General features: G+C 67.7%; 52 protein-coding genes and 1 tRNA gene (1 of these 53 running past the window's edge). 34 read left to right on the plus strand and 19 right to left on the minus strand.

Annotated elements, in window-relative coordinates:
• Together ACO1X9_RS08300 and ACO1X9_RS08305 are read left to right on the plus strand one after the other, a co-directional pair.
• The coding region (locus ACO1X9_RS08300; protein WP_486350353.1) for a UPF0182 family protein at positions 1-1,058 on the plus strand (1,058 nt) is incomplete at its 5' end.
• A 42-nt stretch (positions 1,059-1,100) separates the two neighbouring features.
• Positions 1,101-1,177, plus strand: a tRNA-Met gene (locus ACO1X9_RS08305).
• A gap of 35 nt (positions 1,178-1,212) precedes the next feature.
• On the opposite strand, the gene ACO1X9_RS08310 is transcribed toward ACO1X9_RS08305, so the two are convergent.
• Both ACO1X9_RS08310 and ACO1X9_RS08315 read right to left on the minus strand, forming a co-directional pair.
• Positions 1,213-2,403: an IS481 family transposase gene (locus ACO1X9_RS08310; protein WP_486350354.1), complete on the minus strand. Its 1,191-nt coding sequence runs from the start codon at positions 2,401-2,403 to the stop codon at positions 1,213-1,215.
• Between the two features lie 190 nt (positions 2,404-2,593).
• Positions 2,594-3,877: an enolase C-terminal domain-like protein gene (locus ACO1X9_RS08315; RefSeq protein ID WP_486350355.1), complete on the minus strand. Its 1,284-nt coding sequence runs from the start codon at positions 3,875-3,877 to the stop codon at positions 2,594-2,596.
• A gap of 86 nt (positions 3,878-3,963) precedes the next feature.
• Here ACO1X9_RS08315 and ACO1X9_RS08320 point away from each other — a divergent pair, with 86 nt between their 5' ends.
• Genes ACO1X9_RS08320 through ACO1X9_RS08340 form a run of 5 tightly spaced genes read left to right on the plus strand, consistent with a single transcriptional unit; the run spans position 3,964 to position 8,219 of the window.
• On the plus strand, positions 3,964-4,815 hold the full coding sequence (locus ACO1X9_RS08320) for a fumarylacetoacetate hydrolase family protein (RefSeq protein WP_486350356.1): 852 nt from the start codon (positions 3,964-3,966) through the stop codon (positions 4,813-4,815).
• A 1-nt stretch (position 4,816) separates the two neighbouring features.
• Positions 4,817-5,599 (plus strand): SDR family NAD(P)-dependent oxidoreductase, encoded by a 783-nt coding sequence (locus ACO1X9_RS08325; RefSeq protein WP_486350357.1) that lies wholly within the window; start codon positions 4,817-4,819, stop codon positions 5,597-5,599.
• A 13-nt stretch (positions 5,600-5,612) separates the two neighbouring features.
• On the plus strand, positions 5,613-6,446 hold the full coding sequence (locus ACO1X9_RS08330) for an amidohydrolase family protein (RefSeq protein WP_486350358.1): 834 nt from the start codon (positions 5,613-5,615) through the stop codon (positions 6,444-6,446).
• On the plus strand, positions 6,446-7,390 hold the full coding sequence (locus ACO1X9_RS08335; protein WP_486350359.1) for an aldo/keto reductase: 945 nt from the start codon (positions 6,446-6,448) through the stop codon (positions 7,388-7,390). Before ACO1X9_RS08330 ends, ACO1X9_RS08335 begins: the two co-directional genes overlap by 1 nt.
• 40 nt (positions 7,391-7,430) lie before the next feature.
• The gene (locus tag ACO1X9_RS08340; RefSeq protein ID WP_486350360.1) at positions 7,431-8,219 is read left to right on the plus strand and encodes a FadR/GntR family transcriptional regulator; all 789 of its coding nucleotides are present in this window, start codon (positions 7,431-7,433) and stop codon (positions 8,217-8,219) included.
• Here the strand turns inward: ACO1X9_RS08340 and ACO1X9_RS08345 are convergent.
• The gene (locus tag ACO1X9_RS08345) at positions 8,161-8,931 is read right to left on the minus strand and encodes a FadR/GntR family transcriptional regulator (protein WP_486350361.1); all 771 of its coding nucleotides are present in this window, start codon (positions 8,929-8,931) and stop codon (positions 8,161-8,163) included. The two genes, ACO1X9_RS08340 and ACO1X9_RS08345, sit on opposite strands and share 59 nt — an antisense overlap.
• A gap of 284 nt (positions 8,932-9,215) precedes the next feature.
• On the opposite strand from ACO1X9_RS08345, the gene ACO1X9_RS08350 reads away from it, so the two are divergent.
• The 12 genes from ACO1X9_RS08350 to ACO1X9_RS08405 all read left to right on the plus strand — a co-directional run bounded on the left by ACO1X9_RS08350 (position 9,216) and on the right by ACO1X9_RS08405 (position 26,517).
• Entirely contained in the window at positions 9,216-10,553 is a 1,338-nt protein-coding gene (locus tag ACO1X9_RS08350) for an ABC transporter substrate-binding protein (RefSeq protein WP_486350362.1), read from the plus strand.
• Positions 10,554-10,640: 87 nt separating this feature from the next.
• Positions 10,641-11,579 carry a carbohydrate ABC transporter permease gene (locus ACO1X9_RS08355; RefSeq protein ID WP_486350363.1) on the plus strand — a complete coding sequence of 313 codons (939 nt, stop codon included), beginning with the start codon at positions 10,641-10,643 and terminating at the stop codon, positions 11,577-11,579.
• A complete protein-coding gene (locus ACO1X9_RS08360) occupies positions 11,579-12,463 on the plus strand; it encodes a carbohydrate ABC transporter permease (protein WP_486350364.1) in 885 nt (294 codons plus the stop codon). The genes ACO1X9_RS08355 and ACO1X9_RS08360 overlap by 1 nt, the downstream gene beginning before the upstream one ends.
• Complete coding sequence (locus ACO1X9_RS08365) at positions 12,460-14,220, plus strand: glycoside hydrolase family 36 protein (RefSeq protein ID WP_486350365.1); 1,761 nt, start codon at positions 12,460-12,462, stop codon at positions 14,218-14,220. The genes ACO1X9_RS08360 and ACO1X9_RS08365 overlap by 4 nt, the downstream gene beginning before the upstream one ends.
• Before the next feature lie 18 nt (positions 14,221-14,238).
• Complete coding sequence (locus tag ACO1X9_RS08370) at positions 14,239-15,315, plus strand: enolase C-terminal domain-like protein (protein ID WP_486350366.1); 1,077 nt, start codon at positions 14,239-14,241, stop codon at positions 15,313-15,315.
• On the plus strand, positions 15,315-16,571 hold the full coding sequence (locus ACO1X9_RS08375; RefSeq protein WP_486350367.1) for an alpha-L-fucosidase: 1,257 nt from the start codon (positions 15,315-15,317) through the stop codon (positions 16,569-16,571). Before ACO1X9_RS08370 ends, ACO1X9_RS08375 begins: the two co-directional genes overlap by 1 nt.
• Positions 16,568-18,343 (plus strand): glycoside hydrolase family 36 protein, encoded by a 1,776-nt coding sequence (locus ACO1X9_RS08380; protein WP_486350368.1) that lies wholly within the window; start codon positions 16,568-16,570, stop codon positions 18,341-18,343. Before ACO1X9_RS08375 ends, ACO1X9_RS08380 begins: the two co-directional genes overlap by 4 nt.
• Before the next feature lie 2 nt (positions 18,344-18,345).
• Entirely contained in the window at positions 18,346-18,699 is a 354-nt protein-coding gene (locus tag ACO1X9_RS08385; protein ID WP_486350369.1) for an L-rhamnose mutarotase, read from the plus strand.
• A gap of 259 nt (positions 18,700-18,958) precedes the next feature.
• Positions 18,959-24,463: a discoidin domain-containing protein gene (locus ACO1X9_RS08390; protein WP_486350370.1), complete on the plus strand. Its 5,505-nt coding sequence runs from the start codon at positions 18,959-18,961 to the stop codon at positions 24,461-24,463.
• Between the two features lie 125 nt (positions 24,464-24,588).
• Positions 24,589-24,762, plus strand: a complete 174-nt coding sequence (locus tag ACO1X9_RS08395; protein WP_486350371.1) for a hypothetical protein — start codon at positions 24,589-24,591, stop codon at positions 24,760-24,762.
• Between the two features lie 269 nt (positions 24,763-25,031).
• On the plus strand, positions 25,032-25,298 hold the full coding sequence (locus tag ACO1X9_RS08400) for a hypothetical protein (protein WP_486350372.1): 267 nt from the start codon (positions 25,032-25,034) through the stop codon (positions 25,296-25,298).
• A gap of 139 nt (positions 25,299-25,437) precedes the next feature.
• The gene (locus tag ACO1X9_RS08405) at positions 25,438-26,517 is read left to right on the plus strand and encodes a Shedu immune nuclease family protein (RefSeq protein ID WP_486350373.1); all 1,080 of its coding nucleotides are present in this window, start codon (positions 25,438-25,440) and stop codon (positions 26,515-26,517) included.
• A 4-nt stretch (positions 26,518-26,521) separates the two neighbouring features.
• On the opposite strand, the gene ACO1X9_RS08410 is transcribed toward ACO1X9_RS08405, so the two are convergent.
• A complete protein-coding gene (locus ACO1X9_RS08410; RefSeq protein WP_486350374.1) occupies positions 26,522-27,697 on the minus strand; it encodes a helix-turn-helix domain-containing protein in 1,176 nt (391 codons plus the stop codon).
• A 208-nt stretch (positions 27,698-27,905) separates the two neighbouring features.
• Between ACO1X9_RS08410 and ACO1X9_RS08415 the strand changes: the two genes are divergently transcribed.
• The 3 genes from ACO1X9_RS08415 (at position 27,906) to ACO1X9_RS08425 (ending at position 30,064) form a co-directional block, all read left to right on the plus strand.
• Entirely contained in the window at positions 27,906-28,340 is a 435-nt protein-coding gene (locus ACO1X9_RS08415; protein WP_486350375.1) for a DUF6153 family protein, read from the plus strand.
• An 86-nt stretch (positions 28,341-28,426) separates the two neighbouring features.
• A complete protein-coding gene (locus ACO1X9_RS08420; RefSeq protein ID WP_486350376.1) occupies positions 28,427-29,044 on the plus strand; it encodes a DUF305 domain-containing protein in 618 nt (205 codons plus the stop codon).
• A gap of 153 nt (positions 29,045-29,197) precedes the next feature.
• Positions 29,198-30,064 carry a F510_1955 family glycosylhydrolase gene (locus tag ACO1X9_RS08425; RefSeq protein WP_486350377.1) on the plus strand — a complete coding sequence of 289 codons (867 nt, stop codon included), beginning with the start codon at positions 29,198-29,200 and terminating at the stop codon, positions 30,062-30,064.
• Between the two features lie 20 nt (positions 30,065-30,084).
• Here the strand turns inward: ACO1X9_RS08425 and ACO1X9_RS08430 are convergent, their stop codons facing one another.
• From ACO1X9_RS08430 to ACO1X9_RS08440, 3 genes are all read right to left on the minus strand, one after another.
• Entirely contained in the window at positions 30,085-30,636 is a 552-nt protein-coding gene (locus tag ACO1X9_RS08430) for a DUF305 domain-containing protein (RefSeq protein WP_486350378.1), read from the minus strand.
• A gap of 96 nt (positions 30,637-30,732) precedes the next feature.
• Positions 30,733-31,032, minus strand: a complete 300-nt coding sequence (locus ACO1X9_RS08435) for a metal-sensitive transcriptional regulator (RefSeq protein ID WP_486350379.1) — start codon at positions 31,030-31,032, stop codon at positions 30,733-30,735.
• Complete coding sequence (locus tag ACO1X9_RS08440) at positions 31,022-33,106, minus strand: heavy metal translocating P-type ATPase (RefSeq protein ID WP_486350407.1); 2,085 nt, start codon at positions 33,104-33,106, stop codon at positions 31,022-31,024. The genes ACO1X9_RS08435 and ACO1X9_RS08440 overlap by 11 nt, the downstream gene beginning before the upstream one ends.
• A gap of 612 nt (positions 33,107-33,718) precedes the next feature.
• Between ACO1X9_RS08440 and ACO1X9_RS08445 the strand changes: the two genes are divergently transcribed.
• Positions 33,719-34,105 (plus strand): four-helix bundle copper-binding protein, encoded by a 387-nt coding sequence (locus tag ACO1X9_RS08445; RefSeq protein ID WP_486350408.1) that lies wholly within the window; start codon positions 33,719-33,721, stop codon positions 34,103-34,105.
• Positions 34,106-34,253: 148 nt separating this feature from the next.
• On the plus strand, positions 34,254-34,874 hold the full coding sequence (locus ACO1X9_RS08450) for a DUF305 domain-containing protein (protein WP_486350380.1): 621 nt from the start codon (positions 34,254-34,256) through the stop codon (positions 34,872-34,874).
• Positions 34,875-34,897: 23 nt separating this feature from the next.
• Here ACO1X9_RS08450 and ACO1X9_RS08455 read toward each other — a convergent pair whose 3' ends face one another.
• From ACO1X9_RS08455 to ACO1X9_RS08480, 6 genes are all read right to left on the minus strand, one after another.
• A complete protein-coding gene (locus ACO1X9_RS08455; protein ID WP_486350381.1) occupies positions 34,898-35,104 on the minus strand; it encodes a helix-turn-helix domain-containing protein in 207 nt (68 codons plus the stop codon).
• A gap of 87 nt (positions 35,105-35,191) precedes the next feature.
• Positions 35,192-36,343, minus strand: coding sequence for a sensor histidine kinase (locus ACO1X9_RS08460; protein ID WP_486350382.1), 1,152 nt, complete (start codon positions 36,341-36,343; stop codon positions 35,192-35,194).
• Between the two features lie 104 nt (positions 36,344-36,447).
• Positions 36,448-37,968 carry an L-arabinose isomerase gene (gene araA / locus ACO1X9_RS08465; protein WP_486350383.1) on the minus strand — a complete coding sequence of 507 codons (1,521 nt, stop codon included), beginning with the start codon at positions 37,966-37,968 and terminating at the stop codon, positions 36,448-36,450.
• Between the two features lie 15 nt (positions 37,969-37,983).
• Positions 37,984-39,528 carry a xylulokinase gene (locus ACO1X9_RS08470; RefSeq protein ID WP_486350384.1) on the minus strand — a complete coding sequence of 515 codons (1,545 nt, stop codon included), beginning with the start codon at positions 39,526-39,528 and terminating at the stop codon, positions 37,984-37,986.
• A complete protein-coding gene (locus tag ACO1X9_RS08475; RefSeq protein ID WP_486350385.1) occupies positions 39,525-40,238 on the minus strand; it encodes an L-ribulose-5-phosphate 4-epimerase in 714 nt (237 codons plus the stop codon). The genes ACO1X9_RS08470 and ACO1X9_RS08475 overlap by 4 nt, the downstream gene beginning before the upstream one ends.
• Positions 40,239-40,327: 89 nt before the next feature.
• On the minus strand, positions 40,328-41,323 hold the full coding sequence (locus tag ACO1X9_RS08480) for a LacI family DNA-binding transcriptional regulator (protein ID WP_486350386.1): 996 nt from the start codon (positions 41,321-41,323) through the stop codon (positions 40,328-40,330).
• A 279-nt stretch (positions 41,324-41,602) separates the two neighbouring features.
• On the opposite strand from ACO1X9_RS08480, the gene ACO1X9_RS08485 reads away from it, so the two are divergent.
• The 7 genes from ACO1X9_RS08485 (at position 41,603) to ACO1X9_RS08515 (ending at position 49,620) form a co-directional block, all read left to right on the plus strand.
• A complete protein-coding gene (locus ACO1X9_RS08485; RefSeq protein ID WP_486350387.1) occupies positions 41,603-42,565 on the plus strand; it encodes an ABC transporter substrate-binding protein in 963 nt (320 codons plus the stop codon).
• Between the two features lie 85 nt (positions 42,566-42,650).
• Positions 42,651-44,186 carry a sugar ABC transporter ATP-binding protein gene (locus ACO1X9_RS08490; RefSeq protein ID WP_486350388.1) on the plus strand — a complete coding sequence of 512 codons (1,536 nt, stop codon included), beginning with the start codon at positions 42,651-42,653 and terminating at the stop codon, positions 44,184-44,186.
• Positions 44,183-45,214, plus strand: coding sequence for an ABC transporter permease (locus ACO1X9_RS08495; RefSeq protein WP_486350389.1), 1,032 nt, complete (start codon positions 44,183-44,185; stop codon positions 45,212-45,214). The genes ACO1X9_RS08490 and ACO1X9_RS08495 overlap by 4 nt, the downstream gene beginning before the upstream one ends.
• The gene (locus ACO1X9_RS08500) at positions 45,211-46,227 is read left to right on the plus strand and encodes an ABC transporter permease subunit (protein WP_486350390.1); all 1,017 of its coding nucleotides are present in this window, start codon (positions 45,211-45,213) and stop codon (positions 46,225-46,227) included. Before ACO1X9_RS08495 ends, ACO1X9_RS08500 begins: the two co-directional genes overlap by 4 nt.
• A 31-nt stretch (positions 46,228-46,258) precedes the next feature.
• Positions 46,259-47,776, plus strand: coding sequence for a sugar ABC transporter ATP-binding protein (locus tag ACO1X9_RS08505; protein WP_486350391.1), 1,518 nt, complete (start codon positions 46,259-46,261; stop codon positions 47,774-47,776).
• A complete protein-coding gene (locus ACO1X9_RS08510; protein WP_486350392.1) occupies positions 47,763-48,827 on the plus strand; it encodes a LacI family DNA-binding transcriptional regulator in 1,065 nt (354 codons plus the stop codon). Before ACO1X9_RS08505 ends, ACO1X9_RS08510 begins: the two co-directional genes overlap by 14 nt.
• A gap of 46 nt (positions 48,828-48,873) precedes the next feature.
• Entirely contained in the window at positions 48,874-49,620 is a 747-nt protein-coding gene (locus tag ACO1X9_RS08515) for an SDR family NAD(P)-dependent oxidoreductase (protein WP_486350393.1), read from the plus strand.
• Here ACO1X9_RS08515 and ACO1X9_RS08520 read toward each other — a convergent pair.
• Entirely contained in the window at positions 49,617-50,039 is a 423-nt protein-coding gene (locus tag ACO1X9_RS08520) for an acyl-CoA thioesterase (RefSeq protein ID WP_486350394.1), read from the minus strand. The two genes, ACO1X9_RS08515 and ACO1X9_RS08520, sit on opposite strands and share 4 nt — an antisense overlap.
• 34 nt (positions 50,040-50,073) lie before the next feature.
• Here ACO1X9_RS08520 and ACO1X9_RS08525 point away from each other — a divergent pair, with 34 nt between their 5' ends.
• Entirely contained in the window at positions 50,074-50,982 is a 909-nt protein-coding gene (locus tag ACO1X9_RS08525; protein WP_486350395.1) for a DMT family transporter, read from the plus strand.
• On the opposite strand, the gene ACO1X9_RS08530 is transcribed toward ACO1X9_RS08525, so the two are convergent.
• Both ACO1X9_RS08530 and ACO1X9_RS08535 read right to left on the minus strand, forming a co-directional pair.
• Positions 50,927-51,307: a DUF2200 domain-containing protein gene (locus ACO1X9_RS08530; protein ID WP_486350396.1), complete on the minus strand. Its 381-nt coding sequence runs from the start codon at positions 51,305-51,307 to the stop codon at positions 50,927-50,929. The genes ACO1X9_RS08525 and ACO1X9_RS08530 overlap by 56 nt on opposite strands.
• Complete coding sequence (locus tag ACO1X9_RS08535; RefSeq protein ID WP_486350397.1) at positions 51,304-52,200, minus strand: AraC family transcriptional regulator; 897 nt, start codon at positions 52,198-52,200, stop codon at positions 51,304-51,306. The genes ACO1X9_RS08530 and ACO1X9_RS08535 overlap by 4 nt, the downstream gene beginning before the upstream one ends.
• Before the next feature lie 112 nt (positions 52,201-52,312).
• Here ACO1X9_RS08535 and ACO1X9_RS08540 point away from each other — a divergent pair, with 112 nt between their 5' ends.
• Positions 52,313-53,812, plus strand: a complete 1,500-nt coding sequence (locus ACO1X9_RS08540) for an aldehyde dehydrogenase family protein (RefSeq protein WP_486350398.1) — start codon at positions 52,313-52,315, stop codon at positions 53,810-53,812.
• A gap of 33 nt (positions 53,813-53,845) precedes the next feature.
• Here ACO1X9_RS08540 and ACO1X9_RS08545 read toward each other — a convergent pair whose 3' ends face one another.
• Complete coding sequence (locus ACO1X9_RS08545) at positions 53,846-55,114, minus strand: MFS transporter (RefSeq protein ID WP_486350399.1); 1,269 nt, start codon at positions 55,112-55,114, stop codon at positions 53,846-53,848.
• A 138-nt stretch (positions 55,115-55,252) separates the two neighbouring features.
• On the opposite strand from ACO1X9_RS08545, the gene ACO1X9_RS08550 reads away from it, so the two are divergent.
• Entirely contained in the window at positions 55,253-55,885 is a 633-nt protein-coding gene (locus ACO1X9_RS08550; protein ID WP_486350400.1) for a TetR/AcrR family transcriptional regulator, read from the plus strand.
• Positions 55,886-55,889: 4 nt separating this feature from the next.
• On the opposite strand, the gene ACO1X9_RS08555 is transcribed toward ACO1X9_RS08550, so the two are convergent.
• The gene (locus ACO1X9_RS08555; RefSeq protein ID WP_486350401.1) at positions 55,890-57,137 is read right to left on the minus strand and encodes a glutamyl-tRNA reductase; all 1,248 of its coding nucleotides are present in this window, start codon (positions 57,135-57,137) and stop codon (positions 55,890-55,892) included.
• Positions 57,138-57,421: 284 nt separating this feature from the next.
• Positions 57,422-57,671 carry the end of an SIR2 family protein gene (locus tag ACO1X9_RS08560; RefSeq protein WP_486350402.1) on the minus strand. Its footprint extends 1,145 nt past the window's final position, so only the last 250 of its 1,395 coding nucleotides appear in the window; its start codon lies beyond the right edge, outside the window; its stop codon occupies positions 57,422-57,424.

Below are 57,671 nucleotides of genomic sequence, written 5' to 3' on the forward strand. Positions count from 1 at the left end.
CCGCCGCCCGCGTCGCGCTCGACGACATCAACTACATCCGCAACTCGGTGAAGGCGACGGTCGACGCGTACGACGGCAGCGTGACGCTCTACGCGTGGGACGAGGAGGATCCGCTTCTCAAGACCTACCAGGCGATCTACCCGGGCACGATCGAGCCGCGCAGCGAGATGAGCGACGACCTGCTCGCCCACGTGCGCTACCCGGCCGACCTGTTCAAGGTGCAGCGCTCGATTCTGGCGACCTACCACGTGACCGACGCGAACGAGTTCTACTCGGGCACCGACGCGTGGACCACGCCGGACGAGCCGACCGAGGACACCGAGACCGCGCAGCCGCCGTACTACCTGACGATGCAGCTGCCCGGGTCGGAGGAGCCGGCGTTCACGCTGTACTCGACCTTCATCCCGCAGACGAACGCGGCGGGCAGCCAGAACATCCTCACCGGGTATCTCGCGGTCAACGCGGATGCCGGCGACGACTACGGCAAGCTCACGCTGCTGACCCTGCCGAAGGACGACACCGTCCCGGCGCCGGGTCAGGTGCAGGCGCAGTTCAACTCGGACGACGTCGTCGCCGAGACGCTCAACATCCTCGAGCGCGGCGGATCGACGGAGGTCATCCGCGGCAACCTGCTGACCCTCCCGGTCGGCGGCGGGCTGCTCTACGTGCAGCCGGTCTACGTGCAGGCGACGGGTGGCACGAGCTACCCGCTGCTGCGCAAGGTGCTCGTCTTCTTCGGCGAGGAGATCGCCTTCGAGGACACGCTGGATGCGGCGCTCGACAAGTTGTTCGGCGGCGACTCGGGAGCGGATGCCGGCGACGGCGACGTGCCGACCGACCCGACCGATCCGGTCGATCCGGGTACGGACCCCGACCCGGGCACCGAGGAGCCGGGCGACCCGAACCTCAGCGAGCTGCAGCAGGCGCTCGCCGACTACCGGGAGGCGCTCGCCGACCGTCAGGCGGCCTACGCGAGCAACGACCTCGTCGCGGCGGCGGAAGCCGATCAGCGGATGCAGGACGCCATCGAGCGCGCCATCGCGGCGTCGGAGGGGTAGGCGGCGAGCGGGCTCACCGTCTGCTAAGCTCGATCCTTGTGACGCGGGGTGGAGCAGTTCGGTAGCTCGCTGGGCTCATAACCCAGAGGTCGCAGGTTCAAATCCTGTCCCCGCAACCATGTCCTGTCTCAGGACATAGGAAACCCTCGAACCCTCAGGTTCGGGGGTTTCTTGTTGTGCGGGGTTGGTAGTCGCGGTTGATGTCGATGGTGAGCTCGCGCAGGAGTTCGCCGGTGGTGGCGTTGATGATGGTGATGTCGAGGTCGTTGGCGAGGATCAGGACGTGGGTTCGGGCGTGGGTTCGACCGACGCCGATGTGGCGGAGTTTGCCGTGGATGCGGAGGGTGACGGTTCCGGTCTTGTCGATCCGGTCGCGGCGTAGCCGGGCGTGGTTGTCGTGGTCTCGCCCGCCGGGCGTCGGGGTGGCCTTCGGCAGGGCGTGGTAGCGGGTCGCCGGTGTGGCTTGGTGGGGCAGGGATCGGTGCGGTCGTCGGTGGTTGTATTCGTCGGCGAAGTCATCGAGCAGTCGTTGGAGGTCGGCGATGGTGGCGGGCTGGGGGTGTTGGGCGCGCAGCCAGGTCTTCATCGTCTGCTGAAATCTCTCGACCTTGCCTTGGGTTTGTGGGTGTGAGGGGGAGCCGTTCTTCTGGACGATTCCGCGGTCGCGCAGCTCGGCTTCGAAGGCGTTGCGGCCGCCGCGGCGTCCCCATCCGGAGTGCTTGACGGTGAAGACCATGCCGTTGTCGGTGAGTGTCGAGGCAGGGTTTCCATGGGTTTCCACGGCGGTTCGGAAGGTGGCGACGACGATCGGGGTGGTCACCGCTGGGTGCGCGGTGACGCTGACGGCGTAGCGGGTGCAGTCGTCGAGGAAGGTCAGGATCTCGGTGCCCCTGCCGTCGGCGAGGCGGTAGTGGGTGAAGTCGGATTGCCAGCACTCGTTGGGCAGGTCGGCCTCGAACCGGAGGTAGGAGGACTTCGGACGCTTCTTCGGCTCGGGCTCGATCAGGCCGGCGCGTTTCAGGGTGCGCCAGATGGTCGACGCGGAGACTGCGATGTGGTGCTGCTGCTGCAGGTGCCAGGCGATGGTGTGGGCGCCGGCGTCGAGCCCTTTCGCGGTGAGCCGGTCCCGCAGCTCGAGGATCAGCTCGACGCGCTCGGCATCGAGCGCGTTCGGGCTTGCCCGCGGTCGTCGCGAGTGTGGTTGGAACGCCGCCTCACCCTCTCGACGCCACCTCGCCAGCAGCTTCGACACCCACCCCTTCGAGACGCCGTAGGTGCGTGCAGCCTCAGCCTGCGAGAGCCCCTGGACGGTGACGGCAGTGATGATCAGGCGAGCCTTCGACACCCCTCAGAGCGTGGCCGAGGGTTTCCTATGTCTTGAGACATGGGTTTCCTATGTCCTGCAACCAGACACTGTCCCCGCAACCAAGAGAAGGCCCCGGTCGAAGACCGGGGCCTTCTGTCGTCTTGCGAGCCCGTTGGTTCCCCTTCGGGTCGGTAGTTCGGAAACGATCGTGACGTCGCGGACGCCGTCGTCACGGGCCGTCGAGCGAGTACTCCTCGAGTGACGCATCCCACATCTCCGCGCCCGACCCCGGGCGTGACGGAACACGGTAACGCCCGTGGTCGATGACGACGGGGTCGCGGAAGTGTTCGTGAAGATGATCGACGTACTCGATCATCCGCCCCTCCTGCGAACCACTCACGGCGACGTAGTCGAAGAACGACAAGTGCTGCACGAGCTCGCACAGTCCCACGCCGCCGGCGTGTGGGCAGACGCGCACGCCGAATTTGGCGGCGAGCAGCAGGACCGCGATGTTCTCGTTGATGCCCGCGACCCGGGTGGCGTCGATCTGCAGCACCCCGAGCGCCTCGGCCTGCAGGAATTGCTTGAACATGACCCGATTCGCGCCGTGCTCGCCGGTCGCTACGGGGATAGGCGCGATCGCGCGGGCGATCGCGGCGTGACTCAACACGTCATCCGGATTCGTCGGCTCTTCAACCCAGGCGAGGTCGAAGGGTGCGAGCTCCGCGATCCAGTCGATCGCCTCGCCTCGCTCCCAACGCTGATTCGCGTCGACTGCGATGCCGACGGAGGGCCCTACGGCCTCGCGGGCCAATCGCAACCGCCGCACGTCGTCGTGGAGGTCGGCCCCGACCTTGAGCTTGATCTGACCGAAGCCACTCGTCACGGCTTCTCGACTCAAGCGCACGAGCTTCTCGTCGGAGTAGCCCAGCCATCCGGGGGTCGTCGTGTAGGCGGGGTAGCCTTCGCTCAGCAGGTGTTCCACCCGCGCCGCGCGGGCCGGCTGCTGAGCGATGAGGATGCCGAGCGCCTCCTCGCGCGTCAGCGCGTCGGAGAGGTACCGGAAGTCGACGAGATCTACGATCTCTTCCGGATCGAGTTCGCTCAGAAGGTGCCACACGGGTAGCCCTACGCGCTTGGCGCGAAGATCCCACATGGCGTTCACGGCCGCGCCGATGGCCATGTGCATGACGCCCTTTTCGGGCCCGAGCCAGCGCAACTGGGAGTCGTAGACGAGGCTCTTCCACAACCCGCCCATGTCGGCGAGCATCGGCTCCACGTCTCGGCCGAGGAACCACGGTGCGAGTGCTCGAATCGCGCTGCGCTGCACATCGTTGCCGCGGCCGATCGTGAACACAAAACCATGGCCCTCGAGGCCGTCGGAGGCGTCGGTACGAATGCGTAGGTAGGCCGCCGAATAGTCCGGGTCAGGGTTCATCGCGTCCGATCCATCCAATGTCTGGGAGGTCGGGAAACGCACGTCGTAGGTTTCGAAGGCAGTGATATTGCTCAAGAGGTTCCTCACAGGTAGTGTGCTGCGAGAATAGACATCGGATGTTTAGGGTGTCAATCTGCGATCAGGCGTTGAAGGAGTCGATGATGAGGTTGGCAAGGCTGGGCGCTCCCGGGAGCGAGATTCCCGTGCTGCTCCACGAGGGTCGATTTCTCGATCTCCGCTCGGTCGTGACCGACATCGACCACGTCGCTCTCTCGACCGAGGGTCGTCGCCGTATCGCGGACAGCATCGACTCTCTGCCGGAACTCCCGGGGGCCGCCGAGCTGAGGACGGGGCCGCCGCTTGCGAGGCCCGGCGCGATCATCTGCATCGGAATGAACTATGCGGCTCATGCCGCCGAGTCGGGTGCCCAGCCTCCCCAATGGCCGATCGTCTTCCTCAAGACGCCGAACACGGTCGGAGGGCCGAACGACCGCGTGACGATCCCGCGCGGCAGTTCGAAGACGGATTGGGAGGTCGAGCTCGGGGTCGTCGTCGGCCAACGCGCGCTCTATCTCGACTCGCCCGACGACGCTCCGCGGCACATCGCCGGGTATCTCGCCGCCGACGACGTTTCCGAGCGAGCCTTTCAACTCGAGGTGTCGGGCGGTCAATGGAGCAAGGGGAAGTGCGCACCGGGCTTCAGCCCCCTCGGGCCCTGGTTGGCGACCTCGGATGAATTCGACCCGGCCGGTGTGCGACTGCGTAGTTGGGTCAACGGCGAACCGCGGCAGGATTCCTCGACGTCGGACATGGTCTTCAGCGTCAACGAACTCATTCATCATCTCAGCCAGTATCTGGCGCTCGAGGTCGGGGATGTCGTCTTGACCGGCACGCCCGAGGGGGTCGCCTTGTCGGGCCGGTTCCCGTATCTCGGTGACGGCGACGTGGTCGAGATCGAAATCGACGGGCTCGGTCGGCAGCGTCACGAGTTCGTCGCCGCCGAGGGAGCTTGAGGTGGAGTCGAACGGAGTGGAGCTCACGAACAACGAGTTCACCGGCAGGGTCGCCCTCGTCACCGGGGGAGCGTCCGGGATCGGTGCCGCCGTCGTAGAGCGTCTGCTGCGAGGCGGTGCGTCGGTCGCCGTGCTCGATCTTGCGACCGACGGCTCGAATCCCGCCGCGCTGGCGGTGGAGGCGAATGTCTCCAACTCGGCCTCGGTGCGGGTCGCCGTTGAGAAGACAGTGGCTCACTTCGGGCGGCTCGACATCGTCGTGAACAACGCGGGGATCGGCGCGATCGGCTCGGTCGCCGAGGTCGACGACGACGAATGGGCCCGAGTGTTCAGCATCAACGTGACCGGAATGGCGCGGGTGAGCAGCGCCGCCCTGCCCCACTTGCGAAGGTCCGACGCAGCGGCAATCGTCAACCTCGGCTCGATCGCCGCGACGGCGGGACTGCCCGAGCGAGCGCTCTACAGCGCCTCGAAAGGTGCCGTTCTCGCCCTCACCCGCGCGATGGCTGCGGACCATCTGCGCGACGGCATCCGGGTGAACTGCGTCAACCCGGGCACCGCCGACACTCCGTGGGTCGAACGGCTGCTCCAGAGCGCGTCCGATCCCGCCGCGGAGCGAGCCGCCCTGTCCGCGCGCCAGCCGCACGGTCGGTTGGTGGCCCCCGCCGAGATCGCGGAAGCGGTCGCCTACTTGGCCAGCCCGCTCAACTCTTCAACCACGGGAACGAGCATCGCCGTCGACGGCGGCATGCACGAGCTTCGCCTGCGACCCGTCGCGCCGTGAGAGGAGTCCTGACGTGATCATCGACGCGCACGCCCACCTCTGGCAACGCGCGCGTAACCCGCAACCCTGGATCGACCCGCAGTCGATGTCGGCGATCGACCGGGACTTCTGGGTGGGCGACCTCACCTCCGAACTCGACGCGTCCGCCATCACGGCCGCGGTCGTCGTGCAGGCCTCGAACTCACTCGCCGAAACCGCGGACCTCTTGGCCGCGTCGGTGAGTCGGCGCATTCTCGGAATCGTGGGATGGGTCGACCTCACCGGCGATGTCCCCGAGCAGCTCGACGCGGTGTCCCGACTGCCCGGCGGAGAAAACCTCGTCGGCATCCGCCACCTCGCCCACCAGGATCCCGACCCCGCCTGGCTCACGCGGCCCGACGTCGGCACCGGGTTGGACGCTCTCGGCGCCGCGGGCTTACCCTTCGACCTCGTGATCTCCGCGTCGCAACTGCCCTATGCCGAGGAGGTCGTGGCCGCGCATCCCGATGTGCACTTCATCCTCGACCACCTGGCGAAGCCACCCCTCAGCACGGGTGACCTCTCGACCTGGCTCCCCGAGCTCGCGACCCTGGCCGGGCATCCGAACGTCTGCGCGAAGCTGTCGGGTTTGACCATCGAGGCCGACTGGTCGAGCTGGACGCCCCACGACCTGCGGCCCGTCATCGAGCACGCCCTCGCGACGTTCGGCGCCTCGCGGCTGATGTTCGGCTCCGATTGGCCGCTCGTCGACCTCGCCGGCGGACTGTCCCGGTGGATTGAAGCAGTCCGCTCGCTCATTCCCGAGGCGGATGCCGACGCGATTCTCGCGACGAACGCCCTCTCGGTTTACGGAAAGGCTCCACACTGATGCACACTCGCGAGATCGCCCGCACGGGCGTCATGCTCACGGAACTCGGCTTCGGGGCGGCGAGCATCGGCAACCTCTACAGAGAAACGACCGAAGAGGAGGCGGCCGGCGCGGTCGCCCAGGCGTGGCAGAGCGGCATCCGGTACTTCGACACCGCGCCGCACTACGGGCTCGGTCTCTCGGAGCGCCGCCTCGGGCGGGCGCTCAGGGAGCTGCCCCGCGAGAGCGTGGTCGTCTCCACGAAAGTGGGGCGGCTGCTCGAACCCCACGACGCTCCGACTCCCTCCGACGGGATGTTCCAGGTTCCCGGCGATCTCAAACGGGTCTGGGACTTCTCTCGCGACGGCATCCTGCGATCGCTCGAGGCCAGCCTTCAACGCCTCGGGCTCGACTCCGTCGACGTGCTCCTCCTGCACGATCCCGAGCAGAGCGGCATCCCCGGAGCCGCCGAGACCGGCGCCCAGACCCTCCTAGAGCTCCGCGACGAAGGCGTCGTGCGCGCGGTCGGCATCGGATCGAACGACGCCGACGCGGTGGCGGATGCCTTCCGCCGCACCGACATCGATGTCGCCATGCTCGCCGGTCGGTACACGCTGCTCGAGCAGCGGGGGGCCGACGCGGTCTTCGAGGCCGCCGCAGGGCGGAGCATCATCTCGGTGGGGGTCTTCAACTCGGGACTCCTCTCCAAGCCCCGACCCGATCGCGGCGCGATGTACAACTATGAGCCAGCGGGCGCGGAGCAACTGGATGCCGCGATCCGGCTGGCCGAGGTTGCGGAGGCACACGGCGCGACGCTTCCCCAGGCGGCCGTGGCCTTTCCTCTGCTCCGGCCCGAGGTCGCCGGCATCGCGATCGGGATGCGCACGGCCGAGCAGGTGCGCGCCAACGTGGAACTGTACGAGAACAGCCCGCATCCGTCATTCTGGGATCACGTGCTCGAGTGAGCCTGATCGGAGGTCTCGTGGCGGGGAAGGGTGGGCTCGTATGGCCGTAACCGACGACGCCATCACACGTATCAAGGCGATGATCCTCTCGGGCGAGCTCGCACCCGGCGACCGGTTGCCGCCCGAGAAGGAACTCGGGGAACGCCTCGGGCTCTCGCGCAGTTCCATGCGCGAGGCGGTGAAGGCCCTCGAGGTGATCCGCGTGCTCGACGTGAGGCGGGGCGACGGCACCTACGTCTCGAGCCTCGAGCCCGCGCTGCTCGTCGAGGCGATCTCGTTCGTCGTCGATCTTCACCTCGACCGCTCTGTGATCCAGCTGTTCGAGGTGCGCCGCATCCTCGAGGGGGCGGCCGCTCGGCTCGCGGCGAGCCACATTACATCCGACCAGTTGGCGTCGCTTCATGCGCATCTGACGTCGGCTCCCACCACCGACGATGTCGAGCAACTCGTGCAACACGATCTCCTCTTCCACTCACAACTGGTCGCGGCCTCGGGCAACTCCTATCTCGCGGCGCTTGTCGACTCACTTTCGAGCAGCACGGTCCGCGCGCGCGTCTGGCGAGGAGTGACCCAGACGGGCGCCGTCGAGCGCACGCTCGACGAGCATCGCGCGATCCTGGCGGCGGTGGAGGCGGCCGACTCCCAATTGGCTGAGGCGCTCGCGGTCGCCCACATCTCCGGCGTGGAAGGTTGGTTGAAAGAGCAGGTCGCGCGCCCAGAAGCACCGCACCCCGGGTTCTCAGGCGGGCCGGAGATGCCGGGTCGCGCGACTACTGGTCGCCGCGGGCCTGCCGCAGAAGCGACGCGATCTCGGCCTGATACCCGATGAGCGTGCGCTCGATGTGGTGGCGAGCTGCGACCTCAGCGCCCTCGGCGTCGCCGTTCATGACCGCCGTCACGATCTGCTCGTGGTCGGCGGCCGCCGACGTGAGACTTCCACCCGTCCCCCCGTGCAGCGCCATCACCACGATCTGGGCCTGCAGCCGTCGGGCCGTGCCGCCGGCCGATTCGAGGAACCGGTTGGCGGATGCCTCGAGCAGCCGAGCGTGGAACTGCGAGTCCGCGAGGTCGAAAGCGATGCGATCGTCGGCGCGGGCCGCGGACTCCGACGCGGATGCGGCCTCGCGAAGCATCCGCAACTGCGGCGGGGTCGCGCTGCTGGCAGCTCGGCGCGCTGCGGCCCCCTCGAGCACCTGACGGAAGCGCATGAGCTCTTCGACGTGCGCTGGGTCCGCGGGCAAGAAGGTCTGGAACTCGTCCTCCGCGCCCAGACGAAGGTGAGGATCGTCGGCCACGAAGAGCCCTCTGCCCTTGTGGGCATACACGCGACCGAGAGCGGCGAGGATCTTGATGGCCTCGCGGATCACCCCACGTCCGTACTGGAGTTCGTCGGCGAGCGCCTGCTCCGTGGGGAGCCGGTCGCCCGGCCGCAGTCCGTGCCGCGCGATGTAGTCGATGACCTGTTCTGCGGCGACGACGTAGTTCGGACGATACCCGCCGACGTCGTCGCCGATCGTCACGGCCGGGGGGGCGGTAGTCATCGAAATCGCCGTTCTCTTTTGGCCCTCGAAGTTGATCGGCGTTGATCGCCGAAGGATCTGCGCTAGTTTAGCGGACGGCTACACGGGTGTCGGAATGAATCCGACTCATAGGCCGCCGGCGCGCACAATAAAGCGCGAGGACAGCAACCCGGGCTGTATGAGTCGGATTCTTGCGTCGGAAAAGAGTCGGTGCTAGTGTTCCGATACCGCCGGCCCCCGGCGAGTGCTCGCCCATTGCACCTTGTGGCGCCACTATTTCAATGACGAAAGATGGAGATCTACGCATGACTCATCAAGCCGGCCGCCGAGCCCGAGCGGCTCAGCATGGCATCGCGGCGACCGCCGCGCTGTCAGCCCTACTCGTCCTCTCGGCGTGCCAGGGAGCAGCGCCCGAAGCGACGGTCGATCGCGTCGATCCGTCCGGCCCCCCGCCGGCCGCCGACCTGACGGTCTGGACCGACGCCGTGCGCCAGTCCGGGTTCGAGTCGTACCAGGCGCTCTATGGAGAAGACGGCACGAACCTTTCGATCGAGACTCTGCCCGACCAGTTCCCGCAGAAGATCCTGTTGGCCACCAAGGCCGACAAGGGTTGGCCCGACGTCGTCTTCGACGGCGGCACGAATAACGTCAGCCTCTTCAGCTCGGACCTCTACGACTTCGCCGCCGACTTGACGCCGCTGCTGCCCGAGGGCACCGTCGACGAGTTCTATGAGGGTGCGATCAGCCCGTGTGTCGTCGACGGCAAGCTTTACTGCCTACGCAACGACTACGCGCCGAACCTGCTCTGGTACAACACCGAACTCTTCGAGGAGTTCGGGTACACGGTTCCGTCGACCTTCGAGGAGTACCTCGAGCTCGGTCTGACGCTCGCCGAAGAGCACCCGGGCTATTCGGTCGGCGCAATCGGTGGCGACCAGGGCAACTTCTTCCTCGGCTCGTCTCAGTGCAACTACGGTCAGGTCGTCGACGGCGAGTTCTCGATCGATCTGACGAGCCCCGAGTGCACGCGTGCGATCGACTTCCTCGACCAGCTCCTGGCCGCCGGCGTCGTGTCCCCCGAGGGCGAGTTCGCGCCGGGCTACACGGCCGACGTGGGCACCGCGGGCAAGGTGCTCATGATGGTGGGACCGACGTGGTACGGCGAGTACCTCTTCAAGGGCACCTACCAGGTCGCCGACGGCGTCATGGGTGTTGCCGAGCCGCTCACCTGGGAAGGCGACGACCGCGCGTACAACCAGACCTACGGCGGAGGTGTCTACTACGTCTCGAAGCACGCTGATAACCCGACGGCGGCCGCGGCTCTCGCGCTGTGGATGGCGACGAGCGAGGACTTCCAGGTCGCCGGCCCGACGTTCCCGGCCTACCAGCCGGCGGCTGCCGCGTGGCTCGCGCGCATCAAGTCGACCGGCGCGATCGCGACGGACGACCTCGAGGCGGTCATCGACGCGGCGGGTAAGGCCGTCGACGGTGACCAGCAGGCGGCGCTCAACATTCCGTCGACGATCGATCGTGGTTGGTCGTCGCAGGTGGTCCCGGTCATCACGGCCGGCGAGCCCATCTCGTCAGTGGTGGACGGTTGGCAGCAGTTCATCGAGAACTCCGCTCAGGCGGCTGGCTTCTAAGCCAGGCTGTAACACCAGCGCCGGCCGGACCGGGAAAGCCTCCCGGCCGGTCGGCGCTGCACTGCGACAAGAATTGGAGAGACCCCGGTGACCGCATCACTCACCCCGATGGCACATCGGCCCGCAACGAAGCCGACCGGTACGTCGGCCGCCGTCGCCCGTCGCCGAGCGAACAGAGTCGGCTACTTCTTCGTCACCCCGTACCTCGTGCTCCTCGCGGCATTCGGGATCATCCCGATCGTCTACAGCCTGTACCTCGCCTTCACGGATGGCGACACCGGTGCCTTCATCGGCTTGGACAACATCTTCTCCGTGCACGAGGACTTCCGGTATCTTCCGGCCGTTCAGAACGTCCTGTTCTTCCTCGTAGTCTGGCTCGTTCCGTCCACGGTGATCCTGGTCGCGTTGGCGCTCATGCTGCACAACCGTGCGGGGCGATCTGCCTCGTTCCTCCGCGCGGCCTACTACATCCCTGGTGCGCTCGCGGGCACGGCGAGCGTCGTCCTGTGGTTGTTCATGTTGAGCCCCTCCGTGAGCCCGTTTGGCTTCCTGTTCGAGGCGTTCGATCTCACCCAGATCTTCGAAGTGGTCAACCCGTCACGGCTGCCGTTCGTCATCGCGCTCATCAGCTTCTGGACGGGCGCCGGCGGCTGGATCCTCGTCTTGTACGGCGCGCTGACCTCGATCGATCCCGCTCTCCTCGAGGCGGCGAAGCTCGACGGCGCCAACGAATGGCAGACGATCAGGCACGTCAAGCTCCCCCTGCTGCGCAAGTGGATCGGGTATCTCGTCATCCTCAACCTCGCAGCGGGAACCCAGGTCTTCGTCGAACCCCAGTTGATCTCTTCCGCTACGAAAGACGGCGTGGCCTCTGACTGGTCACTCAACCAATTGGGCTACACGATGGCGTTCTCCTACGGGCGCTTCAACGAAGCCGCGGCTCTCTCCCTGGAGCTCTTGCTCGTCGGACTGATCGGCGCGGTCATCATCGTGCGCGTCACGAAACTCTTCAAGGCGGACATCTGATGCGCACGCGCACGCTCCCGATCCTGGGCCGCGGCGTCGGCTGGGTGGTCCTCGCGGGCTTTTTCCTATTCTTCGTGACGCCGATCGTCTGGCTCGCCCTCGCCGCGACGAAGACGCAGACGCAGATCGTCACCGAGCATCCGTTCGCCTTCGGCTCCCTCGCGAACGTCTGGGAGGCTTGGAACAATGTGCTCGCCTTCAATCAGGGCGCCATCGCCGCGTGGTTCGGCAACTCGGTGCTCTACTCGCTCGGCAGTGTCCTTCTCGCCGTGCTCGTCTCGATCCCGGCGGGCTATGCGCTCGCAGTGGGGGCGTTCGCCGGCCGACGTCTGATCCTCGGCCTCACGCTGGTCTCGATGGTCATGCCGAGCGCCGCGCTCGTGCTTCCCATCTTCCTCGAGCTGAGTGCGATCGGTTTGGTCGGTACGATCTGGTCGGTCATCGTGCCTCTCGCGTTCTTCCCGTTCGGTGTGTATCTGACGTTCATCTACTTCAGCACCGCGGTTCCGCGAGACCTCTACGAGGCGTCGCGGCTCGACGGCTGCTCGGAGTTCGGAGTGTTCACGCGCATCGCTCTGCCGCTGTCGCAACCCATCGTCGCCCTCGTCGCGTTCTTCAGCTTCGTGGCGTGCTGGAACAACTTCTTCCTTCCCTTCGTGATGCTCTCCGACAGTTCGATGCTGCCGCTGCCGGTCGGCCTGGCGCTGCTCGCGGCATCGTCGCCCGACTTCAACCCGACGGGCCTCGTGAGCGGTGCGCCGATCTACCGCCCAGAGATCGCGGTGGCGACCCTCGTGACGACCCTCCCCGTGCTCGTCGGGCTGCTCTTCGCCCAGCGATCGGTGCTGCGCAGTTCGGCGCTCCTCTCCGGGAGTGTGCGGTGACCGAGACGCTCGCCGTCGGCGATTGCGAGGTTGTCGCCGAGGTGTCGGGCGGCGGCGTTGCGTCGACTCGCGTCGCGCAGACCGGCGTGCGGTCGACGGTCGAGATCACGGCGACCGGCCTCTCCGACGACTCGACGCTCACCGTGACGTGGTCCGTTCCGAACCGGGACGGGGTGGCCGCCTGGACGGCGCGCACCGAGGCGGAGCGCTGGCTTCCCGTCTCGTTCTCCGACCCGTGGTCGGTGAGTGCTCTCACGTCGTCGCCGATCGGTGCCCTCTACGCGGCCGACGATCACAATCGGCTGACCTTCGCGCTCTCCGAGACGCTGTCGGCTTTCGACCTCAAGACCGGCGTCTCGGGCTCGAGCGCGCGGTTCTTCGGCACCGCCACGTTCGGTGCCGGTGCCTGGCGGGGTCGGACCGACTACGTCGTCTCGCTGAGTCTCGACGTGGCGGATGCCCCGATCGCGAGAACGCTCGACGAGGCGTTGCGCTGGTGGGCGCTCTCGCTTCCCGCCCAACTCGAAGCCCCCGACGTCGCGCGGGTCGCGATGTACTCGACGTGGTACAGCCTCGGCCAGACCTTCGACAGCGGCACGATCGAGCGGCAAGCCGAGTTGGCATCCGCCGCCGGGTGCGGGTCGATCATCGTCGATGACGGCTGGCAGACGGCCGATAGGATCGGCGGTTACGCCTCGTGCGGAGACTGGGAGCCCGACCCCGACACCTTCCCCGACATGGCGTCTCACGTCGCACGAGTGCGCGCGCTCGGGTTGAGCTACCTCCTGTGGTTCGCGCTGCCGTTCGTCGGGGCGCGCAGCGAGGCTTTCACGCGGTTCGAGCCGATGGTGCTCGGCTACCGCGCCGACCTCGACACGTGGGTTCTCGATCCCCGCTTTCCCGAAGTGCGGGCGCACCTCATCGATCGCATCGTCCGCTCGGTGCGGGAGTGGGGGATCGACGGAGTGAAGATCGACTTCATCGACGCCTTCGCGATGCCCGCCCCCAGCCCGGCTGCCGGGACGGACATCGGCTCGGTGGAGAGCGCGGTCGTGCAGCTCCTCGACGACCTCACGCGCGAGCTCACCGCGATCCGGCCCGACGTCATGATCGAGTTCCGCCAGACCTACGTCGGACCGCGGCTACGCTCGTTCGCGAACATGCTGCGGGTCACCGACTGTGCGATGGACTCTACCGAGAACCGCGTGCATTCGCTCGACCTGCGGCTCATCGCCGGCGACACGGTCGTGCACTCCGATATGGTGATGTGGCACCCCGAGTCGAGTCCGCAGGTCGCGGCGCGGCAACTCCTCGATGTGCTGTTCTCCGTGCCGCAGATCTCGATGCGCCTCGATGAGCTCAGCGCGAGTCACCGCGAGATGCTGCACTTCTGGCTCTCGGTCTTCGAGCGCTACCGCTCCGTGCTGCTGAGCGGCCGCCTCTCTCCGTCGCGCGCCGACCTCTCCTACCCGCGAGTGCGCGCCGACGACGACTCGACCACGTTCCTGGCGCTCTACGACGCCCCGTTCGCGCAACTCGACGAAGCACCCGCCGACACGCTCGTCGTCGTCAACGCGACGTCGAGCGATCACATCGTGGTGGGTGCGTCGAGCGACGTCGGCGACCACGACGTGCTCGTGCGCGACTGTCTCGGCCACGAACTCGGTCGCGGCTCGGTCACCGTGTCGGAGCAGCCCATCATCCTCGCCATCCCACCGTCGGGGCTCGCTGTCCTGACCCGCCGGCCCGTTCAGTAACCACCGAAAGAGTCTGAAGTGCGCATCACTCATGTCGAGAGTGTCCCCGTCGAGATCCCCCCCGCCGATCCGCCGTTCGTGTGGCGCTCCGGTCTTCTGGGCAGCCCCCGCGGAGGCATGGGGTCGGTGCTGCGCATCATCACCGACGAGGGACTCGAGGGGCACGCCATCTCGGTGCGGCCCGGCACCGACGCGGCCCTGAAGCACTTCGTCGACACGGTGCTGCGCGATGAGCTCGTCGGAGGAGACCCGCTCGCCCGAGAGTTCTGGTGGCACCGACTGTGGGAGATCGACCGCACCGAGGAGCTGCCGAGCTACCTGGGCAGCCTCACCGACGTCGCCCTGTGGGACCTCGGGGGCAAGCACGCGGGTCTGCCGGCGTGGCAGCTGATGGGTGGGTTCCGCACCGAGCTCCCCGCGTATGCCTCCACCTCGACCTTCGGCTCCATCGAGGAGTACCTCGACGTCGCCGACCAGTGCCTCGAACTCGGATACTCGGCGATCAAGTTGCACGCGTGGGGCGACGCCCGCCGCGACGCCGAGCTCTCCCGTCGGCTACGCGAGCATGTCGGGCCCGACGTGCCGCTCATGTACGACGGGTCGGCCGCCTTCGACCTCCCCGACGCCGTGTACTTGGGGCGAGCGCTCGCCGAGGTCGACTACCTCTGGTACGAAGAGCCGATGCTCGAGTTCAGCGTGACGGCGTACAAGTGGCTCGCCGAGAAGGTCGACGTGCCGCTGCTCGTCGCCGAGACGTCGGACGGCGCCAACATGAACACGGCGGACTTCGTGGCGAGTGGGGCCGCCTCCATGGTGCGCATCGGCACAGAGCTGCGGGGTGGCTTCACGGGGGCCCTCAGGATCGCGCACCTCGCGGACTCGTTCCGGCTGCGCGCTGAAGTCCACGGTCCGACGCTCACGAGCCGCCACCTCTGCATGGCGGTCTCGAACACGAGCTACTACGAATCCCTCGTCACGTCGAACCCCGTCCGACGCGAGGCTGGCGTCGACGCAAAAGGGATGATCCAAGCACCGACCGGTGTGGGGGTCGGACTTCCCGCCGGAATCGACTACCCCGCGGAGGTTCTGGTCTGATGGCACGCACCGATTGGTTCGACGAGGCCAGATTCGGGATGTTCCTGCACTGGGGTCTGTATTCGATCCCGGCCCGCCACGAGTGGGTCAAGGAACGCGAGAAGCTCGACGACGCGCACTACGACCGGTATTTCCGGCACTTCGACCCGGATCTGTACGACCCCGCGGAGTGGGCTGCTCAGGCCAAAGCCGCGGGCATGAAGTACGTCGTCTTGACGACCAAGCACCACGACGGCTTCTGCCTGTGGCCGTCGGCGCTCACCGACTACTCGGTCGAGAACACGCCCTACGGCCAGGACCTCATCGGACCCTACGTCGACGCGCTGCGGGCGGAAGGACTCAAGGTCGGGTTCTATTACTCACTGATCGACTGGCACCACCCGGGCTTCACGATCGACGGGATCCATCCGCAAGCCGACGACGAGGACGCCAAGCGAGAGCCGCGCGACTGGCCGTCCTACGTCGAATACCTGCACGGCCAGGTTCGCGAGCTGCTCACCAGCTACGGCGAGATCGACTACCTGTTCTTCGACTTCTCGTACAACATCTTCCGGGTCTGGAACGGCAAAGGCCCCGACGACTGGCAATCCGAGCGTCTGCTCGCGATGGTGCGCGAACTCCAGCCGGACATCCTCGTCAACGAGCGACTCGGCATCCCGGGCGACTTCGTCACGCCGGAGCAGTTCGTGCCGTCGAACGGGCTTCGGTCGGGAGGCGAGCGCGTGCGGTGGCAGGGCTGCCACACGTTCAGCGGCAGCTGGGGGTATGACCGCGACAACTTCGACTGGAAGTCGTCGCACCTGCTCACGACGCTGCTGATCGACACGGTCTCGAAGGGCGGCAACCTGCTGCTCAATGTGGGGCCGAACGCCCGCGGCGAGTTCGAGCCCCGGGCGGTCGACCGCCTCTCAGCGATCGGGGCGTGGATGAGGTTGCACTCGCGTGCCATCTACGGTGCGGGCCCGAGCGAGTTGACCCCGCCTCCGGACAGTCGTTACACGCAGCGCGGAGATCGCCTGTACTTGCACATCCTCGAGTGGCCTCTCGGCAGAATCCACTTGCCCGACCTGGCAGGCAAGGTGGAGCACGCGCAGTTCCTGCACGACGGGTCCGAGGTGGTCATCGATCTCGTCAAGCCGACGTCGCTCGCGCATATGGATGATGCGTCGCGCGATCCGGGCATGTTGACGCTGCTGCTGCCGACACACCGACCCGACGTCGAGGTGCCTGTGGTCGAGCTCTTCTTGCGCTCATGACGCTGCCGCTGACGATCCCAGACCTGGAGGTCTCAGGCGACGGGAACGGCTTCCGCTCGAGCTGGAGCCGCCGCGACCTCGGTAACGGCGTCGCCGAGTTCGACATCGTGATCGAGGCGGATGCCGTCGGGACCCCGCCGGTATTCACGATCGAGTGGCGCGTGCCCATGGTGGGCATCCATGCCCGATGGCATCCCGGAACGTACCTCGACAAGGGACTGCTGCCCGACTACGCGACCGGTTTCGTCGCCAACGCCACCGCGCTCGCACCCGTCGCCTCGCTCTACAGCCTCGACAATACGAACCGCCTGACGTTCGCCCTGTCGGACGCGCTCTCGACGAGCGTCGTGCGAACCGGCGTGAACGAGAACACGGCGACGATGGTGTGCGGCATCGACCTGTTCACCGAGCCTCGCGACCCGTTCGATCGGTACACGGCGACTCTGCGCGTCGACGCGCGGCCTCACACGTACGCTCAGGCGCTCGCGGGCATCGCCCGCTGGTGGGCGGAACTCCCCGGGATGACGCCGAGCGAGGTTCCCGAGCGTGCCCGCGAGCCGCTCTACTCCACCTGGTACTCGTACCACCAAGACCTCACGGCCGACGACATCGAACGGGAGTGCCGCGCTGCGCTCGAACTCGGGTTCCGCGGGGTGATCGTCGACGACGGCTGGCAGACGGATGGCGTCGGCACGGGGTACCTGTCGTGCGGCGACTGGGAACCCGCCGCGTCGAAGTTTCCCGACATGCGCGCCCATGTCGAGCGCGTTCAGTCCCTGGGGATGAGCTACCTGCTCTGGTTCGACGTGCCACACGTCGGTGAGAACACGCGAGCGTTCGAGCGGTTCAAGGATCACATGCTCGGGTACTGGCGAGCGGGGAACGCGTGGGTGCTCGATCCGCGCTTCCCCGAGGTGCGGGAGCACCTGGTCACGTTGTACGAGCGTTGCCTCCGGGAGTGGGGTCTCGACGGATTCAAGCTCGACTTCGTCGACAGCTTCCGTGCCCTCGGCCTCGAGAACGCGATGGTCGACCGCACGGACGGCGGTCGCGATCTAGCCTCCGTCGCGGTGGCGGTCGACACGCTCCTCTCCGACACCATCGCGCGGCTCCGGGCGATCGATCCCGACGTCATGATCGAGTTCCGCCAGTCGTACGTCGGCCCGTACATGCGCAAGTACGGCAACATGTTCCGCGCCGCCGACTGCCCGAACGATCCGCTGCGCAACCGGGTGAGCATCCTGGATGTTCGCGCCCTGGCCGGGACTTCGTCGGTGCACGCCGACATGCTCATGTGGCACGAGGCGGAGACGCCCGAGAACGTCGCGCTGCAGTTCGTCAACACACTGTTCGGCGTGCCGCAGGTCTCCGTCCGGCTCGACGACCTGTCCGACGATCACGTGCGGGTGGTGCGTCACTGGCTAGCGTTCGGTGCGCGCTACCGGGACGCGCTGTTGCGCGGTGAGCTGCGCGCGTCCAACCCCGAAGCGCACTACCCTCGCGTGTCCGCGCGCACCGACGACGCCGTCGTGAAGGTCCTCTACGACCTCCCGACATTCGAACTCGCCGACGACGAACCGCCGACGGCGGCGCTCGTGAACGGCTCGACGAACGGTCGGGCGATGCTCACTTTGGGTTCGAGTTGGTCGGGATCGACCGTGCAGATCCGGGATCCCCGGGGCGAGCTCGTGGAGCAGACGATCGCCGTCGCTGGCACTTCGAGTCTCGGAATCCCCGTCGGCGGCTACGCCGAGCTGACGCGGGGCGCCTGATCGTGCAGCGGCATCTCTTCCTCATCGGGGTGCGTCCGGAGGCACGTGACCGCTACCTCGAGTTGCATGCGGCTGTCTGGCCGGATGTCGAGGAACGACTCCGGCGATCGCACATCGAAAACTACTCGATCTTCATCTACGAAGACCTCCTGATCGGCTACTTCGAGTACCTCGGCGAGGACCTCGCGGCCGACATGGCGCGCGTCGCCGCCGACCCCGTCACACAGAAGTGGTGGGAACTCACCGACCCGTGTCAGTCGCCGCTTCCCGGCGTCGCGCGTGGCTGGGTGGAGGCCGCCGAGGTGTGGCACCTCGGCCCGCCCACTCCTCAACCGCCCTGCAGTGAGCGCGATTAGTCGAACTCATTCTCCATCGCGCCGACTTCGCTGCGGTAATTTCAGCTTCGATCGGCGATGAGTGGGACTGTTCAGAAGTGAATCTGTCCGCTATATTCTCGACAAGGGTCGCGCTGGGGCGCTGGCTGCCGGGGGACGTAGCGTCGCGTTGGGGGCGCTGCCTCCGGGGGACGTAGCACTGGGCCTCCGCGATTCGTGACCGACATCACAAGGGAGTGAAGTGTCTACTACGTCGTATCTTTCTGTTCGCAGGCCGACCGTGGTCTTGGCGACCGTGGTCGCCCTCATCGCGATGACCTTCTCGGTCGTCGTGGGGACCCCGCTCAGCGCGCGCGCCGACGATCCCAACGTCGCCCTCGGCAAGACCGCCTCGACCGACTCCGGATCGGGCACCGCCGAGTACGGCATCGACGACAGCATCTACACCGCGTGGCGGGCGGATGACGGGTCTCCCGGTCACTACTTCCAAGTAGACCTCGGCACCGCGCACACGCTCAGCGGCTCCGAGGTCGTGTGGGAGGCCCCCTACCTGATCAAGTACAAGATCGAGGTCTCGACCAACGGCACCACCTGGACGACCGCGGTCGACAAGACCAACAACTCCTCGAGCGACCAAGTACAGGCCGACACCTTCAGCCAGTCGGGTAAGCGCTACGTACGCATCACCATCACCGACCTTCCGGCCGGCACTCACGCGAGCATCAACGAGTTCCGCATCTTCGGGGTCGCGGGCGGCGGTGGCCCTTCGGCACCCAACTCCTTCACGCAGTCGTCGCCGGCATCCTCGGCGACCGGGGTCTCGACGACGCCCGCGCTGTCGTGGACCGCGGCGTCGGGCGCGACGAGCTACGCCGTCGTGGTCGCCACCAACAGCTCCTACTCGAGCCCCGTCGTGAACGCCACCGGCCTCACCGGCACCTCGTACACCGTGCCGTCGGCTCTCGCGAACAGCACGACCTACTACTGGAAGGTCACGGCGAGCAACAGCGGCGGGAGCACGGTCGCCACCAACGCCGGCATCACGTTCACGACCACGGGCGCCGCCCCGACGATTCCCGGCACGTTCACTCAGACGGCCCCTGCGGCGTCGGCCACGGGAATCTCCACGAACCCGACGCTGACCTGGGGCGCGGCCTCGGGAGCCAGCACGTACGCCGTCGTCGTCTCGACCAACTCGTCGTTCTCGAACCCGGTGGTCAACGTCACCGGTCTCACCGGCACGTCGTACGCGGTTCCGAGCGGTCTGGCGAACAACACCCAGTACTACTGGCGAGTGACGGCCACGAACGTCGCGGGCAACCGCACGGCCGGAAACTCCGGCATCTCGTTCACCACGGGCGCTGCGGCCCCGGGCGGCTTCACCCAGTCGTCGCCGGCCTCGGGCGCGTCCAACGTCTCCACCACTCCGACCCTCTCGTGGACGGCCTCGCCGGGGGCCTCGAGCTACACGGTCGTGGTGTCGACGAGCAGTTCCTTCGCGAGCCCGGTCGTCAACTCGTCGGGCATCACCGGAACGTCCTTCGCCGTCACCCCGCCTCTCGCCGCCGCCACGCAGTACTACTGGCGGGTCACGGCGGTGAACGGGGTGGGCTCGACGCAGGCCGCCAACGCCGGTGCGAGCTTCACCACGAGTGCAGGCTGCGTGGGCACCTGCACCGGTCTCACCTCCGGGGCCTACGTCGTCAACAACGCGAACGGGACGATCAGCAAGGTCGAGCAGGGCACGACCGTGGCGCAGTTCCTCGCCAACGTGAACGCTCCGTCGAACTCCACCGTGCAGGTCTTCAAGGACAACGGCTTCACCTCGCGCTCCGGTTCGGACCTCATCGAGACGAGCAACCTCGCGGTGGTCTCCGGTGCGGTGAGCAAGACGTACACGATCTCCGTCATCAAGACGACGCTGATCGGGACGATCGCCGACACGTTCGACAACGCCGCCGGCAACGACACCCTGGGCGGGTGGGGCCTGCCGTACGGGGGCTCCGTCGTCACGGTGAGCGGCTCCAACAAGGCGCTCAAGATCGTCAACTCGGGCGAGAACGCCTTCGAGCAGAGCCGCAACTTCGCGCCGGTCTCGGGCACCATCCGAGTGACCGAGCGAATGCTCTTCACCAACGTGTCGTCCCTCAAGTCGGCCCCGCGCATCTTCAGCAACGCCGACCTCATCGGTGAGCTCCGGTTGCAGAGCGGCCAGCTGCTCATCAACAACGGTGGAAGCTGGGCCGTCGTGGCCGGCGGCGGGGCGATCGCCCCCAACGTCTGGTACGACATCAACGTCGAGCTCGACACCGACACCGACACCTACAAGGCGTGGGTGGGAACGGCAGCGCCGAGCGGCTCGTACGCGCTCCTGACGCCGGCGTCGTCGGTCTCGGGTATCGCCTACGTCCTGCCGCAGAGCGACACGGGCGGCATCCAGATCGACTCACTCCGCGTCGACCGGGTCGACCAGGCCAACATCGCCGCTCCGCTCAGCAGCATCGCGCGCGCGTCGATCGCCAACGACTACTTCGTGGTGACCGACTCCAGCAATTCGGGTGGTGCGATCACGGTCTACACGAACACCTCCGTCAACGACCTCCTGTCGCGGGTCTCCGGGGTCAACGGGGGAGCGATCTCCGTACCGGGCAAGACCGGTGCGAGCATCCTCACCGGCAGCGACACGGTCGTCGTCACCTCGGCAGACGGGAGCACCACTCGCACCTACTCCGTCTCGGTGGCCGTGAACACGAACGCGAAGGTCTACTCGCTCTACGCGCCGGTCGTCGTCGACAACTTGGCCGGCACGGTCTCGGGAATCGAGCAGGACACCTCGGTGGATACCCTCCGCGGTCTCCTCGAGCCCGCGAAGAACGGGTCCTTCGTCATCAAGTCGCAGAGTGGAGCGACCAAGACGACCGGGATCATTCTCGCGACGGACACCTTGCTCGTGACGGCGGAGTCGTCCTCGGTCAGCCCGCGGACGTTCACCTTGTCGCTGCTTCCCGACACGATCGTCGCGCGGTACTACGTCGATCCGGTGGCGGGCAACGACGCCAACTCCGGCACCATCGGAAGTCCGTTCCGGACGCTCGCGCAGGCGAAGTCGGTCGTCAACTCGGTCAAGAACGGCATCAACGGGGACATCGGGGTCTACCTCCGAGGGGGCACGTACCAGTTGGCTGCCCCGTTCGTGCTCAACGGCTCTGACTCCGGCGTCAACGGACACAAGATCGTCTACAAGGCGTACCCGGGCGAGACCCCGAGCCTCTCCGGTGGGGAAGTCATCACCGGGTGGACCGTCGACAAGACAGTCGGGGGCAACACCGTCTACAAGGCGAACGCGCACTCGCTGACCTTCGGTCAGCTCTACGTGAACGACCGCCCCGCCACGCTCGCTCGATTCCCCAACGCGGGAACCGAGAACTCCGTGACGGGCTGGGACCTCAGCACGGGGTCGCCGAAGGTGGCGACCTCCGAGGTGCCCTCGTTCTCGAACCCGTCGAACAACCGGGCACGTATTCGGGTCCAGGCGCGGTGGATCGACATCGCCCTCCCGATCCAGTCCCTGACATCGGCCGGCGGCGTGACCACGGTCACTCCGACGAGCACGGCAAGTCAGCCGGCGGCGAACATGGCGCCCGGCACGCAGGGACCGGGTAACCCGTACCACTTCGACAACGCCTACGCGTTCTTGGATGTGCCGGGTGAGTGGTACCTCGACAAGTCGACCAACACGGTCTATTACGTCGCGGCTCCCGGCCAGTCGATGAGTTCGCTCAATGTCGTGGCGCCCAAGCTGGAGGAGATCGTCAAGTTCCAGGGCACGCTCAACAACCCCGTGCGCAACATCGAGTTCAACGGCGTCACGTTCGAGCACACCACGTGGTTGGCACCGCTGACCGATGGCTACATGTGGGGTTCGTGGTCGTCATTCCCGTCGTACACCGACACCACGGGCAACAAGCAGCCCGGGTGGACGACGGCGGTGGCTCACCGTCCGCTGGCGGCAGTCCTCATCGAGAAGGCTCAGAACATCTCGATCGTGAAGAGCACCGTGCGGAACACGGGAGGTGTCGGCATCTTCCTCCGGGAGTCGCAGAACAACTCGATCATCGGTAACGCGATCTACGACGTGGGCTACCACGGGATCCAGGCCGGCATGTTCCAGAACTTCGACTCCGACGTCTACCCGGGCGTCGACTACGAGAAGGGCACGCCGACCGACACGCGGTACATCCAAAAAGATGACGTGATCGCGAACAACTACATCTCGCGGGTCGGGACGAACTTCCTCGGCGGCATCGGGATCAAGCTGGGCTGGATCAGCAACACCGTGATCGAGCACAACGACATCTACAACGTGCCGTACTCGGGAATGATGCTCGGAAACGGCAAGCCGACGTTGGTCTCGCCGCTCGGTAACCTCCAGGTGCGCTTCAACAACGTGTCTCGGGCCAACACGCTCCTCTCCGATGGAGCAGCCATCTATGCCTACGCGAAGCACTCGCCGAGGACCGTCATCGAGGGCAACTTCCTCCACGACGGGTTCTACTCGCAGTACGAGGACAGCTCCAACGTGCTCGGCCTGTACTTCGACGACGGTGCCAACGGATTCACGGTGAAGAACAACCTGGTCACCAACATGGTGAGCGGCTTCATCAACGGTGGCGTGGACGAGCACATCGATCGTGGAGGGATCTTCACGGGCAACCAGCCGACGAACCCGGCCGACATCGCGAGCATCATCGCCAACGCCGGACAGGAGGTGCCGTACCGGTTCCAGCGTCTCGCGCCGACCGCGACGCACTTCCCCGGCACGGTGCGGCTCACGAGCGGGGACACGGGCGGCCTGAGGGTACGGTTCGAGTTCGCGCCCGGCTGGACGGTCTACTACACGACGAACGGTTCCACGCCCACGACGAGCAGTTCCGTCGCGAGTGGGTACGTGACCATTCCGACCGGCGGCACGACCCAGCTCCGGGTCGTCGCGATCAACAACTCCACGGGCGCGAGGTCCGAGGAGTTGGCCGGGACATACGTGATCGAAACCGTGCTGTACCAGTACTCGCTCGATGGCAACACCGCGACCGCACCCATGATCGAAGGCCACACCCGGTCGACGTTCGTGCAGCAGTCGAGCGGATGGCGCTGGAGCGGCTTCACCCCGAAGCCGGCCAACCCGGATGCGACCCCGCCGGCCGCCGGCGAGGAGTGGAAGGACGTCGACACGACGATGTACCTCGACCCGGGTGTGGGAGCGCACATCCAGTTCACCGGGCGCCCCACGGGCAGCGGAAGCACCTCTGGTGCCTACGCGTACTCGATCGTGTCGTCGACCGGATCGTCGACGACGGCGAACGGGTCGCTCAACGGGCTGCAGGCCGCGCGCGTCGAGGTCGGTTCGGACGGAGGGGCCTGGCCCTACCTTCCGGCCACGGCGAACATCGCCGGCCCGCCCTACCCGGCGGTGACGCGACTGCTCATGCGTGACGGCAATGGAACGTGGTTCCTGTCGACGGCAGCCACGGCACCGACGATCAACAAGGCGGGCAACTTCACCTTCGCTCCGTTGAACACCCTCGGCTGGCAGCAGTTGAACACCGCCAGCCAGGCAATCCTCAACAGCGCACCGAACCCCGATGCGCGGGTCGGAGCGATCTCGGTGAACTCCGCGCTCGTCAACCCCGATCTCTCGCAGATCACGGGAACGGGTCTCTACATCGATTCGGTGGCCAACGAAACCTCCTACCTGAGGTTCCGCGGCATGACGTTCCTCGGCTGACGCTGAAGGGCGCATCTCAGCCGAAAGACCGAACGGGGCGGCTCGCACGTGCGAGCCGCCCCGTTCGGCGTGTCACGCAGGGCGCGTTCACGCCCGCTCGGTGCGCTTGGCCATAAAGCCGCCAGTTGTGCGACCTCGTCGAGGTCGAGAGCGTCGAAGCGCGGGGCGAGGCGGGCGACGGCATCCCGTTCGAACGCCTCGTCCGAGGCGCGGGCGGCGGGCGCGAGGTGGGTGAGCCGCACTCGCGCGTCTCCTGCCGGGGTGGTGACCTGCACGAGATCCTGTCTCGGGATCACTGATTGTGCGACGTTAGGCCTCTGTCGGATGTACCGGGCCAATGATGCTGGTGCTTGCATTCTGAGTCGATCGGCTCATAGTGAGTCCTCCCCATGCCGAGACTCACCAACACTGCCTACCTTCATCATCGCCGGCGCCTCACCGAGCTCTGGGGACGGAGCGACGGCAACGACTTCGCAGTACTCCCGAGCACTGCCCAGCACGATCTTCACGATTACTTCGCGCCAACGGTCGGGATGTCTGATCGGGAGCGCTCGAGTACCGCGCCGCGATGGCGAAGAAGTTCACGTCGCTACCGAGCCAGGCCGGCCGTGCCTACGCAGCGCTCCTCTCCGACCAGCACGGATCACCCAACCGCATGATCCAAGACCACAAGGCGAAGCAAACGAGCCTCGTGTCGTTCGGCAAACACCATCGCTCGCTGCAGGTACTGCCTGTTTCGAGAGTCAAGCCGGATGCACAACTGATCGCGCGGATTCTCATGGAGCTGGCAAACGAGACGACAGGATCTGCCACGCTTGATTCCGGTAGTGCTTAGAGAAATTGAACATCAATCATATAATGGGGGCATAGGAGCGCACGCAACATGGCAGTTCACGAATTCACAGTAGAAACCGTCGGCCCGGACATCGCAACAGTCACACCTGACTTGGTAGTACAAGAGGATCGCACTGTAGATGAGACCCCTTACAAGGACCGTCTTCCGTGCGGAAGTCCGCTCGCAGGGCGTTCGTGGCTGGCTCATCCAACAGAAGCGCGGACGCAACGAGGCTTGGGAAGACACGAAGAAGATCGACTTCCGAAAGCTCAAGTCTGGCGAGGGTGCCAACATCGAGCTGAGTACCGAGGCGCTCTCCCGCGTCGTCGAGCAGTACGACATTCTCAAGAGCCACATCGAACAGCACGGTCTCAAGTTTGGGAAGCAGAGTTACGTCTCCGGCAAGAAGGACGAGATCCTCATCGTCAACTCGAAGTCGGTGGCGGCATCGATCTCGTCGATTCTTGAGAAACAGCCGGACGAAGAGTTCTGGGCCGATCTTGCGTCAAATCAACCACGCCTACTGCGGCGTCTCGCTGACGGTGCTCAGCACGAAGTCCGAAGACGACAACTTCGCGTCTTTGAGCTCTTCCTAGCTGAAGCGGCCAACCTTCAGAAGTACGCCACGGCCCAACAGCTGACAGACACCAAAGACGAGAAGGTCTGGCAGCGATTCTTCGAACGGAACCCGTGGATCTTCGGCTACGGGCTGGACTACCAGTACCTGAACATCCTGCAGCGAGAAGCCACCGTTGGCGGCCCGACGGTCGGAGGCACCGACCAAGAGATCATCGACTTCCTGATGGGTTCAACTGAGTACACGGTCTTGGTGGAGATCAAGACCGCTGAGACGCCGCTGATGTCTCAGATCAAGAACCGGTCGAACTCGTGGCGGCTATCTAGCGACCTCATTCATGCGCAATCTCAGATCCTCGAACAACGCGCGAGCTTCCAGGCCTACGCCGACGCGAACGCCGGGAACATGTTCACCAAGTCCGGCGCCCGCATCACTCAACGGACACTGAACCCAAAGGTCATTTTGATCATCGGCCACGCCAGTTCGCTCGATGAAGCCGACTCCGAAAAGGAGCGAGAGATCAAGAAGCGCACCTTCGAGCTTTACCGACGCGAGCTGCACAACATCACCGTGCTCACATACGACGAGCTCTACGACCGCGCACGCCACATTCTGGAAATCTCGAAGCCGGTTACCACCTAGGCCGTCACTGGATAGACGGACGCCGCCCTCTCGGCCGCATCGTTACACCTGCAGCGACTAGTGCCCGTTGAATCGGGCCATGTGTGATCCCGACTTCTTCCTCGAGCTGCGCAACGGTCTTGCCAGACTCGTACCCGCGCACCAGAACCGCGATCTGCTCTTGGGTGAGTGATCGCTGCCTCACGACGATGTTGTGCCTCCGGAGGAGCGCCAGGAGTGCTGACTTCGAAACCTTGAACTCATCCGCGAGAGCTTGAGCGGCCTCGCCGGCCTCGTAGCGCTGGATCAGGTCCGTACGTCGCTCTTTGCCCAGACGCTTGCCGATCTGATGCGCTTCGAAGGTCAGCGCGCCCCGAGATTCCGCGCCGGGCTGGGCCATCTCACGCAACTGACCAGTGGTGAAGGGCAGATCTGAATTTGTGGAACAGAGGTGGATAAGGTCAACCAAGAAATGATCGTTAGAACCTCGGACCTTGAAAGGTCCGGGGTTCTTTCGTTCCCAAGGGAACTCACCCCTGGGGCGCTCGACCGCCAGGAACGCGCCCAGACGCGTCAGTGAGGCGTCCTGGGCGACGTTCCGGCCCGTCTCCTTCGCACCTCTGGCGAGGGAAATCCCGACCTCTGTCGGACGATCAAGGTCGGAAGTTCTAACGTGCGTTGTTTGCACCCTCTTCCGATCGCGAGCGAGATCGAGTTCGAGACTCTCGGACAGAAGCCGCTGAGCCGGCTCGGTGAGATCGGAGCCGACGATCTCGTCGTCGAAGACATAAATCCGATCGAAGACGCTTTGGTTCAACTCCCGCCGCATCCCGTCGGGGGCGTTCTCGTAGTAGCGCATCGGACGCGCGAGCAGCGCGCAGAGGTAGTCCAACTTCTCGAGCACCAGCCCGCGGTCGGTGGTGTTGCGCGTGATGAGCGCTTCGGCTTCGGCCCGTGCGCTGCTGATCCTCGCCTGCTCGGACTTCAAGTGATCGAGCGTGATCGCATCGACGTAGAAGGCCTGCATCAGGCGTTCGCTCTGTTTGCTGAGGTCTGCCAGTGACCGCTTCGCCTCGGCCTCGGCACGGTCTTGATTCGGCAGCAACGTATCCATGTGTTCCAGCACCAGGCGGCGCACCGCGTCGAGCCGATCCGATGACAGCGTCACCGTCGACCAGTGCTGCTCGACCAGGTCCTCCACCATGTGCGCCTGAGTCGCCTTGAAGGTGCAGCCGTTCTTGAGGCGCTGACGGCAACTTCTCAGGAAGAGCGATAGCGCTGCGGGTTGACGGGCCCGGAGAGCGATCGTCGTTCGCCCCGGCCGGCATGTCTCCGTTGTCCTCCGGTGACACTCGCATCCAGGCGCAAGCACAGAGTGGGCGTCTAGCCTGGTAATGAGGGAGGTACCGATGCAGGCGTTGCGCGCACTGTTCACGACGCACTCGCGCGCCCGTCGTCGCCTCCTCGTTTCGCTCGGAGCGGCACTTCTCGTCATCGTGGGGCTTGTCGCGATGCACGGCTTCAATATCGACACGGGTCATGCGTCGACTGGCGGCGCGATGGCAACGTCTGCCAATGTTGCGGACCATCACCCGTCTGCACTCAGAGATACCGGTCCGGGGACAGCGGCCTGCGCCGACGATTGCGGTGATGCAGGCCACCTCGGGATGGCAATGGTGTGCGTCCTCGCGCTCCTCGCTGCCGTCTTCGCGCTCACCATCCCTCCCGCCGAGAGTCTCGCCAGGTTGCGAGACCGCCTGCAACAGCGGTTCGAATCGTGGGTCGGCTCTCGTGCTCCGCTTCGCCCACCGTCCCTCATCGCTCTTTCCATCAGTCGAACGTGATTCGCGGCGCCCGACGCCGCTCGCCTCTTGCGCGCGCTGAACGCCGCGCACCTAATCACGCACGACTAATGAAGGAAAGAATCACCATGAAGTTTCGTACCTATGCGCTCGCAACGAGCGCCGCTGCCCTCCTCCTTGTCCTCGCCGGCTGCTCGGGCATGAGCGGCGACATGGAAGGCATGGATCACGGCTCGGACGGCAACACCAGCGCGCCCACCGACTCAGTGAGTGCTGAGTTCAACAGCGCGGATGAGACGTTCGCGATGGAGATGATCGCTCACCATGAGCAAGCCATTGAGATGTCAGACATGCTGCTCGCGAAGGAGGGTGTTGACGCGCGCGTCGTTGAGCTCGCCGAGGCGATCAAGGCAGCGCAGGACCCCGAGATCGACCAGATGCTGGGATTCCTCGATGCCTGGGGTTTGGAGATGCCCGAAGACATGAACGGGATGGAGGGCATGGACCACAGCGGCGGCGGCATGATGTCCGACGACGACATGGCCGCGCTGGGGCAAGCCTCGGGACCGGAAGCCTCGTCGCTGTTCCTTGAGCAGATGATCCAGCACCACCAGGGCGCGATCGATATGGCGCAGCAGCAAATCGAGAATGGTCAGAACCCCCAGGCTCTCGAACTGGCGCAGAAGATCGTCGACGACCAGACGGCGGAGATCGCCGAGATGCAGGACCTGCTGGCCCAGTTGTAAGTCGAAAGGAGGGAGGCGGCACCGTCTGCCGCCTCCCTCCTTCGCTTGCTCATGAATGAATCGCGCCACGCGGCGCTCTTACTGCTCTGCGCTCTGCTCCTCGCCCTGGTGGCGATCGGAGCGCTACTTGCGATGCAATCGATTGGATGACTGATGACCCCCAGGACGTTGGTGCGAGGCATTGTGCTTCTCGGCGCCCTACTCGTGCTCGGCGGCTGTGCGGCGAGCCCGCCCGTAGCGCCCCCGACGGCCGCCGCTGAACATATCCATGAGCTGGCTTTCGATCCGGCGGACGATGCCGTCCTCGTTGCAACGCACGCCGGGATATTTCGACTCGACGTGCGGAGCGAGGCCGTCGAAGGTCCGGTTGGCGGACTGACGTTCGACGCGATGGGACTGACGGTGGCGGGTGGCACTGCCTATCTATCTGGCCACCCTGGTCCCGCGACCCCAGCCGAGTTCGCAGGACCAAACCTTGGGCTCCTAAAGAGCACGGACGGCGCACAGTCATGGAGTCAAGTCGCGCTCGCGGGCGAGGCAGACTTCCACTCGCTCGCCGTGAGCGCGGCGCGCCCGAGTCGCGTTTTCGGCCTCGCGGGGGAGATGTTGCACCGGTCCGATGATGGCGGTGCGACGTGGCAACAGGTCAGCACACTCCTGGCCCGGGATCTGCTCACTCCCGAGGGCAGCCCCGTGCTCTACGCGACGACAGCCGAAGGGCTCGTCGTCAGCAGCGACGATGGTGCCACCTTCGCCGCCGTCCTGGGTGCCCCACCTCTCTATCTCATCGCGGAGGGGGCCGTGCCTGATGGGCGGCTGGTGGGTGTCGATGTCTCCGGCATCATTTGGTACCAGGAAGAGCCGGGTGGATCGTGGCTCGAAGGCGGGTCAGTCGAAGGCGATCCGGCAGCGTTGATGGTGATGTCCGCGAGCGGTGACATCATCGTGGCGGATCAACGCGGGGTGGTCCTGAGCGTCGATATGGGCCAGTCGTGGTCGGTCCTATGGGCAGCACCGTGAGCGGTGGTTGCAACGAGAAATTAGAGGTCCTCGAGTAGCCGCTCCATCGCAGCGATCTCAGCGGTTTGATCCGCAATAACCTTCTTCGCGAGTGCGACGGCATCTGCGTTGACGCCTCCCTCGACTTCGACCCGCGCCATATCGATGGCTCCCTTGTGGTGGGTGATCATGCCCTCGAGGAACAGCCGCGCTGCTTCAGTGTCCTCGGCGGTGCGCAGTGCCTCCATGTCGGCGTCGCTCATCATGCCCGGCATGATCATGGTGTGGCCGCCGTGCCCGGTCATGCTGTCGACGCCCCAGGCATCAAGCCACCCGTTCATCTGATCGATCTCAGGCTGCTGCGGCTGTTTGATGCGTTCTGCGAGCGCTCGAACGTCGCTTGGCACGCCGTCCTTGGCAAGCAGCATGTCGGCCATCTCAACGGCGCCCTGGTGATGCGGCACCATGTTGGCTGCGAACGCTTCGTCCCGCTCGTTATGCTGCCCGCCGCGGTTCTGCCAGGCGACGAGCCCGACACCGGCGAGCCCGACGAGTACGACAACGGCCGCGATGATTGCTATTCGTTTGTTCATGTATCCCTCCTTCCACGAGAGTGGGGTTACTTAGTCCTCGACCGAACAAGTCGAGGCGCGAAGGCAGACTTCTCCGCCCTCGCGCCCCTACTCGTACTACGAACGGACCAGACGAGCGATGGCCTGAGTTGCCTCGTTCAATTTGGCTTCCGCGATGTCACCACCTGACTGCACCGCGTCCGTCACGCAGTGCTTCAAGTGGTCGTCGAGTAGCCCAATGGCGACTCCCTGAAGTGCGCTGGTCAGTGCCGAGATCTGCGTCAGGATGTCGATGCAGTACTGCTCCTCATCGACCATGCGGTGGATGCCGCGGGCCTGACCTTCGATCCGCTTGAGGCGCGCGAGGTACTTCTCCTTATCGGAGATGTAGCCGTGATGCGCGTGGCTATCCGACATTGACCGGCTCCTTCTTCTCTTCCACCACCGCGCCGAGAATCTCGCGCGCACTGGTCTCCGGCCGCAGGTCGAGACGACGCAGCAGCTGGGCGTTCAGGGCCACGACGATGGTCGACAGCGACATCAGGATCGCCCCAACCGACATCGGCAGGATGAAACCGATCGGCGCGAGAACACCGGCCGCCAGCGGGACCGACAGCAGGTTGTAGCCCGCCGCCCACCACAGGTTCTGCTTCATCTTCCGGTACGAGGCCTTCGACAGTTGGATGACGGACAGGACCGAACGCGGATCGGAGCTGGCCAGGATGACGCCCGCCGAAGCGATCGCCACGTCCGTGCCTGCACCGATCGCGATGCCGACGTCCGCCTGCGCAAGCGCCGGAGCGTCGTTGACGCCGTCGCCGACCATTGCCACCGAGCGGCCTTCAGCCTGCAGTTGCTGAACCTTGGCCGACTTATCCTCCGGACGGACGCCCGCGAAGACGCGGTCGATGCCGAGTTCCTTCGCGACGGTGTTCGCGACCGCTTCGGCGTCACCGGTGATCATGACGACCTGGCGACCGAGCGCGTGGAGCGCATCCACCGCCTGGCGCGACTCTTCGCGGATGGCATCAGCCAGCCGCAGGGCACCGATCACCTTTCCATCGGCCACGACGTGCAGAATGATCGCACCCTCCTGACGCCACTGATCGGCGATCGGTAGTTCACTCGCCTTCTCCTCACTCAGGAGGTTCGGTCCGCCGACACGAATCGTCTTCCCATCGACCTTGGCCGTGACGCCCACGGCAGGCGACGACGTGAAGTCCGTTGCGCTCCGCACAGTGAGCCCGCGCTCGCGGGCCGACTGCACGATCGCCCGAGCGAGCGGATGCTCCGAGTCAGCCTCCGCGGCAGCCGCCAGGGCGAGCAGTTCGTCTTCACTGATTTGGCCGGCGACCTCGGTCGCCGTGATGGTCGGTTCACCCTTCGTCAGCGTGCCGGTCTTGTCGAACAGGATCGTGTCAACGGTCCGCATGCTTTCAAGAGCCAAGCGGTCCTTCACGAGCACGCCGCCGCGAGCCGCGCGTTCCGTCGCGATCGAGACGACTAGCGGGATGGCAAGGCCCAGTGCGTGCGGGCAAGCGATGACGAGCACGGTGATGGTGCGGATGATCGCCTCGTCGGGCAGCCCCACCAGGCTCCAGACGATGACCGTGATGACACCGGCGCCGAGGGCGAACCAGAACAGCCAAGCCGCCGCCCGATCAGCGATGCGCTGCGCCCGGGACGTCGAATTCTGCGCCTCTGAAACGAGCCGCTGAATACCGGCGAGCGTGGTGTTGTCGCCAACTGCGGTGATCTCGACACGTATAGAGGAGTCGGTGGCGATCGTGCCGGCCACAACCGACGCTCCCTCGCCGCGGGTCACGGTCCTCGACTCACCCGTGATCATGGACTCGTCCATGCTGGCTGAGCCGGCACTCACGCGGCCATCCGCCGGGACGCGACCACCAGGACGCACCACGACGACGTCGCCGACCTTGAGCTCAGAGGGCGTGACCGTTCGGGTGCGGTCGCCGTCGACGACCTCGGCCTCATCGGGCAGCAGTGCGGCCAGTGAGTCGAGAGCGGAGGTGGTCTGAGCGAGCGAACGCATCTCGATCCAGTGGCCGAGGAGCATGATCACGATCAGGAGCGCGAGTTCCCACCAGAAATCGAGTTCGTGGTCGAGGAATCCCAGACTTGCCCCCAGCGAGGCGACAAAAGCGACCGTGATGGCCAAGCCGATGAGCAGCATCATGCCGGGCCGGAGCGCGCGTACCTCCGAGACAGCGCCCGTCAGGAACGGCCAGCCACCCCAGAAGAACATCACCGTGCCGAGAACCGGAGAGATCCAGTTGACCCACGCAACGTCAGGGAGGTCGTACCCGAGCAGCATCGAGAACATGCCCGAGAACGCCACCACTGGCACAGCGAAGGCCAACATGATCCAGAAGAGGCGGCGGAATTGGCCAACGTGATCGCCGTGACCCGCATGTCCTCCATGGCCGCCATGACCGGCGTGCCCACCGTGGCCCATGGTGTTGTGATCCATGTGACCGTGGTCGTGCGCCGCGTGCTCGTCGTGCTGGTGGCTGGCGTGATCGTGACCGGCAGCGGCGGGCGCTTCGTGGTCGTGATGGGCGTGGTCCGCCGCGCTGTGATCGTGCTCAGCGTGGCTGTTCCCAGAAGACGCTTCACGCTGAGCCAGCACCTCGCGAGGTGACGGCAGGGTGCGCGCGGCGGCAACGAACCGCTCAGGATCGGCGTCGAACCGTGGGCCGCAGCCTGCGCAGCAGAGCCAGTAGCGCTCGCCGCCGTAGTCGCGGTAGAAGCCGGCGGCCTCAGCATCTTCCTTCACCACGACGTTTTTCGGCATCACTGGGCAGACCGCGAGGGCTTCATCAGGTGCGCTCAGTGCAGCGGCAGACGTGTGGTCATGTTCGTGTGGCACAGTTCCTCCATACCCATAGGGGGTTTATGTATCCAGTATACCCTCCCGGGGTATCAATGTGAAGTCTCCGGGTTGCGCTGCTGGAAGGGTGGAGGAGCGGCCGACTCACTCCAACCCTTCAGGCGCAACCCCTCGCGTGCGGTGCGTATGCGTGCTTACCGTGGCCGCTCGGGACGCTATGAGAAGGAGAGAACTTTGACTGTGACCGAAGACATGCTGCGGACCTATCCAGCCGATCTCGGAGGTGTGGACACGGCTGCGCTGGTGCGCTGCATCGAGGCATGTATGGAATGCGCACAGGCGTGCACCGCCTGTGCAGACGCATGTCTCAGCGAAGAGATGGTCGCCGATCTGAGGAAGTGCATCCGAACCAACCTCGATTGCGCGGACCTCTGCGAAGCGACGGCCCGAGTGCTGTCACGGCACACCGGTTATGACGCGAACATCACTCGAGCTGCGCTGGAGGCCTGCGCAGCCGCTTGCAAGGCGTGCGCCGACGAGTGCGAACAGCATGCCGACATGCACGAGCACTGCCGCGTGTGCGCGGATGCCTGCCGACGGTGCGAACAGGCTTGCCTGGAGCTGCTCGCCACTCTGTGATGTACCTACTGGAAGGGTGAAAACCCGGCCGATTACTCCCGGGCTGGCGTACTACTGCCCAGCAAGCATCGGTGTTCAGCGCAACTTTCTACTGAGCCTCGGTGCCACGGGACCGGTCGAAGTGACTTGACGGGAACGAGGAACAGTTATGCAGGAACACGAACACAGCGGCGGTGCGATCCATGAGGATCGCCGCGATGACGGCACGCAGAAGCACGACCGAGGCCACTCCACACTGAGCATGTATCTGCGGTTCGCCGCCATGATCCTGACCGGAATGGTCGTCATGTACGCGACTATGTTCGTCGGCTCCTACGCGTGGAGCCACATCCGCCTGAGTGAGAGCCGCATCTTCATGGCCCTCACTATGGGCGGTGCTATGGGGCTCGTCATGATCGCCTGGATGCTCAAGATGTACAAGAGCACGAAGGCGAACATCGCCGTCGTCACCGCCAGCGCCATTGTGCTAGCGGGAGGTATCTGGCTAGATCGCAGTCAGATCCTCGTGGATGATGTCGGCTTCATGAACTCGATGATCCCGCACCACTCGCTCGCGATCACAAGGTCAGAGCGATTCCAGAACACCGATATCCGCGTGTGTGAACTCGCTGTCGAGATCAGCGAAGCGCAACGCCGCGAGATTTTCGAGATGGACTGGCTGATCTCCGATATCCGGGAAAACGGACCCGCGGATAGCGCTGCCGAGGCGGCAGCCAGACCGGTACCCGAGTACCAGGAGGCAGCCGAGCGGCAATGCCCCACGGAATGAACGCGCGAGTGCACGCCTGGACGCTATCGCCCACCCCTCGGACGTAGTTCGGCTCCCGCCTCGCGCAACTTGGCGAGAACGGTGGTCTTTCCGAGTCCGGTGCGTCGCGCAATATCGCGTGTACTCAGCCCCGACTCGTAGAGCGACAGCACCTCGCCCGCCAGGCTGACGCTGACGCGACGGCGTGATGGCTTGGCGCGTTGGCGCCGTTCTGATCCCGAGTCCTCCACAAGGGTGTTGGTCTTGAGTTGAGCCAGGACAACAAGAAGAAGGCCCCGGTCGGAAGACCGGGGCCTTCTGCATGCCGGGGCTCGCGGTCAGACCCCCGGAAGGGCGACCCAGATGCGGGCGCCGCCCCACGGGGAGTCCTCGACGCCGATGCTGCCCCCGTGGGACTCGACGATGCGCCGACAGGTCGACAGTCCGATTCCCAGTCCGGGGACGTCACCGGCGGCGCCGCGCTCCATGAGGGCGAACACGAGGTCGCGGTGCTCGAGAGGGATGCCGGGGCCGTTGTCGTCGACGGTGATCCGGCAGCCGCCCTCGATCGACGTCGACCGGATGTCGACGCGCGGCACGACGCCCGACGCGGCGCTGAACTTGATCGCGTTCGCGACCAGGTTCTGCAGGAGCGCCCGCACCAGGGTCGCGTCGCCCACCGCCCGGGCGTCGAGCGCGCCGGTCACCTGAGCGCCGCTCGCCGTGATCGCCGCGTCGAGGTCGTCGATGACCGCCGCAACGACCTCGCTGAGGTCGAGGAGGTCGTGGCGGGGCTGCGAACCTCCGAGTCGGGCGAAGTCGAGGAGGTCGGCGATCATCGCCTCCATCCGGGTGGTGGCGGCGTCGGCGCGTTCGAGGGCGTGAGCCGCGTGCGGGGCGTCGGCGAGCCGAGGGTCCAGGGTGGCGAGCTCGATGAATCCCGCGATCGCCGTGAGCGGGTTGCGCAGGTCGTGGCCGATCTGGCCGGCGAACGACTCGAGGCGTTCGTTGGAGTGGCGCAGGTCGCGGGCGATCCTCCGCAATTCCAGCGCGTCGACCACCTGCTCGGCGAGCACCTCCAGGCCGCGACGTCGCTCGGAGGACAGGTCGGACGTGGCGTCGTCGAACACGCACAGGGTGCCGATCGGCAGGCCTGCCGGGGTGATGAGAGGAGTTGACGCATAGAACCGCACGTCGGCGATCACTCCTGTGACGAACGGGTTGGCCGCGAAGCGGGTGTCGTCCCGGGCGTCCGCGACCACCACCTGCCGCGCCCCCTCGAACACCTTCGCGCACATCGAGTCCTCGCGACTGCAGACATCGGCCGCGAAGCCGAACGCCGCGATCTGATGCTGAAAGCGGTCGTCGATGATGTTGATGACGGCCTTCGGCACGTCGCAGAGCGTCGCCGCGAGCCAGACGAGTCCGTCGAGGTCGGCCGTCGGCTCGGTGAGCACGCGGTACCCCGCGATGGCCTCGCGGCGCGCCACATCTTGTATCGTCTGCACGACGACCCACCCCCGAGTGCGACCCTAGCCCCGGCCCGCGGGCGTCGGCGTCCCCCCGATCACGGGGTGCGGGTCCGGTGCCCGCCCTACAGCCCCTGCGCGAGCCGGTGGTAGGCGGCGTTCCAGCGCACCTCGTTCTCGAACCCGCCGGTCGTGGTCGACTCGTCGATCACGAGCAGCTCGATGCCCGACATCTTCGCGAAGTCGCGGAACACCTCGACGCCCACCTGGGTCGTCATGACGGTGTGGTGGGCGGCACCGGCGGTGAGCCACGCGGTCGCCGAGGTGCGGAAGTCGGGGCGCGGCTTCCACACCGCGCGACCGACGGGCAGCTTCGGCATCGGCGCGGGCAGCGGCACGTTGTCGACGACGTTCGCGACCAGGCGGAAGCGGTCGCGCAGGTCGGAGAGCGCGACGACGAGCGCCGGACCCGGGTCGGCGGTGAAGACCAGCCGCACGGGGTCGTCCTTGCCGCCGATGCCGAGGGGGTGGATCTCCAGCGACGGCCGTGAGGTGGTCAGCGAGGGCGAGACCTCGAGCATGTGTGCCCCGAGGATGAGTTCGTTGCCGGGCTCCAGGTGGTACGTGTAGTCCTCCATGAGCGACGCCCCGCCGGGGAGTCCCGCGCCCATCACGGCGGCGGTGCGCACGAGCACGGCGGTCTTCCAGTCGCCCTCCGCGCCGAAGCCGTAGCCGTCGGCCATGAGCCGCTGCACGGCCAGCCCGGGCAGTTGGCGCAGCGCGCCGAGGTCTTCGAACGAGTCGGTGAAGGCCGAGAAGCCGCCCTCCTCGAGGAAGCCGCGCAGCCCCGCCTCGATGCGGGCGCCCTCGCGCAGCGACTCGTGGCGGTCGCCGCCGGGCACGAGCGACGGCACCACGTCGTAGAGGTCGAGGTACTCGGCCACGAGCTCGTCGATCGCCGACGAACCGACGCGACCCACGGCATCCACGAGCTCGTTGACGCCCCACGTGTTGACCTGCACGCCGAGGCGCAGCTCGGCTTCGGTCTTGTCGCCCTCGGTCACCGCGACGTAGCGCATGTTGTCGCCGAAACGCGCGAGGCGCAGGCCCCGGGTGGCGTCGCGTCCGGCGGCGGCTCGCGTCCACGCGCCGACGCGCGCGGTGACCGAGGGATCGGAGACATGACCGACCACGGTCGTGCGCGGGATGCCGAGACGGGTCTCGATGTACCCGAACTCGCGGTCGCCGTGCGCGGCCTGGTTGAGGTTCATGAAGTCGAAGTCGATCTCGCCCCAGGGGAGGTCGACGTTGGCCTGCGTGTGCAGGTGCAGGAGCGGCTTCTGCAGGGCGTCGAGCCCGGCGATCCACATCTTCGCGGGGGAGAAGGTGTGCATCCAGACGACGATGCCGATCACGTCGTCGTCCGCGTTGACGTCGAGCATCGCGCGGCGGATCGACGCGCTGTCGGTGAGCACGGGCTTCCACTCGACGGTGACGGGGATGTCGGACGACTCGGCGAGTCCCCGCGCGACGGCCTGCGACTGCTCGGCGACCTGACGGAGAGTCTCCTCGCCGTAGAGACCCTGACTGCCGGTGAGGAACCAGACCTTCTTGAGGCGGAGGTCGGGGACGATGCTGCGGCTCATGGGATTCCTTCGGGGTCAGAGGGCCGAGACGGCGGCGCGCTCGACGGCGAGCCCCGCCTCGTAGCGGTCGAGGTAGGCGGCGAATCCGGCGACGTCGTCGGGGCCGGGCGCGACCGAGCGGGACTCGGCGTGCGCGAAGACGGTGGAGGTCAGGTAGGCGGCGAGGTCGCCCCCGCCGGCTGCCGTGAAGGCGGCGAGCACCGCGACGCCCCAGGCGCCACCCTCGCCCGCACTCTCGGCCACGTCGACGGGCGCGTCGAGCGCGGCGGCGAGGAAGCGCTGCGCGACCCCGGCGGTGCGGAACATCCCGCCGTGCGCCGACATCCGCTCGAGCGTGACGCCCTCCTCGGCGAGCACGCGCATGCCGAGGGCGAGGGTGCCGAACACGCCGTAGAGGTGAGCGCGCATGGCGTTGGCGAGGTTGAGGCGGCTGTCGGGCGTGCGCACGAAGAGCGGCCGACCTTCGGTGAGCCCGGCGATCGGCTCGCCCGCGAGGTGGTTGTAGGCGAGCAGTCCGCCGGCGTCGGGAGCGCCATCGAGGGCCTCGCGGAACAGCACGTCGTAGACCGCGTCGGTGTCGAGCGTCAGCCCGGCCGCCTCCGCGAAGCGGGCGAACATCCCGGCCCACGCGGCGAGCTCGCTCGCGCCGTTGTTGCAGTGCACCATCGCGACCGGGTCGCCCGCGGGCGTCGTCACGACGTCGATCTCGGCGTGCACGTGCTGCAGCGGCTGCTCGAGCACGACCATCGCGAAGATGCTCGTGCCCGCGCTCACGTTGCCCGTGCGCGGGGCGACCGCGTTGGTCGCGACCATGCCGGTCCCGGCGTCGCCTTCGGGCGGGCAGAACGGGATGCCGGGGCGCAGCGCGCCGGACGGGTCGAGCAGGGCGGCACCCTCGGCGGTGAGTTCGCCCGCGGTGACTCCGGCGGCGAGCACCTCGGGCAGCAGGTCGCGGAGCGGCCGGGGGAGCGCCTCGCCGTGCACGAGGCGGTCGTAGCGCGCGAGGAAGTCGTCGTCGTAGTCGGCGCCCGCGGCGTCGATGGGGAACATCCCCGACGCGTCGCCGACGCCGAGCACCCGCCGTCCCGTGAGTCGCTCGTGCACGTAACCGGCGAGGGTCGTCACCGACGAGATGCGCGGCACGTGCTGCTCGCCGTCGCGCACGGCCTGGTGCAGGTGCGCGATCGACCAGCGCAACGGGATGTTGAAGCCGAACAGCCCGGTGAGCTCCGCCGCCGCGTCGCCCGTGCTCGTGTTGCGCCACGTGCGGAACGGAGTGAGCAGTTCGCCGTCGGCGTCGAACGCGAGGTAGCCGTGCATCATCGCGGAGATGCCGATCGCCGAGACGTCGGGCGTCCAGCCGAGGGCGGCGACGAGGTCGGCGTAGGCGGCGCGGAGGCCGGTCCACACGTCGCCGAGGTCGTAGGTCCAGACTCCGTCGACGAGCTGGTTCTCCCACTCGTGCGACCCCGTCGCGAGCACGCGGGTCGGGTCGTCGGCGTCGACGAGGCAGGCTTTGATGCGGGTCGAGCCGAGCTCGATGCCGAGCGCCGCGGTCACCGACGGGGGTCCGAGCTCTGGCCGTAGACGTTCTGGTAGCGCGCGTAGAGGGCGTCGATCGCGTCCTGGGGGATCGGGATGAGCGGTCCCGCCTCGCGGGCGAGGTGCACCGAGCGCGCGGCGTCCTCGCACATCACGGCGGCCTTCACGGCGTCCCTCGTGGTGACACCGATCGTGAACGGGCCGTGGTTCTGCATGAGCACGGCACGGGAGCGGTGGCCGCGCAGAGTCTCGACGATGCCCCGGCCGATCGAGTCGTCGCCGATGATCGCGAACGGACCGACCGGGATGGGCCCGCCGAACTCGTCGGCCATGCCGGTGATCACGCAGGGGATCTCCTCGCCGCGCGCGGCCCAGGCGACCGCGTAGGTCGAGTGGGTGTGCACGACGCCGCCGACCTCGGGCATGTGGCGGTAGACGTAGGCGTGCGCGGCGGTGTCGCTCGAGGGGGAGCGCTCGCTGCCGAGCGTTCCGGGCACGACGTTGCCGTCGAGGTCGCAGAGGATCAGGTTCTCGCGCGTGAGGTCGTCGTAGGCGATACCGGACGCCTTGATGACGAACAGGTCGGCGCCCGGAACACGGCCCGAGACGTTGCCGCCGGTCCAGACGACGAGGCCGTAGCGCACGAGTTCGGCGTGCAGCCGGGCGACCTCGGCTCGCGTCTCGGCTACGGCGCGCGCGAGCGCCTCGGGGTCGTGCTCGATCGTCATCACATCCTCCTCGACGGGACGCTGGTGATGTTACCGGTAACATTCACCGCGACGCAAGCGCCGGCCCGCCGGGGCTCAGCCCGACGTGGTCACACCGCGGACGTCGAGGCGCGGAGCACGAGGGTCGGCACGATCGGCGCCTCGGCCGACCGCTCCTCGCCCTGGAGCCGCGCGACGAGGTGCCGCACGGCACGCACACCGACCTCGCGGAAGTCTTGATGCACGGTCGTCAGCGGCGGGAGGCTGTGCGCCGACTCGGGGATGTCGTCGAAGCCGATGATGCTCACGTCGTCGGGCACCCGGCGCCCCAGGTCGGCGAGCGCGTGGATGAGGCCGAGCGCCATCTGGTCGTTGCCGCACACGATCGCGGTCGCCGTCGGGTCGACGAGGGCTCCCGCCGCGTAGCCCGAGTCGGCCGTCCAGTCACCGGCGAGCCGGGGCAGAGGGGCCAGGCCGGCCTCGGCGAGCGTCGCCTCGACGGCGTCGCGACGCACGGCGGCCTCGAGGAAGTCGGCCGGTCCCGTGAGCTGCTGGATGCGACGGTGCCCGAGGTCGAGCAGGTGCTCCGCGGCGAGCCGACCGCCGGCGACCTGGTCGACGCCCACGAGGTCGTCGGTGCCCGTGGCACCGGTCTGCAGTGCGACGGTCGGGATGTCGGCGGGCACCCGCACGAGGCCGTCGGTCACGACGCGGTACGGCGCGATGACGACGAGGGCTTCGATCGACTGCGCGACGAGGAACTCGAGGCTCGCCCGCACCGAGTCCTCGTCGAGCTGTGTGCTCGTCACGAGGGCGTGGAAGCCTGCGTCGCGCGCGGCCTGCTCGACCGCGTGGAGGCTACTCGTCGGCCCGAAGTCCGCCGTCGCGGGCACGAGCACCCCGAGGGAGTGGCTGCGGTTCGTGGCGAGGGCGCGGGCGGCTCGGTTGGGACGGTAGCCCAGTTCGTCGACCGCCACGAGCACGCGGTCCCGGGTCGTCGGTCGGATGCCCGCGTAGCCGTTGAGCACGCGCGACACGGTCTGGTGCGAGACTCCGGCCCGGCGCGCCACGTCGTAGATGCTCGGCGTGCGGCCCGATTCGATCACCGGGTCAGGCTAGCGCCGGAGACCGCCGGGCGAGCGGCTCCACAGTTGTGAACGCTCACGGCGAGGACGAAATTCGACGCCGAGGCCGCGGCGCACCCTGCAGAAAAGATCCATACGGAAGCAAGGGTTCCGACCGCCCGTTACCGAATTGTTACCTCTCTGGGATTGCGGAGAGGCGAAATGTTAGGGCTAACATTCCGAGCGACGGGACCCACCCCCGGCACCCGTCACACCAAGAGCCGGCGAAGCAGCCGGATCCAGAACGAGGAGGTTTTGGCTATGAAGAAGCTCATCGGAGGCGTCGCGGCTGTCGCGGCACTCGCGATCTCGCTGACCGGCTGCGCCGGCGGCACCGGCGGTGCAGACGACGGACTCATCACCGTCGGCTTCGCCCAGACCGGCTCGGAGAGCGGCTGGCGCGCCGCGAACACCGAGTCGATGAAGACCGCGTTCTCGGAGGAGAACGGCTTCGAACTCGTCTTCAACGCGGCGGACAACAAGATCGAGGCGCAGATCGCCGCGGTCCGCAGCTTCATCAACCAGGGCGTCGACGCGATCGTCATCGCGCCGATCGTCGAAGACGGCTGGGACGACGTGCTCACCGAGGCGAAGGAAGCCGGCATCCCGGTCATCCTCGAAGACCGCACGGTGTCCGCGTCGGAGGACCTCTACGCCGCCTGGGTCGGTCTCGACTTCAAGAAGGAAGGCGTGATGGCCGGCGAGTGGGCCGCCGAGAACTTCGGCTCCGAGGCCACCAACCTCGTCGTGCTCGAGGGCACCACGGGTTCGGCGCCCGCCAACGACCGCGCGGAGGGCTTCAACGAGGCCATCGCCGGCACGCAGATCCAGCTGCTCGACTCGCAGACGGGCAACTTCACGCGCGCCGACGGCAAGACCGTCATGGAGGGATTCCTCCAGAAGTACGGCGACACGATCGACCTCGTCTACGCGCACAACGACGACATGGCGCTCGGTGCGATCGACGCGATCGAGGCCGCGGGCCTGACGCCCGGCGAGGACATCAAGATCATCTCGATCGACGCGGTCAAGGACGGCATGCTCGCCCTCATCGACGGGAAGATCAACTTCATCGTCGAGTGCAACCCGCTCCTCGGTGAGCTCGCCGCGGGCCTCGTGAAGGACGTGCTCGCGGGCGAGACCGTCGAGCGCACGGTCTTCGTCGAGGACCAGTCGTTCACCCCGGAGCAGGCCGCCGAGGTCATCGACGAGCGGCTCTACTGATCCGTCGATGCTCCTGATCCACTGATCCACCCGTCCGCCGGGGCCTTCGGGCCCCGGCGGGCACCCCCGAGAGAGAACGACTCCCATGACCGAGGACGCCGACGTCCGCCCGCTCGTCGCGATGACGGGGATCACGATCCGCTTTCCCGGAGTGCTCGCCCTCGACGGCGTCGACTTCGCGCTCCGCGCGGGCGAGGTGCACGCGCTCATGGGCGAGAACGGCGCCGGCAAGTCGACGCTCATCAAGGCCCTGACCGGCGTCTACGCGATCGACGCCGGCGAGATCGTCGTCGACGGAACGCCGCGATCGTTCGCCCACACCGCCGATGCGCAAGCCGCCGGCATCTCGACCGTGTACCAAGAGGTCAACCTCTGCGCGAACCTCTCGGTCGGCGAGAACGTCATGCTCGGCCACGAGCTGCGCCGCGCCGCCGGCATCGACTGGCGTGCCACGCACGCCGAGGCCGCCCGTCACCTCGTCGCCCTCGGCGTCGACATCGACACCCGCTCGATCCTCGCGAGCCACTCGATCGCCGTGCAGCAGCTCGTCGCGATCAGCCGGGCGATGGTGACCGACTCCCGCGTGCTCGTGCTCGACGAGCCCACCTCGAGCCTCGACCGCGGGGAGGTCGAGCAGCTCTTCGGCGTCATCCGCGGCCTGCGCGACCGCGGCGTCGCCATCCTCTTCGTCTCGCACTTCCTCGACCAGGTGTACGAGATCTCCGACCGCATCACGGTGCTGCGCAACGGCAAGCTCGTCGGCGAGAGCGCCGCCGCGTCGCTCCCGCGCGGCGAACTCGTCGCCCAGATGCTCGGGCGCGAGGTCGCCGAGCTCGAGAGCATCTCCCGCGCCGCCAACCGCGAGATCGACCGCTCGACGCCCCCCGTGCTCTCCGCCGTCGGCGTGGGTCGCCGCGGCGTGGTCGAGCCCGCCGACCTCGACGTCTTCGACGGGGAGGTGGTCGGCTTCGCCGGCCTCCTCGGCTCCGGCCGCACCGAGCTCGTGCGGCTCCTGTACGGCGCCGACCGCCCCGACAGCGGCCGCATCTCGGTGCGCGGTGCGCTCACCCGCCTCACCACACCGCGTCACGCCATCGACAGCCGCATCGCGTTCTCGTCGGAAGACCGCCGCGCCGAGGGGATCGTCGGCGACCTCACCGTCGCCGAGAACATCGTGCTCGGGGTGCAGGCTCGTCGCGGCTGGCTGCGGCGCGTGCGGCGCTCCGAACAGGATGCGATCGTCGCCGACTACATGACCGCACTGGGGGTGCGTCCCGCCGACCCGTCGATGCTCGTGCGCAACCTCTCCGGAGGCAACCAGCAGAAGGTGCTGCTCGCGCGCTGGCTCGCCACCGCACCGCAGCTGATCATCCTCGACGAGCCCACGCGCGGCATCGACGTCGGGGCGAAGGCCGACATCCAACGCAAGGTCGCGGAGCTGTCGAGCGCCGGGCTCGCGGTGATCTTCATCTCCTCGGAGCTCGAAGAGGTGGTGCGCATCGCACAGCGGATCGTCGTCATGCGCGACCGCCGCAAGATCGGGGAACTGGACGGACACGACGTGAGCGTGGACGATGTGGTCGCGGCCATCGCCGCGGAAGCTCGGGAGGCAGCGGCATGACGAGGCTCTTGCGACACCGGGTGGTGCTGCCGATCGCGGCCCTTCTCGCGCTCATCATCGTGAACACGATCTCCCGTCCGACGTTCCTGTCGATCACGGTGCGTGACGGCCAGCTCTACGGTTCGCTCATCGACATCCTGCGCAACAGCGCGCCGCTCATGCTCGTCGCCCTCGGCATGACGATCGTCATCGCGACGCGCGGCATCGACCTCTCGGTCGGCGCGCTTATGGCCGTCTCGGGCGCCGTCGCGCTGACGATCATCGACGGCTCGGGCTCGCCCGAGAGCCCCGTGACGCTCACGATCGCGATCACCGCCGGAGTCGTCGTCACCCTGCTCTTCGGAGTCTGGAACGGCTTCCTCGTGTCGGTACTCGGCATCCAACCCATCATCGCGACGCTCGTGCTCATGCTCGCCGGCCGCGGGATCGCCCTGCTCATCACGGGCGGCTTCATCACGACGGTGACGAGCTCGCCCTACCGGTTCATGGCGCAGGGCTACGTGCTCGGCCTGCCGTTCGCGTTCTTCGTCTCGGTCGCCGCGATCGTGCTCGTCGTGCTCATCGAACGGCGCACGGCGCTCGGGATGCTCACGGAGGCCGTCGGCATCAACCCCGAGGCGAGCCGTCTCGCCGGGGTGCGCTCGCGCGGCATCGTCTGGGGCGCGTACGCGGCGAGCGGACTGCTCGCCGGATTCGCGGGCATCCTCTACAGCTCGAACATCATGGCGGCCGACGCCAACGCCGCGGGCCAGTACATCGAGCTCGACGCGATCCTCGCGGTCGTACTCGGCGGCACGTCGCTCATGGGCGGCAAGTTCAGCATCGCCGGCACGGTGATCGGGGTGTTCACGATCCAGACCCTGAAATCGACGATCACCTTCCTCGGCGTGCCACCCGCGGTGAGTCCCCTGTTCATGGCGCTCGTCGTCGTGCTCGTCGTGCTCGTGCAATCGACGCGGGTGCGCACCGGCGCGCGGCGACTGTGGTCGGCGTTCCGCCCGACGAAGGATGTGGAGGCGGCCCGATGAGCGACGTCACGACGAGCGGCCCCTTCACGGCGGTCGCCACCGGGCTTCGGCGCTTCACGAGCCGGCGGGCGTCGTGGATCCCCGTCTTCGCGGCGGTCGGCATCCTCCTCGCCCTGCTCATCGCGGGCCAGGCCTACTTCGGCAACTTCATCACGCCGCGCGTGCTGTCGTCGCTGCTGCTCGACAACGCCTACCTGCTCATCCTCGCCGTCGGCATGACGTTCGTCATCCTCACGGCGGGGATCGACCTCTCCGTCGGCGCCGTGCTCGCGTTCACCGCGATGCTCGGGGCGAGCCTGCTCTCGCAGGGGCTGCCGGCCGTCGTGGTCATCCCGGTCATGCTGCTCGGCGGCGCGCTCATCGGGCTCTTCGTCGGCGTGCTCATCCAGTTCTTCGACGTGCAGCCGTTCATCGCCTCGCTCGCCGGGATGTTCGCCGCCCGCGGTCTCGCGTTCGTGATCAGCCTGTCGTCGATCAAGGTCGAGGACCCGGTGATCCTCTGGCTGCAGACGAAGCTCTTCTACCTCGACGGCTGGTATCTCTCGCCGACCGGCATCATCGCCCTCGCGGTCGTGATCGCCGCGGCGCTCGTGCTGCAGTTCACCCGGTTCGGCCGCACGATCTACGCGATCGGCGGCAACGAGCAGTCGGCGCGGCTCATGGGCCTGCCGGTCGTGCGCACCAAGTTGCTCGCGTACGTCATCAGCGGCGCGTGCGCCGGACTCGCCGGCGTGGTGTTCAGCGCGTACCAAGGCGCGGGCTACCCGCTCAACGGTCTCGGCACGGAGCTCGACACGATCGCGGCGGTCGTCATCGGCGGCACCCTCCTCACGGGCGGCTCCGGCTTCGTGCTCGGGTCGATGGTGGGGGTGCTCGTCTACGGCACGATCAAGACCGCGATCTCGTTCCTCGGCGCGGAGCAGTCGTGGACGCGCATCACGATCGGCGCTCTCCTCCTGATCTTCGTGGTCGTGCAGCGGGCGATCGTCGCACGATCGACGCGGAGACGATGACCACGGGCCGTGGGTCGAGCATGATGTGACCATGAGCGACGAGGCGCCGATGCCGGTCGTCGAGGTCGAGCGGGCCACCGTCCGCTTCGGCCGCGAGGCCGCGCTCGACGCCGTCGACTTCCGGCTCCTGCCCGGCGAGGTGCACTCGCTCATGGGCGAGAACGGGGCCGGCAAGTCGACGCTCATCAAGGCGATCACCGGGGCACTGCCGCTGGACTCGGGAGAGATCCGGGTCGACGGCGCGGCGGTGAGGATGTCGTCGCCGGTCGAGGCGCAGCGTCACGGCATCCGCACGGTGTACCAGGAGATCGACCTCCTGCCGAACCTCTCGGTCGCCGAGAACATCACCCTCGGCCGCGAGCCCCGCCGCTTCGGCGCGATCGACTGGCGGGCCATGCGGGCCCGCGCGGCGACCGTGCTGGCGGAGCTCGGGGTCGAGATCGACCCGGGCTCGCTGCTCGGCACGCACTCGCTGGCCGTGCAGCAGCTCGTCGCGATCGCCCGCGCGATCTCCGATGAGGTGAAGGTGCTCGTGCTCGACGAGCCGACCTCGAGCCTCGACGCCGACGAGGTCGCCGAGCTGTTCCGGGTCATCCGCGAGCTCAAGGAGCGCGGCGTCGCGATCCTGTTCGTCTCGCACTTCCTCGACCAGGTGTACGAGATCTGCGACCGCATCACCGTGCTGCGCGGCGGCCGGCTCGTCGGCGAGTACTCCACGAAGGAGCTGCTGCGCATCGATCTCGTGCAGAAGATGCTCGGTCGCGAGCTCGCCGAGGTGCCGATCCGGCGCGGCGAGGAACCGGGCCCGACGTCGGGCGTCGTGCTCGAGGCGCAGGGCGTCGCGTCGGGATCGCGGCCGCGCGACGCCGACCTCAGTATCCACGAGGGCGAGGTCGTCGGTCTCGCCGGTCTGCTCGGGTCGGGCCGCACCGAGCTCGCGCGGCTGCTCGCGGGGGTCGACCGCCCCGACGCGGGGCAGCTCCTCATCGACGGCATCGCCACCTCGCTGCCCGGTCCGCGGAGCGCGATCCGGCGCGGGATCGTCTACTCGTCCGAAGACCGCCGGGCCGAGGGCATCATCGGCGAGCTCACGGTGCGCGAGAACATCGTGCTCGCCGTGCAGGCCCAGCGCGGGATGCTGCGGCTCATGAGCCGCGCCCGCCAGCGCGAGCTCGCGGCGAGCTGGATCGACGCGCTCGGCATCCGGCCCGCCTCGCCGGAGATGCTCGCGCGGGAGCTCTCCGGCGGCAATCAGCAGAAGGTGCTGCTCGGGCGTCTGCTCGCGCTCGCGCCCCGCGTGCTCCTGCTCGACGAGCCGACCCGGGGTATCGACGTCGGCGCTAAGGTCGAGGTGCAGAATCTCGTCGCCGAGATGGCAGCCAACGGAGTGTCGGTCGTGTTCGTCTCCGCAGAGCTCGAGGAGGTTCTCCGCGTGTCGTCGCGTGTCGTCGTGCTGAGGGGCGGCCTCCTCGTGGCCGAGCTGCCCGCCGACGACCTCGCGAGTTCCTCGCTCCTCGCCCTCGTGACGCGTCCGGATGACGGAGACTGACCCGCCTCGACGCGGCGGGTCGGACGACCACGGCCCCCGCGCGGCGAACATCTTCGACGTCGCCCGGCTCGCCGGTGTCTCGCACCAGACGGTCTCGCGCGTCATCAACGACCTGCCGAACGTGCGGCCGGCGACGCGGGACCGCGTGCAGCACGCGATCTCGCAGCTCAACTACAGTCCGTCGCCCGCGGCCCGTGCTCTCGTCACACGGCGCACCCGCACGATCGGCCTCATCGTGCCCGGCACGTCGGACTACGGGCCGGCGTCGATCATGGTGCACTTCAACCTCGCCGCGCGCGCCGCGAGGTACAGCGTCGAGACGGTCGCCCTGCTCGAACCCGACCCGCCGGGCGTGCGGGCCGTCGTCGAGGCGCTCCTGCGGCAACGCGTCGACGTCATCGTGCTCATCGTCGACGACGTCGCGGTGCTCGAGGTCATCCGCAGCCTCGAGATCGGCATCCCGTTCGTCGCGGTCGCCTCGTCGGCGCGGCGCGGGCCGACGATCGTCTCGATCGATCAGTACCGCGGTGCCCGCTCGGCCGTGCGTCACCTCGCCGAGCTCGGGCACCACCGCATCCTGCACCTCGCCGGCCCCGCCTCGGCGGCGGACGCCATCGAACGCGTCCGCGGCTGGCGCGACGAGCTCGCCGCGCACCGGCTCGAGATCGTCGAGCCCGTGCACGGCGACTGGACGGCGGAGAGCGGGTACGACCTCGGGCGCTCTCTACCGCTCGACGGCGCCACGGCGATCTTCGTCGCGAACGACCACATGGCCATCGGCGCGATGTCCGCGTTGCGCGAGCGGGGCCTCGCGATCCCCGACGACGTGAGCGTCGTGGGCTTCGACGACCTGCCCGAGTCGACGTTCCTCTACCCGCCGCTCACGACCGTGCGACAGGACTTCGCGGCGCTCGGCGGGCTCATCATGCAGAAGGTGCTGCTCACGGTGGAGGAGCCGGACACCGTGGCGGAGTCGACGCCGCTCCCCACGAAGCTCATCGTGCGGGGCTCGACGCGCGCCCTCGAGCCCGAGTCGACCGAACCGTCCTGACCGCGCGACGCTTCTCGTTCGCGGCCCGGTGTGGTCGAGTGGGGGCATGGATATCTCCGGAACCACGGCACTCGTCACGGGCGTCTCGTCGGGCCTCGGCGCCGCGACCGCGGAGCGTCTCCTGGCCCGCGGGGCGCACGTGCTCGGGCTCGACCTCGCGGCGCCGGACGCGACTCCCGACGGGATGCGTTTCGAGCCCACGGATGTCGCGAGTGCCGCCGACGTCGAGGCCGCCCTCGCGACCCTGACCGACGACGACCCGCCGCTGCGCATCGTCGTGAACTGCGCCGGCATCGCGCCCGCGCAACGGCTGCTGTCGTCGAAGGGTGTGCACGATCTCGACGTCTTCCGGCGCGCGATCGAGGTCAACCTCGTCGGCACCTTCAACGTGCTGCGTCTCGCCGCGGCGCGGATGGCGGCGCAGGACGCCGACGCGGAGGGCAACCGCGGCGTCGTGGTCAACACGGCGTCGATCGCGGCGTTCGAGGGGCAGATCGGCCAGGTCGCCTACGCGGCGTCGAAGGCGGGCGTCGCGGGGATGACGCTGCCGGCCGCCCGGGATCTCGCGCGGTCCGGCATCCGCGTGGTCACGATCGCACCGGGCATCGTCGACACCCCGATGCTCGCCGGGCTGGGCGACGAGGTGCGCGACTCGCTCGCCGCCGTCGTGCCGTTCCCGCACCGCCTCGCGCGGCCGGACGAGTTCGCGCGGCTCGTCGAGACGGTGATCGGCCACGACTACCTCAACGGCGAAACGATCCGCCTCGACGGCGCCCTCCGCCTGCAGCCCTAGTCGGACGGGGCGAACCCGCGCAGGAACTCCCGCTCGTCGGCGGTGAGTCGCCGCACGCCGCCGGTCACCCGATCGACGAGCGCGACCTTCGCGGTCGCCGTCGCGTAGGGGCGTGCGGGGTCGTCGGAGCGCACCTCGAACTCGATCGTGAGATCGGCGCCGCCGATGCGGGACACCGCGAGGGCGATCGGCACCGGCTCCTCGCGGTAATCGAGCACGCGCAGGTAGCGGATGCCGACCTCGCTCACGAGCGAGAGCGTCGGCTCGTCGGGCACCAGCGGGGGCAGGGCGCTGCCCGGTCCCCAGAGGGCGCGCGCCCGGGCTTCCTCGAGCAGCCGGGCGACGGCGACGCTGTTGACGTGGCCGTAGGAGTCCTGGTCGCCCCAGCGCAGCGCCACCTCGACCACGCGCTCGCTCACGGCATCCATTCTGTCGCCTAGGTTGAGAGCGACCATGCAGATCACCTCGCGCGTCAGCCTGCCGCGCCCCACCCGGTACGAGCTCGCGCTCATCGGCGTCACGATGATCTGGGGCGCGACGTTCCTCATCGTGCACCTCGCGGTGCAGACGACGGGCCCGTGGTTCTTCGTCGGCGTGCGCTTCGCGGTCGCCGGGATCATCCTCGCGGTCATCGCGGCACCCGTGCTGCGCGGGCTCACGCTGCTCGAGCTCGTCGCGGGCGCGAGCATCGGACTCGCGCTCATGCTCGGTTACGGCCTCCAGACGGTCGGGCTGCAGACGATCGAGAGCAGCACGTCGGCGTTCATCACGGCGTTCTACGTGCCGCTCGTGCCGCTGCTGCAGTGGGCGGTGTTCCGCCGCGCGCCCCGGCTCGGAGCCTGGCTGGGGATCGCCGCCGCCTTCGTCGGGCTCCTGCTGCTCGCGGGACCGGGCGCCGCAGGCTTCTCCTTCGGTTTCGGCGAGATCGTCACGCTCGTGAGCACCCTCGCGATCGCCGCCGAGGTCGTGCTCATCAGCGTGTTCGCGAACCGGGTCGACGCCCGGCGGGTGACGGTCGTGCAGCTGCTCGCGGCATCCCTCTTCGCGTTCGTCGCGATGCCCGTGACGGGCGAGGGCATCCCGGCGTTCTCCTGGGTGTGGCTCGTCGCCGCCGTCGCGCTCGGTGCCGCGAGCGCCCTCATCCAGCTCACGATGAACTGGGCGCAGCGTCGCGTCTCCGCCACGCGCGCGACGGTGATCTACGCCGCGGAACCGGTCTGGGCCGGGGTGGTCGGCCGCATCGCGGGGGAGCGGCTGCCGGCGCTCGCGATCGTCGGCGGCGCGCTCATCGTGCTCGGGGTGCTGCTCAGCGAGCTGCGGTTCCGGAGGCGGGAACCGGAGCCGGAGTCCGCAGCACCTTAGCCATCGCCTTGCCGTAGTACAGCTCGTCGACGAGCTTGTCGAGGTAGCGGATGCGCTGCATGAGCGGGTCTTCGAGCTGCTCGACGCGCACCCCGCACACGACGCCGGTGATGAGCGACGCGTTCGGGTTGAGCCGCGCGGCGGCGAAGAACTGCTCGAAGGTCGTCTGCTCGGCGAGGTGCCGTGCGAGCTCGGCGTCGTCGAAGCCCGTGAGCCAACGGATGACCTCGTCGAGCTCGGCCTGCGTGCGGCCCTTGCGCTCGAGCTTCTGCACGTACATCGGGTACACCGACGCGACGGGCGTGCCGTAGATGCGGTGGCTCATGCGTCCATTCTGTACTCGCTCGGCAGCATCCCGAACTCGCGGTGGAACGCCCGGGTGAAGGTCGTCGGGTCGGCGAAACCGACGCTCTCGGCGACGCGGGCGATCGGCTGCGCGCCGTCGGCCAGCAGGGCCGCGGCCCGTCCGAGCCGCAGGCGGCGGAGGTGCTCGCCCGGCGTCTCGGCGAACGGCTCGAAGAGCTCGTACAGGTGGCGGCGCGAGATGTAGTGCGCCTCGGCGATGCCGGCGACGTCGAGGTCGGGGTCGTGCAGCAGGTCGCGCATGAACGACCGCACGGTGGCGAGCATCCCACCGTGGGTCGACGGCATCACCCGCGCGCCGGAGAGCGACGAACGGATCATCGTGCCCGCGAGGTCGCGCAAGGTCTCACCGACGCTCGGCTCGGCCCGCCCGCGGGTCTCGCCGAGGGTGGCGAGCAGCACCGCGGCCGCGTCGGGAGCGTCGACGAGCAGGCGCGCGCACGACTCCTCGACGAGCGACACGGGGATGCCGAGCGCGCGCTTCGACACCTGCACGAGCACCTGCCGCTGCCCCGGCGCCGTGTAGTCGAGCTGATACGACCGATCGGTCGCGTAGGTCGACACCGAGCCCGCGGTCACTCGGGTGCCGTGCCCGTCCTGACGGATGACGCCCGGCCCGCCGAGCGTGAAGGTGAGGTGGATGTCGTCGCTGTTCGCGTGCGACGCCTGCCGGGCGGTGCGGTCGACCGCGAGGCCGTCGGTCTGCACGTGCGACACCATGAGGCTCTCGTCGAACCGCTCGAACTCGATGCGTCCGTGGAAGTCGGGCTCAAGCGCGGAGCACGTGAGCGGCACGAACGCGTCGCTCGTCACGAGCTCCCATTCGTCGGCGCTGCGGGCATCCACGACCGGCATGCGGCCACCCTAGCCCCGCACCCCGGGTGTTCACCGGGCGTGCACAAAACGCCGACCGCCCGGACCGCGCCCCGGCTTAACCTGACCGCATCCGACACGAAGGAGTGAGCGAATGACGCTGACCGACCAGGCCGCGACGACGGTCTCCACACCCCTCTACATCGGCGGGCAAACCCGCACGACGAGCGACACCCTCGCGGTCGCCGACCCCGGTAAGCCGGGCGTGATCGTCGGCCACGCGGCGTCCGCCTCGACGCAGGACGTCGCCGACGCCGTCGCCGCAGCGAAGTCCGCGTTCCCGGCGTGGTCGGCGCTGACCCCGCAGGAACGCGCCGCGCAGATGGCCGCCGCGATCGAGGGCGTCGCCGCCTTCCGCGACGAGGATGCCGCCATCCTGTCGCAGGAGAACGGCAAGGTGCGCATGGAGGCGTGGGTGGATGCCCTCGTCTTCGAGATCCGCTGGGGTCTCGCGCTCTCGCTCGCCGACGAGGTCGACAGCGACAAGGTGCTCGAGCCGATCCCGGGTGCCATCCCGACCCGCACGACCGTGCGTCACCAGGCGCTCGGCGTCGTGAGCGTCATCGTGCCGTTCAACTGGCCCATCGCGATCCTCGGCGCGGCCCTCCCGCACGCACTGCTCGCCGGCAACACGGCGATCGTGAAGCCCCCGCCCTCGGCGCCGCTCGCGACCGCGCGCTTCGTGCAGCGCATCGCCGAGAAGCTGCCCGCGGGCGTGCTGAACGTCATCACGGGCGCGGACGCGAACATGACGGGCCTCATCCAGAACGAGGACGTCGCGAAGGTCTGCTTCACGGGCAGCGTCGGTGGCGGCAAGCGCATCATGGAGCTCGCGTCGAAGTCGCTCACGCGCGTCACGCTCGAGCTCGGCGGCAACGACGCGGCGGTCATCCTCGAGGACGCGATCATCGACGACGCGCACCTCGACCGTCTGTTCGCGGCGATCTACGACACGACCGGCCAGATCTGCATGAACGCGAAGCGCGTCTACGTGCATCGCTCGCGCATGGACGAGGTCGTGAACGGTCTCTCCGCGCGGCTCGAGCGGGCGAAGCTCGGGTACGGCCTCGACGAGGGTACGACGATGGGGCCGCTGCACTCGCCCGTGCAGAAGGCGTTCGTCGACGAGCTCATCGAGGAGGCGAAGGCCTCGGGCGCCGAGGTGCGCGAGTTCGGCGAGCTGCCGGGGGGCGACCTCGCGGGCGGCAACTTCGTGCGTCCGGCCATCGTCGTCGACCCCGACCCGTCACTGCGCGTCGTGACCTACGAGCAGTTCGGACCCGTCATCCCGGTGCTGCCGTTCGACACCGAGGAGGAGGCGATCGCCGCCGCCAACGACACGTGGGGCGGCCTGTGCGGCTCGGTGTGGACGGCGTCGGCCGAGACCGCGGACCGCGTCGGCTCGCAGCTCGTCTGCGGTTACGTGTGGGTCAACGACCACGGTGCGACCCGACTCGACCTGCGGGCGCCGTTCGGCGGCATGAAGCAGTCGGGCTTCGGACGCGAACAGGGGATCGAGGGCGTGCGCGCGTTCCAGGACTCGCACTCGATCTCGCACCTCGACCCCGAGGTGCTCGCGTCGATGCACCACTGAGCGCTGGAGCGGGGGTCCGAAAGGGCCCCCGCTCTACTGCTCCGGCTCGGGGACGGGCTCGTGCGCCGCACGCAGCGCGGCCCGCCCCGACGGCAGCAGGAAGGCCCCGGTCATGACGGCGACCGTGACGGCGCCGGCGATCACGAGGAGCGCCTGCACGCTGATGACGTCGGCGATCGGCCCGAACACGACCATGCCCATCGGCGTCGCGAGCGCCATCACGATGCCGACGTAGCTGAACACGCGGCCGTGCATGTCGGGCTTCACGACCTGCTGGAACAAGGTCATGAACGGTGCCGAGAACCAGGGCACGATGAGGCCGACGAACAGCATAAGAGCGTAGAAGACCCAGAGGTTGTAGGTGAACCCCATGAGCAGGGTCAGCACGCCGAAGCCGTAGGTCGACACCATGATCAGCACCCGGCGGCTGCGCTTCGCGAGCACCGTGGCGATGAGCGCGCCTCCGACGAGCATGCCGATGCCGAACGCGATCTCGAGGGCCGCGAGCATCCACGCCTCTTCGCCGAACGTGCGCACGATGAGCAGCGGGGTGAGGAAGCTCGGCGCCACCGTCAACAGGAAGATGAAGGCGAAGACGATCAGCAACCAGCGCACGACGCCGTTCGTGAAGATGAACCGCGCCCCCTCGGCGAGGTCGGCGAAGTACGAGGTCTGACCCGAGCCCATCCGCTCGAGCGACGGCACGCGCACGAGCGCGAGCAGTCCGATGCCGATGACGGCCGTGACGACGTCGATGAAGAACATCGGCACGATGCCCCACAGCGCGAAGACGGCCGCCGCGAGCGCGGGCGCGAGCAGCTGCATGACCGACTGCACCGTGCCGAACAGGCCGTTGACGCGCATGAGCTGATCGGGCGGCGTGATCTGCGGGATCATCGCCGAGACGGCCGGCGTCTGCACGCCCGCGCCGACCGAGCGCACGGCGACGGCGAGCAGGATGATCCAGAGCTCGGTGATGCCGCTCATCATGATGAGGGCGAGCGCGAGCGTCGTCGCCGCGATGATCGCGTCGGCCGTCATGACGAGCACGCGCCGGTTGACGCGGTCGGCGAGGGTGCCGCCGAAGATCGAGACGAGCCCCTGCGGTCCGAACGCGGCGAGGGCGTAGAGCGCGAGCGCGACGCCCGATCCGGTCTCGAGCGTGACGTACCACATGACGCCGTACTGCACGATCATCGAGCCGAACAGCGACGCGGTCTGGCCGCCGAGGAAGAGCGCGACGTTGCTGCGCCAGCGTTCGGGCACAGCGGTCGTCGGGGCGGTGCCGTCAGGCAGGGACATGCTGCTCTCCGAAGGGGTGGGGAACGGTGGCGGGGCACGCGGGCGCGCGGCGATTCAGCGTATCGATGACGGCCGACCGCGTCCTCCGTCGGAAGGGGGAGAGGCGGTGAGGGAGGGCGCGCCCGCTACTCTGAGCCCGTGGGCATCCCGGGTCGCAACGAACGCCGTAAGGCCGAGACGCGGCGCAAGATCACCAACGCGGCCAACGCGCTCTTCCTCGAGAAGGGCTATGCCGCGACGTCGATGGAAGACATCAGCCGTGAGGCCGATGTCGCGATCCGCACGATCTACCTGCACTTCGAGTCGAAGGCCGCGGTGCTGCTCGCCTACTTCGACGAGTGGCTCGACGAGTTCGTCCGCATCGTCGGCGAGCGGCCCCCGGGCGAGACGCTCGATGCCCTGCTCGCGCGCGCCCTCGTCGAGCTCAAGGCGAGCGAGCGCTGGGATGACGACAAGCGCGTCGAAGACGTCTCGGTGCTGCATCCCGTGCTCGAGTTCATCGGCGGCGGAGCCCCGGAGATCTCGGGCCACATCATGCAGCGCTGGGTGGCCGCCCAAGACGAGCTCACCGAGCGCTTCCGCGTGAGCGCCGGGCTCCCGGAGGACGCGCTCGAACCGCGCATCGACGCCGCGGCGGTGTTCGCGATCTGGATGACCTCGGTGCTCGACTTCCGCGAACGCTTCGCGAACGGCGGCACGGGCGGTTCGACTCACGACGTGGGCGCGGTCACCGCCCGCGCGTTCGTCGACGGGCTTCCGGCCCGCGGCTGAGAGATCAGGCCGAGGCGTCGCCGAGCCGACGCTCCGTCGCCTCGACGTTCCGCGCGACCCCGAACAGCGTCTCGAGCGCTGACTCGAACTCGTCGAGCCGACCCTCCGCAGCGAATTCGCGCGCGCGTACCGATGGTCCGTGCAGCAGCACCCCGGCGAAGTGCCGCAGCGCGGCCTCGGTGTGCGGGTCGTCTCCTCCCCGCGCCCGGGCTCGGTCGAGCTCGGACTGCAGGATCGCATCCACGTGGCGGCGCAGTGCGACGACCGCCGGCGCCGCGCGTCGATCGGCGTCGAACGCCGCCGCCGCATGCCCGACCGCCTCGTGCGCACCGGGGCCCAGGTCGGGGAGGCTCGCGTGCCGCCCGATGAGTTCCAGATCGAGGAGGTCGACACCGGGAAGCTCGCCCACGGCGGGTTCCACGTTGCGCGGCAGCCCCAGGTCGATCACGAGTCGGCGTCGACCGTCGACGGGCACGTCGTCCGCCGTCACGACGTAACGCGCGGTGCAGGTGATGACGATCTCGGCCTCCCGGATCGCCGTCGACAACTCTCCCTCCGCGCGCACGCCGTAGCGGATCGCGAAGCGCTCGGCACGACCCGTCGCCGAGAACACCCGGATGTCACGCGCCCCCCGCGCTTGGAGGGCCGCGACGGTCGTCGCGGCGTAGCTGCCGGTGCCGACGAGCAGCACCGCGACGTCGGCCCAGTCGGGAACGCGCGTGTCGGCCAGGTCGAGGGCGAGCCGAGCGAGCGAACGGCCCGCCGCGGCGAGGTCGTGCTGCGCGCGGGACTCCCGGCTCGCGTGCGCGGCGCGTTGGAACAACAGCTCGAGGCCGCTGCTCGTCGTCCCGGCGGTGCGGGCGTCCCGCAGGGCGCGCTGCACCTGCCCGGTGATCTCCTCTTCGCCGAGCACCATCGACTCGAGCCCCGACGAGACCGCGAAGAGGTGCTTCACGACGTCCTGCCCGGTGAGGGCGACCGCCGTCGTGCGCAGCGACTCCGCGTCGTCGTCGCCGGCCCGCAGTTCGAGCGCATCGATGACCGACTCGACGGCGAGCTCCGCCGCCGCCGTGAGCGGGTCGTCGAGCTCGAGATACGCCTCGAAGCGGTTGCACGTCGCCAACACGATCGCGCCGCGGACGAACTCCTGGCGCGCGAGCAGGTCGGCAGCCGTCGAAGAGGTCACCCGCGAGATGCGGTCGAGCACATCGAACTCGGTCGTCCGATGGTTCGCCGTGAGGCAGAAGAGCACGTTAAGACCCTAATCCGCGACTGGCTCGACGACGCAGCGGGCGGGAGCCGGAGGTCTGTCCGTAGCTGCTACTTGGTCTTCGAGGCTTTGGTTGACGACGATTGCGATCCGCCGCTGTTTGTCACCCGACCAGAAGAAGCGTCGCGAGTGACGTAACGACCGGTCGTGGGGCTCACGGGTGCTCCGGAGACTCGGTACGTGCCATTTCCGAGGCTCTGAAATGAGTTGTTGGCGCTGTTCTTCGCCATCTCTGTCCTCCCGGTTCGTTAGTTGAGTGTAGGCCGTCACTCTGGGAATGCAGCCTCGACGATTCGTGTGCTCCACATGTTGGCGATCGACAGGACCTGCTCGAGCCAAGCGGCGGATGAGTCTTCGTAGTCCCTGGCTTCACCGGGCAACCCGACGCTGAGGACTGCGGATGCGAACTCAGGGAGATTGGAGTGCTCGACCCTGATCGGCACTGCAAGGACGGTGCTCCACCGCCTTGTTGCTCGGGATTCCAAGTCCTGAAACAGGATGCTCTCTGCACCCAGC

It is taken from the genome of Pseudolysinimonas sp. (assembly GCF_057350545.1).

Bases quoted from the DNA above. Each gene is read 5' to 3' on its own strand.
- ACO1X9_RS08320 (WP_486350356.1), top strand. From the start codon at position 3,964: ATGAGGTTGGCAAGGCTGGGCGCTCCCGGGAGCGAGATTCCCGTGCTG.
- ACO1X9_RS08335 (WP_486350359.1), top strand. From the start codon at position 6,446: ATGCACACTCGCGAGATCGCCCGCACGGGCGTCATGCTCACGGAACTC.
- ACO1X9_RS08340 (WP_486350360.1), top strand. From the start codon at position 7,431: ATGGCCGTAACCGACGACGCCATCACACGTATCAAGGCGATGATCCTC.
- ACO1X9_RS08345 (WP_486350361.1), bottom strand. From the start codon at position 8,931: ATGACTACCGCCCCCCCGGCCGTGACGATCGGCGACGACGTCGGCGGG.
- ACO1X9_RS08350 (WP_486350362.1), top strand. From the start codon at position 9,216: ATGACTCATCAAGCCGGCCGCCGAGCCCGAGCGGCTCAGCATGGCATC.
- ACO1X9_RS08360 (WP_486350364.1), top strand. From the start codon at position 11,579: ATGCGCACGCGCACGCTCCCGATCCTGGGCCGCGGCGTCGGCTGGGTG.
- ACO1X9_RS08375 (WP_486350367.1), top strand. From the start codon at position 15,315: ATGGCACGCACCGATTGGTTCGACGAGGCCAGATTCGGGATGTTCCTG.
- ACO1X9_RS08380 (WP_486350368.1), top strand. From the start codon at position 16,568: ATGACGCTGCCGCTGACGATCCCAGACCTGGAGGTCTCAGGCGACGGG.
- ACO1X9_RS08400 (WP_486350372.1), top strand. From the start codon at position 25,032: ATGGCGAAGAAGTTCACGTCGCTACCGAGCCAGGCCGGCCGTGCCTAC.
- ACO1X9_RS08405 (WP_486350373.1), top strand. From the start codon at position 25,438: ATGAGACCCCTTACAAGGACCGTCTTCCGTGCGGAAGTCCGCTCGCAG.
- ACO1X9_RS08415 (WP_486350375.1), top strand. From the start codon at position 27,906: ATGCAGGCGTTGCGCGCACTGTTCACGACGCACTCGCGCGCCCGTCGT.
- ACO1X9_RS08420 (WP_486350376.1), top strand. From the start codon at position 28,427: ATGAAGTTTCGTACCTATGCGCTCGCAACGAGCGCCGCTGCCCTCCTC.
- ACO1X9_RS08425 (WP_486350377.1), top strand. From the start codon at position 29,198: ATGACCCCCAGGACGTTGGTGCGAGGCATTGTGCTTCTCGGCGCCCTA.
- ACO1X9_RS08430 (WP_486350378.1), bottom strand. From the start codon at position 30,636: ATGAACAAACGAATAGCAATCATCGCGGCCGTTGTCGTACTCGTCGGG.
- ACO1X9_RS08435 (WP_486350379.1), bottom strand. From the start codon at position 31,032: ATGTCGGATAGCCACGCGCATCACGGCTACATCTCCGATAAGGAGAAG.
- ACO1X9_RS08440 (WP_486350407.1), bottom strand. From the start codon at position 33,106: ATGGATCACAACACCATGGGCCACGGTGGGCACGCCGGTCATGGCGGC.
- ACO1X9_RS08445 (WP_486350408.1), top strand. From the start codon at position 33,719: ATGCTGCGGACCTATCCAGCCGATCTCGGAGGTGTGGACACGGCTGCG.
- ACO1X9_RS08450 (WP_486350380.1), top strand. From the start codon at position 34,254: ATGCAGGAACACGAACACAGCGGCGGTGCGATCCATGAGGATCGCCGC.
- araA (WP_486350383.1), bottom strand. From the start codon at position 37,968: ATGAGCCGCAGCATCGTCCCCGACCTCCGCCTCAAGAAGGTCTGGTTC.
- ACO1X9_RS08475 (WP_486350385.1), bottom strand. From the start codon at position 40,238: ATGACGATCGAGCACGACCCCGAGGCGCTCGCGCGCGCCGTAGCCGAG.
- ACO1X9_RS08485 (WP_486350387.1), top strand. From the start codon at position 41,603: ATGAAGAAGCTCATCGGAGGCGTCGCGGCTGTCGCGGCACTCGCGATC.
- ACO1X9_RS08490 (WP_486350388.1), top strand. From the start codon at position 42,651: ATGACCGAGGACGCCGACGTCCGCCCGCTCGTCGCGATGACGGGGATC.
- ACO1X9_RS08495 (WP_486350389.1), top strand. From the start codon at position 44,183: ATGACGAGGCTCTTGCGACACCGGGTGGTGCTGCCGATCGCGGCCCTT.
- ACO1X9_RS08500 (WP_486350390.1), top strand. From the start codon at position 45,211: ATGAGCGACGTCACGACGAGCGGCCCCTTCACGGCGGTCGCCACCGGG.
- ACO1X9_RS08505 (WP_486350391.1), top strand. From the start codon at position 46,259: ATGAGCGACGAGGCGCCGATGCCGGTCGTCGAGGTCGAGCGGGCCACC.
- ACO1X9_RS08510 (WP_486350392.1), top strand. From the start codon at position 47,763: ATGACGGAGACTGACCCGCCTCGACGCGGCGGGTCGGACGACCACGGC.
- ACO1X9_RS08515 (WP_486350393.1), top strand. From the start codon at position 48,874: ATGGATATCTCCGGAACCACGGCACTCGTCACGGGCGTCTCGTCGGGC.
- ACO1X9_RS08525 (WP_486350395.1), top strand. From the start codon at position 50,074: ATGCAGATCACCTCGCGCGTCAGCCTGCCGCGCCCCACCCGGTACGAG.
- ACO1X9_RS08530 (WP_486350396.1), bottom strand. From the start codon at position 51,307: ATGAGCCACCGCATCTACGGCACGCCCGTCGCGTCGGTGTACCCGATG.
- ACO1X9_RS08535 (WP_486350397.1), bottom strand. From the start codon at position 52,200: ATGCCGGTCGTGGATGCCCGCAGCGCCGACGAATGGGAGCTCGTGACG.
- ACO1X9_RS08540 (WP_486350398.1), top strand. From the start codon at position 52,313: ATGACGCTGACCGACCAGGCCGCGACGACGGTCTCCACACCCCTCTAC.
- ACO1X9_RS08545 (WP_486350399.1), bottom strand. From the start codon at position 55,114: ATGTCCCTGCCTGACGGCACCGCCCCGACGACCGCTGTGCCCGAACGC.